A 53,070-nucleotide genomic window follows, 5' to 3' on the forward strand; every position below is an offset into this window, starting at 1 on the left:
CTAGTCTCCAGCGCGGGGGTGGCGGTAGGAGCGGGGGTGACGATTGCCAGCAGCACGTCCTGCCCGACAATGAGGTCACAGGCTTCATTGAGCTTGTTCAGGGTGCGCAACTGTTCCACTTTAACGCCGGTGAGGAGTTCGATGCGCAAACAGCTATCGCCGCTCTGCACTTTATAAAGAATGCGCCCCTGGGCATCGGGGGTGGGCGTCTGGTAAACGGCCTGCCCTGGCAGGCTGGCCCGCGCAGGGGCCGTAAACGCCAGCGCCAATCCCAGGGCGAACACCCCGCCAAGAAGGATGCATAAAAAGAGAGGCTTTCGAGTCATCTTTTTGATTATAACACTCAAGCCGAACCCCATTCAGTGTGGAAGATGCCCTCGCGATCTACGCGGCGATAGGTATGGGCACCGAAGAAATCTCGCTGAGCCTGGGTGAGGTTGGCCGGCAGGCGCTCACTGCGGTAGGCGTCGTAATAGGCCAGGGCAGAAGAGAGCGCCAGGGCCGGGATGCCCAGCTCGATGGCCGTCTGGACGACCCGGCGCAACGCGCCTTGCCGGGTTTCAACCGCTTCGCGGAAGGCATCGTCGAGGAGGAGGTTGGTGAGGCCGGGGTTGCGGCGGTAGGCGTTGGTAATGTTGCCCAGCAAACTGGCGCGGATGATACAGCCTGCGCGCCAGATGCGCGCGATCTCGGCCAGGTCGAAGTTGTACTGATATTCCTGAGAAGCGGTGCGCAACAGGCTCATCCCCTGGGCGTAGGCCAGCACCTTACCGGCGTAGAGCGCGGCGCGGGCGGCCTCGATGAGCTCGGAGCGGTTGCCGGTGTAATGGCCGGTGGGGCCGTGTAATACGCGGCTGGCGGCCACCCGTTCGGATTTCAAGCCGGAAAGGATGCGGCTCTCGACGGCGGCGTTGATGGTGGGGATGGGAGCGCCGATATCGAAGGCGTTCTGACTCGTCCATTTGCCGGTGCCTTTCTGCTGGGCTTCATCGAGGATCACATCCACCAGCGGCTGCCCGGTCCATTCATCAACCCGGCGCAGGATGGCGGCGGTGATTTCGATCAGGTAAGAGCGCAGTTCGCCCTGGTTCCACGCGGCGAACACATCGGCCAGCTCTGCGGCTGAGAGGCCCGCGCCGCGGCTGAGCAGATCATAAATTTCGGCGATGAGCTGCATATCGGCGTACTCGATGCCGTTGTGCACGGTTTTGACGTAATGCCCCGCTCCGCGCGGCCCCATATACGCCACGCAGGGGGCGCCATCCTCTTCGGCTTTGGCGGCAATTTTCTCCAGGATGGGCCGCAGGGCTTCCCAGGATTCGCGGCTGCCTCCCGGCATGATGGAAGGCCCCCAGAGGGCGCCTTCTTCGCCGCCCGAAACCCCCATGCCCACAAAGTGAAATCCCTCAGCGGTAAGGGCCACGCTGCGGCGTTCGGTATCCAAAAAAAACGAATTGCCGCCATCGATGAGAATATCCCCGGGCTCGAGGTGGGGTTTGATTTCTTCGATGACCCCGTCCACTGCGGCACCGGCGGTGACCATGAGTAAGATGCGGCGCGGGCGTTCCAGCTGTTCGACCAGGCTTGTGTATGAGTCGCTACCGGTGATGCGCTTGCCAGCGGCTTCACCCTGTAAAAAGGCGTGCATTTTCGACTGTGTTTTGTTGTAAACGGCTACCGAAAAGCCATTCCGCTCGATATTGAGTACCAGATTGCGGCCCATCACACCCAGGCCAACCAAACCGATGGAAGCTTTGGTCATGGATGCCCTCCTTTGGCTTTCCCGGCTGGCTCGCTGACGGGATGGATCAACCCAGGCAGGAGTGACCGGGAAAGAAATTATGAAGTAATAGGATTTCCAGAGCCAGCTTTTAGGTGGCTGGCTCCATTATACCGCCTTCGCGAAGGCGATAGAGAATTTCACCGGCGCGCGGGACGAGAAGCAGACCCTCTGCCTCACGCCCCTCCCATTCAGCAAGCTGAATCGATGCCGGGTCGAGGTATCCCAGATTAAGGCGGCGGCAACGTTCCTCAGGAATGCCAGTAGCCAGGGTTACCCGGATGCGGGGTGTCTCAATGCCGGTGGCGGCGTCGTATTGTCCTGCGCCTTTCACGTGGGTGGAATGCGCCAGGATGCCCCAGGGATAATCCTTGAAGCGTTCCCATTGCTTGAGGAAGTAATCGCGGGTGTGGTAGCCGATTTCATCCAGAAGGGCGCCGTGGCTGTAACTGACCTCGCGGATATGGGGGGCGTAGATGATCACCTCACCGCCATCGGCCACCACCGGTTCCACTTTGTACATGCCTTTAGCGGCAGTCCACAGATCGTCGTAGAGGGTGGGCATGACCGAAAGCACGCGCCGGAAGGGCTTTTCAACATACCGAATGTGCACCTGTGCCGAAAGCGCCGAGGCGCTTTGCCAGGCTTCCTGCGGGGTGCCGTAGAAACATCCGGCTACCCCTTCGTGGGTGACGACGAGGGCCAGGCAGGCCGCCGGTGTGGGGATGAAAGCCGCCGCGGCGTCGATCACGGCGCGCACCGGGGTTGGAGCGGTGCCGATGATGCGGCGGCTGGTGAGCATGGCCCCCAGCCAGTGAGTGAAGTGAATAATTTCGGGGCCGGCAATGCCCGGGAAGAAATACTTGTTCCCTCCCGAAAACCCAACCACCTCGTGAGGGAAGACTGGCCCCAGAATGAGCAGACGATCGTACTCCAGAACGAGGCGGTTGAGGCGTACGGGCACTTCCTGCGTAAAGAGGCCGCCCGTCAGCCTGTGGATGGTTTTGGCGGTGAGAGTGCCCAGATGGACGAAGGTGGAAGGCTCCATCCAGCCATGGTTGAAGACGCGCCCGGTGGGCAGAGTGCCCTGCACCACGGGAACGCCAAAATGCCGTGAAAGCGCGGCGTCATCCATAGGGCGGTGGGTGCCCAGAGCAATGAGGTAATCCATGGCGGCCACGCGCGGGGCGAGATGCCGCGCAAGGAGCGTGTGCATCTGCGGAAGCGGCATGGTGCGGGTGCCGTCTGGCACGATGACCAGCACGCGTCTACCGGTCAGGTCGAGGGCCTGAAGACCCTCGGCTACCACACCTTCCAGTTCGGCAGGAGAGAGGTATCGATCAGCGAATCCCAGGCCGGGAGGGTTCATGCGGCACCTTTCAGATCTTTGAGCAGGTTACTCAGGGCGGTGTTGAGGAGGAGCGTGTCGGTGGAACAGGCGACCATGGAGAAGCCCTTTTCCATGGCCCAGCGAGCGCCGGTTGGATCGCCCATAAAGATGCCGCACGGGCGGGCTCTTTCCTGGCAGACCTGCACCACATGCTCAATGGCTGCCCGCACTTCGGGGTCGTCGGTAAAGCCGGGCTTGCCCATGCTGGCTGAAAGATCAAACGGCCCTACCAGCACTCCGTCGATGCCGGGCACCTGGAGAATACCCTCCAGGTTCTGGACTGCCTGAATGTGCTCGATCTGCGCAATGACGGTGGTGTACTGATTGGCAGTATCCACATAGACGCGGAAGTTCTGCCCGTAGCGGTGTGCCCGCCCCACCCCCACACTGCGCCTCCCGGCGGGTGGGTACTGGGCGTGCTGTGCCACCCGTGCGGCTTCTTCGGGGGTGTTTACCATGGGGACGATGATACCGGCCACGCCCAGGTCGAGGGTTTTCTTGATCCACACAGAAGAGGAAGAAGGCAGCCGCGCCAGGCAGGCGCAACGCGGCCCGGCGGCCATGGCCATGCGCTGAACAGCGGCGAAGTCGAGCAGGCCGTGTTCCATATCCAGAAAGAGCCAGTCAAAGCCCGCCTGGGCGGCCATTTCGGCGATTTCGGGCAGGGGCAGGCTGAGGACAATCCCCAGCAGTTTCTCGCGGCGTAAAAATTTGGATTTAAAAGCGGCATTCATGGGATGCTACACTCCACTGTATGCAAGGAATCCGCCATCCACAGGGATGACCGTGCCGGTGACGAAACGCGCGGCAGGAGAAGCCAGCCAGAGAGCCGCACCTACCAGGTCGGAGGGGTCGCCAAAGCGGCCCATGGGGGTGTGGCTGATGATGGCCTGGCCGCGGGGCGAAAGCTCACCGGTTTCGGGGTTGGTGAGGAGGAAGCGGTTCTGGCGGGTGAGGAAAAATCCCGGCGCGATGGCGTTAACGCGAATTTCAGGGGAGCATTCGCGGGCCATATAGACGGCCAGCCATGCCGTAAAGTTGCTCACCGCGGCCTTGGCGGCGCCGTAGGCCACCACGCGGGTGAGGGGACGAAAGGCCGTCATGGAAGAAATGTTGATGATGACCCCTTTTTGTTGCTGTGCCATTTGCCGCCCGAAGATCTGGCAGGGATAGAGCGTGCCCATCAGGTTAAGGTCAAACACTGCAGCAAGGGCGTCGGCGGGGAGGTCGAAGAAAGAGAGATCGGGGGCGGTGGCGGCGCGGGGCTGGTTGCCCCCGGCGCCATTGAGGAGAATATCCACTGCGCCGAAGGTGCTTACCACGGCATGGCAGGCTTCTTCCAGGGATGGACGGTCGAGTACGTCGCAGTGGAAGGCGGCGGCCTGCCCTCCGGTGGCCTGAATTTCGTCCACCAGCGCTCTGGCGGCATCCATGGAGCGCGCCAGAATGGCCACCCTGGCTCCGGCGCGGGCGTAGGCGCGGGCCAGTTCACTGCATAGCACACCGGTAGCGCCGGTGATGGCCGCCACCTGGCCTTCGAGGGAGAAGAGAGAAGTGAGATAGGCAGTGTCCATGATGAACCTCAATTCAGAGTAGCAGGGGGCTGTTCCAGCCGGTAGGCCCGGCGCGGGAGATCGTAGGCCAGTTCGCGGGCCATTTCAAGGGCTTCATCGTTGCCGATGAAGCCGCGCACAAGCAGGCCGGCCAGCCAGTTGGCCACGGCGCGCCGCCACAGATCGTGGCGGGCGGGGATGGAGAGGAAGGCGCGTGTGTCGTCATTGAAGCCCACAGTATTATAAATACCTGCGGTTTCCATCACCTGGTCAAAATACCGGCGCATGCCGTTCCAGGAATCGTGGAACCACCAGGGCGGGCCAAGGCGGAGGGCCGGGTAAACCCCTGCCAGCGGGGCCAGCTCACGCGCATAGGTGGTTTCGTCGAGGGTGAAGAGGATGAGCGTGAGGCGAGGGTCGGTGCCGTAGCGGGCCAGCAGCGGGCGCAGGTTGTGGGTAAATTCGGTCTGCACGGGGATATCATAGCCACGGTCGCGGCCAAAACGGGCGAGGGTATCGGGGTGGTGATTGCGGAACGAGCCGCAATGCACCTGCATCACCAGGCCGTCCTCGCAAGACATGCGCGCCATTTCCATGAGCATGTGTGCGGTAAAGCGGGGGGCATCGCCGGGTTGAAGCTGGCCCTGGAGGGCGCGCTGGAAGATGGCCCCGGCCTCTTCTTCGGACAGAGACGCCGTTTGGGGCTGGAAGACGCCGTGATCGGTGGCAACGGCGCCCAGCTGGCGGAAGGCCAACCGGCGGGCTTTCAGCGCGGTGAGGAAGGAGGCATAATCGCCGATGGCCACACCGCTGGCATGGCTGAGAGCTTCGATCTGGGCATGCCAGTTTTCGGTGTCGAGGTTCACAACGGCATCGGGCCGGAAGGTAGGAATGACTCGCCCCGGCCACCCTGAGGCGCGAAGGGCGCGGTGAGCATTCAGGGGATCAGAGGCCGAGTCGGTAGTGGCGAGGACTTTGATGTTGAACTTTTCGAAGAGGGCACGTGGACGGAACTCGGGAGAAGCCAGGCGCTCGACAATCTGGTCGTAGATGCGTGCGGCATTGTGAGCGGTGAGCTGTTCTTCGATGCCGAGGACAAATTTAAATTCGTAGGCCAGCCACAGTCCCGAAGGTGTGCCGCGAAAGAGGTGAAAGTGATCGGCGAAGAGCTGCCAGATGCGGCGATGATCGCGCTCTACCGGTGAACCATCGACGGAGGGCACCCCCAGGCTTTCCAGGGGAACGCCCTGCGAATGGATCATGCGGAAGACGTAATGATCGGGGATAACCAGTAAATCGGCGGGGGTGCCGAAGGAGGCGTGAGGGTCGGCAAAAAGAGCCGGGTCAACGTGCCCGTGAGGGCTGATGATAGGGAGGTTTTGAATGCTGTGGTAGAGGTTGAGTGCGGCGCGGCGGGTGGCCGGCTCGGGATCGAAACAGCGATCTTCAGGTAAATTCCAGGTCGTCACGGGAGAAACCCTCCGGAGGGGATGCTACTACTATGCCCGAAAAGCAAAGGCGTGTCAAGCGCAGTACACAGAGAAAACAACCCTGCAGCGGGTGTGCCGGATTCCTCTGAAACTCATGCCTTTTTTCAGGATGGCATTTTCATGATTTATAGTACAATAATTTCGCAGAAAAAGACAACGTTGTCATAATGCAAAGGATGCCGCCTGGAGGGCTTGAGATGATCTCTTCACGATTCTTCGATTTGTTGCATTCCGGCAAACCGGTGGTTCTGGATGGAGCCACGGGGACAAACCTCCAGGCGCGCGGGTTGCCCACAGGCACCCCTTCGGATGTGTGGGTGCTGGATAACCCTGCCGAGGTGATCCGCCTGCACCATGATTTCATTACCGCCGGGGCTGAGGTGATTCTCACCAACACGTTTGGCTCCAGCCGGTTGCATCTGGCCCATGCGGGGCTGGATGCACGTTTTGAAGAAACCAACCGCACTGCGGTAGCCCTCGCCAGGCAGGCCGCCGCGGGCAGTGAGGTGCTGGTGGCCGGTTCACTCGGGCCGCTGGGCGAGATGCTCGAACCGGCGGGAACGTTGAGCGCCGAAACTGCCGCACAGGTTTACGCCGAACAGGCGCGTCTGCTGGCCGAGGCCGGGGTAGACTTGCTGGTGATTGAAACCCAGTTTGACCTGAACGAAGCCCTGGCCGCTGTGCGGGGGGTGAAGTCGGTGACGGATCTGCCGCTGGTGTGTTCCTTCAGTTACGACCGCGGTACCCGCACCATGATGGGCCTGCGCCCGGCGCAGGCTGCCCAGGCGCTTGCAGGGGCGGGCCTGGCGGCGATCGGGATTAACTGCGGGCGTAGCCTGGAAGATAACCGCAGAGCGCTGGACGAGTTACGCGCGGCGACCGATCTGCCCATCTGGTTCAAGCCTAACGCAGGACTGCCCCACAGCGATGCCGAAGGGCGCATGATCTACGATGTGACCCCGGCGATGATGGGTGAGCAGGTGGCCGGGTGGGTGGCCGGTGGGGCGGTGCTGGTGGGCGGTTGCTGTGGCACCTCTCCCGAACACCTGCGGGCAATTGCAGAGGCGGTCAGGAAGGTGGCATGAACCAGATCACCGTCACCCTGCAACCGGTAGGACGGCGCATTGTCATCGAGCGCGGGGCAACCCTTCTGGAGGCGGCCCAGCGCGCCGGGGTAGAAATGGTGGCCTCGTGCGGCGGGATGGGGGTGTGTTCTACCTGCAAGGTGCGATTGATCCAGGGCAGGGTAACCCCGCCGGTGGAGACGGAGCTTGAGGAACTGGGGGAAGAATTAATCCGTGCGGGTTACCGCCTGGCCTGCCAGACAGAGCCTCTGGAAGATGTACGGGTGGAGATTCCCCCCGAGTCGCTGGTGGCGGGGCAGTCGTTACAGGTGGAAGGGCGCGAAGGCCGGGTAAACCTCGATCCGCCAGTGGTGGCCATCGACCTGCAACTGATGCCCCCCAGCCTGGATGATTTACGCTCAGATCTGACGCGGGTGAACGCCGTTCTGCAGGAGAGGGGGCTGGGGCCGCTCGCCGCCGGGCCGCGGTTGCTGGGGGCGCTTTCACAACAACTGCGCCAGGAAAACTGGCAGGTGCGTCTGGCTGTGCGCCGCGAAGGGGAGGCTTCGGGGCTGGTCTCGGTGCTGCCGCGGGGAGCCCGCCTGGTGGGCCTGGCCATGGATCTTGGTTCGACCAAGCTGGCGCTCTTTCTGGTTGACCTTGAAAGCGGTGCTTTGCTGGCCCAGACCGGGGTGATGAACCCGCAGATCAGCTTCGGCGAGGACGTGGTCAGCCGCATTGCTTACGCCAACCGTGGGGAAGAACAGCGAAAACAGCTTCAGACGCGCCTGGTGGAGATCATCAACCAGACTCTGACCGAACTATGCCAGCGCGAAGGACTCTGTGCCGACCAGATAGTGGATGTGGTGGCCGTGGGCAACACGGCCATGCACCATCTGTTTGCCGGGTTGCCGGTGGCTCCGCTGGGACATGCCCCTTATACCCCGGTAGTGAGTGAGCCGATGAACTTTCCGGCGGCAGAGATTGGCCTGCAGGTGGCGCCCGGGGCACAGATTTACCTGCCGCCAAACATTGCCGGTTATGTGGGGGCCGATCATGTGGCGGCGTTGATCGCCACGCGGTCTTATCTGGCGGCGGGGCGCACGGCTCTTCTGGTGGATATCGGCACGAATACCGAGATCAGCCTGATCCACAGGGGGCAGATTTACGCCTGTTCCTGCGCTTCGGGGCCGGCATTTGAAGGAGCGCACATTCACGATGGTATGCGCGCCGCGCCGGGGGCTATCGAGCGGGTGCACCTTGCGGAGGGGCAGGTGCGGGTGGTGACCATCGGGGGGCAGGCGCCGGTGGGCATCTGCGGGTCGGGCATCCTTAACGCGGTGGCCGAATTGCTGGATGCCGGAGTGATCGATGCGCGCGGGGTACTGCGAGCCGCTCACAGCCGGGTGCGCCCGGCTAACGGGAAGGCCGAATTTGTGCTGGCAGATACCACCGAAACGGCTCACGGGCGCGAGATTGTGGTGACGCGTAAAGATGTGAATGAAATTCAACTGGCCAAGGGCGCCATTCGCGCCGGGCTGGAGATTTTACTGAAAGAGGCAGGGATCCCGGCAGAGCAGGTGGAAGACTTCATCGTGGCGGGGGCGTTCGGCACCCATCTCGACCTGGCAAGCGCCCTGCGGGTGGGGATGTTCCCAACCCTGCCGCTGGAGCGCTTTCATCAGGTGGGGAATGCAGCCGGGGTGGGCGCGCGCCAGATGCTGCTTTCACGCGGGTTGCGCCAGGAGGCGGCAGAGGTTGCCCGGGAAGTCACCTACATTGAGCTAACCACCCGGCCCGATTTCACCCCTACGTTTGTGGAGTGCATGTATTTTACATGATCGTTTAACCCCATTCATTTTGAGAGAGGAGATGAATCATTCATGGACGAGAAGCTGAAAGCGATTTACCAATGTATTGTCGAAGGCGACAACAACGGTGTGCAGGAGCACGTCCGGGCGGCGCTGGAGAGTGGGATGGACGCGGGAACCATCCTCAATGAGGGGCTGATTGCCGGTATGGCCGAGGTGGGGCGCCTGTTTGAGGAAGGGGAGTATTTTGTGCCAGAAATGCTCATCTCGGCGCGCGCGATGAAGAGCGCCATGGCCATCCTCAAGCCGCATCTCACCTCAGAGCAGGTGGGATTTGCCGGCCGGGTGGCGATTGGCACGGTGAAGGGCGACCTGCACGACATTGGCAAGAACCTGGTCGGCCTGATGCTGGAAGGGGCGGGCTTCCAGGTGATTGACCTGGGATCGGATGTGGCGCCTGAGAAGTTCGTCGAGGCGGCGAAGAACAACGATGTCGATATCGTGGCCATGTCGGCGTTGCTCACGACCACCATGGTCAACATGAAATCCACCATCGCCGCATTGGAGGAAGCCGGTGTGCGCGAAAAAGTAAAGGTGATGATTGGCGGCGCGCCGGTGACCGAGGCCTACGCCAGGCAGATTGGCGCCGATGGTTACGCTCCGGATGCCAGCCGGGCGGTGGCTCTGGCCAAGTCACTGCTTTCGTAAGTTTCTGTCGGAGGTTATGAAACCAACACCCCGGCTGATCCAGCCGGGGTGTTGATTCTGGTTCTCTGCTACCGGGGGAGGAGGGGGAGATACCTGCCGGAACCCCGCTGGCTTATTCGGTGCGCAGGGCTTCTACTGGCTGAAGGTTGGCCGCGCGGTTGGCGGGGTATATTCCGAAGAACAACCCCACTGCTGCCGAAAAAACAGTGGCAAGGAGGATGGCGTCCAGATTGATGACAGGGATGAGTGCCGTGCCGCTGGAAACGGCCAGCTGACCGATGATTGTGACGATGCCCCATGACAGAAGGATGCCCATCGCTCCGCCTACCAGGCTGATGGCCGCAGACTCGATGAGAAACTGGGTCAGAATGTCGCGCCGACGCGCCCCCAGGGCTTTGCGCAGTCCAATTTCGCGGGTGCGCTCGGTGACGGACACGAGCATGATGTTCATGATCCCAATTCCCCCCACCAGGAGCGAAATGCCGCCCACGCCCCCCAGGAAAAGTGTGAGCACCCCGGTGATGGATTGAGCCGTGTTGAGAATGTCCTGCTGTTTGAGCAGGCTGAAGTCTTCCGAGCCAACCTGCCGGTGATGGCGGTCGAGGAGGAGGGCGGTGATGTCGTTCCCGGCCCGGGTTACCTGTTCTGAAGAGGCGACCTGGACGAGGATTTGATCCACCCGGTCATGGGGGGTGCGGTTGAGCAGGCGCGTCTGACCGGTGGTCAGGGGAATGATGACCTGATCATCCTGGTTGCCAAAGCCCGACCCCCCTTTACTTTCCAGGACGCCTATCACGCGGAAGGGCTGACTGCCGAGGCGAACCACCTGACCGGTGAGGTTTTCGGTGCGGCCAAAAAGCGTCTCGGCAACGGTGGGCCCCAGCACCACTACAGCCGAGCGGGCTTCTATCATCGCCGGGGTGATGAAGCTTCCTTCGGTGACATTGAGGCTGCGCAGAGAGGCATATTCCGGGGCTACTGCCATCACGGTCGTGCTTTTACTCTTCCCGGCAACACTGACCTGAACGCGCCCCTGCAACAGAGCCGAGACAGAAGCCACCGAAGGGACACTGGCCTTGATCGCCGCCGCGTCTTCAGCGGTCAGCGGTTTGGGGTTGGTGGCTTCGTTATTGGGTGAGATGAAGATCAGGTTGGTACCGATACTGTTGATGGAATTGTTGATGGAGGCCTGGGCACCGGCTCCGATGGCAAGCATGGAGATTACTGCCGCCACGCCGATGATAATGCCCAGCATGGTTAAACCGGAGCGTAATTTGTTACCGGCCAGGCTCTCCAGGGCTTCCAGAATCATCTGCAAGAAATTCATGCGGCCTCCTCAATCAAACCATCCCGGAGATGGATGACCCGTTGAGTCTGCGCGGCAATGGTCGGGTCGTGGGTGACGATGATGACGGTGGTGCCGCGTTCCCGGTTAAGGGTAAGGAGTAGCTCCATGATCTCGCGCCCGGCTTTAGAGTCCAGGTTGCCGGTGGGCTCATCGGCCAGCAGGATGGCAGGATCATTAACCAGTGCCCTCGCTATGGCCACGCGCTGCTGTTGCCCGCCCGATAGTTCAGTGGGACGATGATTCAGCCGTTCGCCCAGGCCGACGGCCTCCAACGCCTGACGGGCACGTGTGTCCCGTCCTTTGACGACACCGGCATAACGCAGCGGCAGGCCGGTGTTGGCCAGCGCTGTGAGGCGAGGGAGCAGGTTGAAGCTCTGAAAGACAAAGCCTACCTTGCGGTTGCGGATCTGGGCCAGCTGGTCATCGCGCAGGTTTGCCACCGGAACCCCATCCAGAATGTATTCGCCGCTGGTGGGAGAGTCGAGACAGCCAAGGATGTTCATCAGCGTGGATTTTCCTGACCCGGATGGCCCCATGATGGAAAGGATCTCACCGCGCTGGATTTCAAAGGAGATGTCTTGCAGGGCCTGGACTTCGATCATTCCCATGCGGTAAACCTTGCGCAGGTGTTTAACGCGGATCACTGGGTCATCGCTCATGGCTGGTTTCCTCCACTGGAGGGTTGTGGTGAACTATTTCCCCGCGTTCCCCCGCCGAAAATACCGCGGAACCCGGTGTTGGACGGAGTGGATGGCGTGGCAGAGGGTGGGTTGGTGATCACCAGCTCTCCTTCTTGAAGACCTTTAAGAATGACGGTGTTGTTTTCATCCGAATCGCCGATCTGCACGGTCACAGCGCGTACCCCTCCCGACTGACCGGGGACGAAAACAAGGTGCTTGTTGTTTTCGGTGCGCACAGCACGGTTGGGGACAAGTAAAACCCCTTCCTGAGTGGAAACCACAACGCTCGCAGAGGCCGTCATTCCGGGGCGTACACGGGGGTCGGGTTGATCCAGTTTGAGGGTGGCGTTGAAATACACCACACCGTTGCTGGAAGTTCCCACCTGCCCCACATCAACCACATGGGCGGTAAACTGTGCACTGGGGGTAGCATCGAGGGTTACCGTGGCGCTTTGCCCCACCTGGATCTTGTTAATGTCAACCTCAGTGACCTGTAAATCGACGTAGAGCGTGGAAAGGTCATCTATCCGCATCGCTACCTGGTTGGGGGAGACAATGTCGCCCGGCAGGACGGAAAGATCGGTGACCGTGCCATCAAACGGGGCCACGATTCGCGATTGATTGACCGCCGCCTGGGCCATGGTGACGCGATTTTCGGCGATTTTCAGATCTTCAGGGGTAGGGCCATTTTTGAGCTTCTCATACTGGCGCTGGGCATCGGCCAGGCTGGTCTCTGCCAGGCGCACACGGGCGTCGGCCTGGGCGATTTCAACCGGGTCTGGCCCGCTCACCAGCCAGTTGTAGTTGGCCTGATTGCGATCTCGCTTCTGTTTGGCGTTGGCCAGCGCCGAAAGTGCCTGCGCCCTGAGCTGATCGGTCTCGGGGCGGTTTTTCACCTGGTCGTAAAAGCTCTGGGCATCGTCCACTTCTTTCTGGGCGAGCACCAGGTTGGCATAAGCCGCGTCGATGGTATCCTGCGAAGCGCGTTTATAGCTCAGGCTTTCGCGGGCAGTTCTGGCATCATCCAGTTCCTTTTGTGCGGCGGCCAGTTTACTCTGAGCCTCGGCTGCAGCGGTGGCGGCGTTATCGTACAAATCTTGCAGGGCTTGTTGGGCATTGATGAGGTCGGTCTGGGCCTGGATCAGATTCTGCGATAAAGAAGTGGCATCGAGTTCAGCCAGGACGGTCTCGGCTTTCACCGTCTCTCCGGCGTTCACGTTTACCTGTCCCACTTTGCCCGATGCCTGCCAGGTTAATACCGCCGATTGCCTGGCGCGCACGGTGCCGCTGGCAAGCACAACCACCTGAAGCGAACCGCGTTGAACGGGCACGGTCTGGTAGGTTTGTGCACTCTGGGCACTTGCCCGGGCGCTGGCGGTGCTGTTGCGCAGCACAGTGGAAACCACCAGCCCCACGACAACGATTGCGGCGATGATCCCGAACCATCGAAGGAAACGTTTCATAGCTCAACTCCAGTACAGAAAATGAACCGGTGTACGGTCAGATAGCCTGAGTGTATCTGGCAGGGTTGAGGGCGGGCAGTCTTGCCAGTCATATCAGGTGGTGATGGCGATCATATCTTTTCGTGATGGGGGTCATCCGGCTGCCAGATTCGACATGCTACAATAAGGTGTATGCAGTCAAAATATCCGGGTCGTGAGGTCATCACGATATTTCGCGTGTTTATTGGAATTCGCCTGCTGGTGGCGTTGAATTCGGCGGCCCTGATCTATCTGCGCCCGGGGACTCGTTTTCAGCTTTTCGAAACATCTGCTCTGGTGGCCATCGGAGAGACGCTTCTCCTGCTGGTTTACCTTTCCCTGCCCTGGCTGCAGCAAAGGATGCAGGCATGGTATCTGCCCGTTGCCCTGGCGGGGGCAACCCTTGGCCCGCTGGTGGAAAATATGCTTCTCCTGCGAGAGTTGATCCAGATGGCCACTCTGGCACCGGCTTCTCAACCATTGTTTACGGTTGAGTTTGGCCGGCAGCTCTTTCTGGCGGGGCAATTTCAACTTTCCATTCTGCTCCTGGTGCCGCTCATCCTGGTGAGCTGGCTCTACTCTTTCCGGGTAACGGTGCTCTATGTGCTGGCCTCTGCGCTTTTTGATACAGCCATCCCGCTCCTTTTTTCGGGAGGGAACGATTTCAACCTGTTCCGCTTTACAGGTGAAGGGGCGCTGCGTTCGCTGATCTTTTTATTCATGGGGTATCTGATTAACCGCTTAGTTACGGCGCAGAAGCGGCAAAATGAAGAGCTGGCTGAAGCCAACCGTCGCCTGGCCGATTACGCAACCACCCTGGAGCAACTGGCCATCAGCCATGAACGCAACCGGCTTGCGCGTGAATTTCATGATACGCTTGCCCACACGCTCAGCGCGCTGGCCGTTCAGCTGGAAGCCGTGGAAGCCTTACAGCAGACCCAGCCGGAGAAGGCCAGAGCCATGCTCCATCAGTCGCTGGATATGACGCGCAACGGGTTAAACGAGACACGCCGGGCGATCCAGGCTCTGCGCGCTGCCCCCCTTGAAGACCTGGGCCTGCGCGGGGCAGTGGAGGCGCTGGCCCGAAGCCATGCTGAGCGGTTTAACTGGCAACTTCATCTGGAACTGCCGGAAGAACTGGGGGGCCTTTCTCATGAAATAGAGCATTCCCTTTATCGCATCATCGAAGAAGCCCTGAGAAATGTGGGTCAACATGCCGGGGCCAGGCGAGTGGATCTGTCGCTTAAACGAGAGGGCGCACGGCTGGAATTAATCCTTCAGGATGATGGGCGCGGGTTTGAGGATCATCCGGGAGCCTCGGATGGCCGCTTTGGGCTGATGGGGATGCGTGAACGAGCGGCAGGCATGGGCGCCACCCTGCAAATCATCAGCGCACCTGGCCGGGGTACGCGGTTGGAACTGGCGCTGGAGGTGAAGAAGTGATCCGTGTGTTGATTGTGGATGACCAGGTCGTGGTCTGTGAGGGGCTTCAGGCGATCCTCAGCACGGTGGCAGATATAGAAGTGGTGGGCGTGGCCAACCAGGGAGAAGAAGCGGTGGCGATGGTAGAGCAGTGGCACCCCGATGTGGTGCTGATGGATTTAAAGATGCCGGTGATGAATGGCATTCAGGCCACCCGCGAGATTCGCTCACGGTGGCCGGAAGTCCGGGTGCTGGTGCTGACCACGTATGATTTTGACGAATGGGTTTTCGATGCCATTCGGAATGGCGCGGCCGGATACCTGCTCAAAGATACCCCGCGTGACCAGCTGATCGCTGCCATTCGTGGAACAGCTGCCGGAAAGGCCTATATTGATCCGGCGGTGGCGGGCAAATTGCTGGAATCAGTCGGGCAGGCACGCCCGCCTTCACCAGATCCCTCTCTGGTGCGATTGTTCAGCGAACGAGAGCTGGCCGTGTTACGTTTGCTGGCTATCGGCCGCACCAATGCCGAAATTGCCAGCCAGCTTTTTCTGTCGGAGGGTACAGTGCGGAATTATGTAAGTTCTATTTTTACCAAACTGGGCGTATCGGAGCGCACACAGGCCGCCGTCATTGCCCTGCGAAGCGGGCTGGCAGACCTCAACGCCTCCTAGCCTGGTCTCCCAGTGGAGGGTATGCCGGGAATATTCTTCTCAGGCTTCTCCGAAGGTGATCACCTATTTGGGATTTTCAACAGGCTGGCTCTGAGCCTCGGTTTCGACCGGCTCTTCACCGTGCAGACCCTCGCGAAAGGCGCGGATGCCGTTCCCCAGTTCCTGTCCAATTTTACTGATGCGCCCTACCCCAAAGAGCAGGATGATCAGCACCAGGATGATGAGTAATTCGGGCATTCCCAATTCCATGGATTCCTCCAGAAGGTGAGATGGCGCCCCATGTCGCTTGCTGATAGGGACAGGCCCATCCTGCGTTTCGCTGTGCGATGAAGGTTCAGGATGGAACGATGCCTATTTTAATCCTGAAGGATTTGTTTGATCCTTAAGAAGACCTTAATCCTGGATGAGACTTTGGGAAGAAGGACTATTCGATCCTTGACAGCCCGTGCGGCGGCTTTATAATTACGCGATCTTAATCATAAAGAGAACTAACCTAATGTCACCTCCTTTATCTCAAATATCTCAAACCCTCAATGCGTGGATCCATCTCGTGATGAAGCATTCCATGCATAATCTGATGCGTTTTGCCAGGAAGCATGGTTTTTCGCTTGCCCAGCTCAATATGTTGATTCGCCTGCATTACCGGGGTGACTGCGGCGTTTCTGACCTTGGAGAAGAGGCCGGGGTCACCAGTGCGGCCGTCAGCCAGTTGCTGGAAAAGCTGGTTCAACAGGGGCTGGTGCTCCGCACTGAAGATCCGCAGGATCGGCGCCACAAAGTGATCATGCTTACCGATGCCGGGCGGCAGGTGGTGCACGAAGCCCTCATCGAGCGCCAGAGCTGGCTCATCCAGCTGGCGGGTTTGCTCACTCCTGAAGAACAGGAGCAGGTAGATGCTGCCCTTCAGTTGTTGATCGACCGGGCAGCCCTGCTCGAAAAATCTTGATCCTGTCAGGAAGAAGCGTTTTTACCCATTGAGGATACTCTTATGCGAAAAATCTTCCCTTTTATTCGACGGTATACTCTGCCAATTCTGATCGCCATTTTGCTGTTGTTTGCCCAGGCTAACATCGATCTGAGCCTTCCCGATTATCTCTCGCGGATTGTCAATATTGGGATTCAGCAGGGCGGGGTAGATAGTCCCATTCCCGCGGCCATGCGCGCCACCACGCTGGAACATGCGGGTCTCTTTTTAACCCCGGCAGAAAAAAGCATTCTGGATGGGGCCTACCGGCGGGTGGACTCCTCTTCCCCTGATTATGCTGACCTGTTGAAGAAGTACCCCGCTCTGAACGGTGATGCGGTGTACGTGCTTCAACCGCTTGACCAGGCTCAGAAAGACGCCCTGGCCCCCATCGCAGGACGGGCATTGATTACGCTTTCTTTTCTTGAACAGGTGCAGGCCGACCCTGCCCGGGCGGCAGCGCTGGGTCAGGGGCTGGGGTTTGACCTTTCGAAACTTCCCCCGGGCATGAACCTCCTGGATGTGCTGGGAAAGTTACCCGATGCCCAGCGCGCCCAGATGGTGGCGGCCATGAAGCAGCGGTTTGATACCCTGGGTGAAAGCATGATCACCCAGATGGGCATCGCGGCGGTAAAGGCAGAATATCAGGCGCTGGGGGTGGATACAGCCTCCATGCAGAATGGGTACATTCTGCGTACCGGCGGCTGGATGCTCCTGCTCACCCTCCTTTCGGTCATTGCCACCGTCCTGGTGGGGTTGGTCTCAGCCAGGGTTGCGGCGGGTGTGGCGCGTGACCTGCGCGAAGCGGTATTTGTCCACGTCACCCGGTTTGCCCGCGCCGAGTTCGAAAAATTTTCCACGGCTTCGCTCATTACCCGCTCGACCAACGATGTGACACAGCTTCAGATGGTGACGATGATGATCATCCGCATGGTGTTCTACGCCCCCATCATCGGCATCGGGGGTATGATCCGTGCTCTGGATAAAGCCCCTTCCATGTGGTGGATCATTGCGGCCATGGTAGTCACCTTACTGGGGCTGGTGATTGGCGTCTTTTCTATCTCTCTGCCCAAATTCAAACTGATTCAGACGTTGATCGACAACCTGAACCGGGTGGTGCGCGAGAACCTGAGCGGGATGATGGTGGTGCGGGCCTTCAACCGCCAGGCTTACGAAGAAAAGCGGTTCGATAAAGCCAACCGCGACCTTACCCAGAACATGCTTTTCGTCAGCCGGGTGCTGGTGGTGATGATGCCGCTGATGATGTTCCTGATGAGCTCCATTTCGCTGCTGGTGGTCTGGGTGGGGGCGCATCAGGTGGCCGATGCCCGGATGCAGGTTGGCGACATGATGGCCTTCATGCAATACACCATGCAAATTTTCTTTGCCTTTATGATGATGTCGATGATGTTCATCATGCTGCCCCGCGCTTCGGCTTCGGCGGAACGGGTGGGTGAGGTGCTGGAGACCCGTCCAAGCATTGTGGATGTTCCGCCGCTGGAGCATTTTCCGGAGCCTTTCCGTGGAGAGGTGGAATTTCGCCGGGTGAGCTTCCGCTACCCCGACGCCGAAGAGGATGTTCTGCATGACATTAACTTTGTGGCTCGTCCCGGCCAGACGACGGCTTTCATCGGTACGACTGGCTCGGGCAAATCGACCATCGTCAACCTGATCCCGCGTTTTTACGACGTGACCGACGGCGCCATTCTGATCGATGGTGTGGATATCCGCCGGGTGCCGCAAAGCGAATTGCGCGCCCGGATCGGTTATGTTCCCCAGCGGAGCAATTTGTTTACCGGAACCATTGAAAGCAACCTGCGCCTGGGGAATGAAGAGGCAACCCCTGAAGAATTGCAGCTGGCGCTTGAAATTGCTCAGGCGGCGGAATTTGTGAACGAAAACCCGGATGGCCTGCAGGCCGAAATTTCACAGGGTGGAACCAATGTCTCGGGCGGGCAGCGTCAGCGCCTGGCCATTGCCCGCGCTCTGGTTAAACGCGCCCCCATTTATATCTTTGATGACAGCTTTTCAGCCCTGGACTATAAGACCGATGCGGCGTTGCGGCGCGCACTGAAGAAATATGTGGCCAATAGTACGGTGTTCATTGTTTCTCAACGTGTGGCGACGATTAAAAGCGCCGATCAGATCATCGTTCTGGATGAAGGCCGGGTGGTTGGCAAGGGAACGCACCGCGAGCTGATGGAAAGCTGTGAGGTTTATCGGGATATTGCTTTATCGCAATTGAGCCAGGAGGAACTGGTATGAGCACACCTAACATGCACACTCCCACCCCCGGTGGCAACGGCAAAGGGCCGTCTGCCCCGCTACCCCCCATGAAGGGGCGTCCCCCGATGGGCGGGATGATAGGCCGCGGCGGACCGATGGCGATGATGAAAGGAGAAACTGCACGCGATTTCAAAGGGACGATGCGGAAGCTGATTGCCTATCTCGGCCCGCATCGCATTGCCACGCTGGTGGTGCTTGTTCTGTCCATGGCCTCGACGGTGTTTTCTATCTTCGGGCCCAAGATTCTCGGGCAGGCCACGACCAAGCTTTTCGAAGGCGTGATGGGGCAAATTGCCGGAACTGGCAGTGGGATCGATTTCAACGCCATCGGACAGATTTTACTCACTGCCCTGGGCCTGTATGTGCTTTCGGCCATTCTTGCCTATGTTCAGGGCTGGGTGATGTCCGGGGTGTCGGTGCAGGTCACTTACCGCCTGCGCCGAGATATTGCCGAGAAGATCAACCGGATGCCCCTGCGTTATTTCGATGGCACCAACCATGGGGAGATCCTTTCGCGCATTACCAACGATGTGGATACGGTCAACCAGACCCTTAGCCAGAGCCTTTCGCAGATCATCACATCGGTTACCACGGTGGTGGGGGTGCTGATCATGATGATCAGTATTTCATGGCAGATGACCCTCGTGGCGCTGTTGATCATCCCGCTTTCGCTGGTGATCGTTCAGTTCATTGTCAGCCGCTCTCAGCGTTATTTCCGCCAGCAGCAGGATTATCTCGGCCATGTTAATGGTCACATCGAGGAGATGTTCGGCGGGCACGTGGAGGTGAAAGCCTTTAATGCCGAGAAACGGAGCATTGACAGGTTCAGCAGTCTGAACGCCACCCTGTACAATACGGCGTGGAAATCACAGTTCCTCTCAGGGATTATGATGCCGATGATGGGGTTTGTAGGTAACCTGGGATACGTGGGGGTGGTCATTCTGGGTAGCTACCTGGCGGTGCGGAACCTGATCACGCTGGGAGACATTCAGGCGTTCATTCAATATGTGCGCTCGTTCACCCAGCCGATCACCCAGCTGGCAAACATTTCCAACGTGCTTCAGCAAACGGCGGCAGCGGCAGAACGCGTGTTTGAGTTCCTGGGAGAGGAAGAGGAAGTGCCCGAGGCCGAGAATCCGATTGTGCTTTCACACGTCGAAGGCCGGGTGGAGTTCCAGAATGTTTCTTTTGGGTACACCCCCGAGAAGATGGTGATTAAGAACTTTTCTACAAAGGTGGAGCCAGGAATGCGCGTGGCAATTGTTGGGCCAACCGGGGCCGGGAAAACCACGCTGGTGAAACTGCTGATGCGTTTTTATGATGTGAACAGCGGCGCCATTCTGATTGATGGTCACGATATTCGCAACTTCCGCCGCGCCGATCTCCGCTGTATGTTCGGGATGGTGTTGCAGGATACCTGGCTGTTCAACGGGACGATTATGGAGAACATCCGGTACGGGAGTGACCAGGCCAGTGATGAAGAGGTGATTGCGGCGGCCAGAGCGGCTCACGCTGATTACTTCATCCGTTCCCTTCCGGGTGGCTACCAGATGGTGCTGAACGAAGAAACCAGCAACATCTCGGCCGGTCAGAAACAGCTGATCACCATCGCCCGGGCATTTTTGAATAACCCCGCCATGCTCATTTTAGATGAGGCGACCAGCTCGGTGGATACCCATACGGAGCTTCTCATCCAGCAGGCCATGCGCAATCTGATGCGCGGCCGCACCAGCTTCATCATTGCACACCGCCTTTCCACCATTCGAGATGCGGATTGGATCCTGGTGGTCAACGAAGGGGATATTGTCGAACAGGGTACGCACGATGCCCTTCTGGCGAAGGGCGGCTTCTACGCCGAGCTTTATAATAGCCAGTTCATACCGGTGGAAGCGGTGTAAGCCCTCACCCGGCGGAGCGAGAAAGAAAGGGGTTGCCCGGCAGGTAAACGGGCAACCCCTTTTCAGGTCAACGGGTGGTCGAGGTCTCGGATGGGGCCGTGGGCGGGGTAGACCCGCTTTGCACCGCGGGCTCGCAAAAGCTTCCAGGAGTCCAGCGCGATGGGGTTGTCAAACGCATACGCTTCTAACGGGAGGTCACCCGTAAAAACCGCGCCGTTATCCAGGAGGAGGGAGACACAGTGCTCAGAATGCCCCGGGGTGTGGAGGATTTCACCGGCGATTCCGATCTGGTGGAGGAGCTGGCGGCTCTGACTGCATGGGATGACCACGTTTCCCTCCGGGGTGATCTCTACAAAATGATCTGCGGGTTTGGTCCAGGTCTTCATCCGGGGGATGGCGCTCACCTGAACATCGAGCACCAGAAGGGGAACTCCCTCTCGTTTCAGCTCTTCGGCCAGGCCGGCGTGATCGATGTGGTAATGGGTGGCGAATGCATAGCGAATCTCGTGCAGGGGAATGCCCATCTTTTTGAGGTTCGCTTTCATGGTTCCGAGGGTTCCCGGCCAGCCAAGGTCCACAAGCAGGCGCGCGGTGCCCGCGCTCACCACCCAGTAATTGGTGGAACGATACCCGACGTTGACTATGGTCAGAGAAGAGGGATCTGTCATCATACCGCACTGTGCTTATATTTGAAATTTAGGCTCGTAGTGGACGCCGGGGAGAGTTGTGACGCTCCGCCAGAGAGCTTCCATTTGATGAACGCTCCGGGTGAGCTCCGCCACGCTAAGGCCTGGGTGAGCCAGAATTTGCTGGAGCTGTTCAAGGTAACCGGAGGGCAGAAGGGGAAAGCCAGCAATGACCTCCATGACTTTCTTATCGCGGATGAAATAACGCTCGTTGAGCGCAAAGAGCGCCTGCGTCAGATTCGAGGCCGCCCGGGTGAGGCACCCCACCGTGTTGTATACGTCTCCCTGAGAGGCGAACCCCTGCGCATGGAGCAGGGTAAATTCGACCGCCCAGAGGGAATCGGCGAGAATTTTTTGTTTTAACTTCGGCGGGTAAACCGCAACCTGGCGCTTGAGTTCGGCGATCAGCGATTCGGGGTCGAAGAGGGGAATGCAGATGTGGGTTTCGGCCAGGTAGATCACGCTGTAGAAGCCATAGGTGGGTTGCTGGTCGTAATCGTGCCGGATCAGCCCCTGGTGCGCCTCGGCAATGGTGCGTTGTACCTGCTCCAGGTTGCGGTAGAGAAAGTCAACCTTGCCCTGAGGGGTGTGAACCCAGGCGCCCCCGTTCACCCAAGCCCCCCATTCATAAAAATCCGTGACAGTTACCGCTTCGCGGGTGGAAACATCTTCGGCGATCCGGCGGATTTCGTCGATGGAAAAAGGCCGCTCTTCGGAGTAATACAGGCCGATATCCAGATCGGAGGCTTCATGGTGGGTGCCGCTGGCGTATGAGCCGCCCAGGACGATGGCCTTTATCCCTTCGATCTGGCTGAGCTGGCCTACCAGCTTTTCGAGCAGGGCTTGTTTGGGTTCGGGGAGAGCAGAAGGATGGTTGAGCATACGACAGACAGGTTGATTCTATCTTACCGAACAACGCGCTGGCTCCACCGTGCCTTTGTACCGGGGAGCCAGCACACAGGTCTCAGTGGTTAAATAACGTAATGACCTGACCCTGTTTTAGAAGGGCCGCCGACCAGTTTTCGGCTTTTCCACCCTGAAGCGATTCTCTTCCAGCGGTTCAAGTACCACCGAGGGCGGGTTGCCCCGCGCCCAGGGAGCAAGGCCGTTCCGACGCAGCCACCGCCCCAGTGCCTGGCTCATCAACTCGCATCCTTCTTCGCTCCAGAAAGCCTCTTCGAGTTTCACCTCTTCAGGCCGTGGCTCTCCTTCCACTTCCAGTAAAATCGAAGTCCATTCCTTCTTAAAAAAGGCATCCCGGTCTTCCGGGCTTACCCGAAAGCCATACCCTTTTCCATTGCGGCTGTGTGCTCCGTTATTCCACGCTTTGACAATCATAATGCACTCCTTTCGCGGATAACCCGAAGTACTCTTTCCGATTGTACCTCAAATCTCCCGGAGACATCCGCCGGGGGGATTCGGGTACATTCCCCTTCGGTGATCGTTTCCGCGCTTTCCCCCTGGAATGGCCCGACGCCGGTTTATAACACCGTAGGCAGGATAATTGGGCGTCCGCCCCGTTCACTGCGGATGCGCTGCAACGGCACGTGGTACACCTGGCTCAGCAGTTCCGGTTCGAGCACCATCTCCGGTGTTCCCAGGGCCTTGATTTCCCCTTCCACCAGCAGGCACAGGCGGTCGGCATAGCGGCTGATCAGGTTCAGGTCGTGCAGGGTCATCACCACCGTCAGCCCCTCACGCTTTGCCAGGTCGGCCACGGCGTCCAGCAGGCTGATCTGATACTGCAGGTCGAGGTGGGTGGTGGGTTCATCGAGCAACAGCAAAGGGGCTTCCTGCGCCAGCGCCCGCGCCAGCAACAGGCGTTGTTGCTCCCCGCCCGAAAGGTCTCCCAGGCGTCGGTCGGCCAGATCCAGCACGTGTGCGCGTTCCATAGCACGCCGCACACCCTGCCAGTCGCGTGCCGAAAACTGCCCCAGCCAGTTCAGGTAGGGAGTGCGCCCCAGCTGTACCATCTCCTGGCCGGTGAAGGCTGGCGGCAGGTTGCGAGCCTGGGGCACCACGGCTACCAGGCGAGCGCGCTCCTGTTCGTTCAGGTGGCGGACGTCTCTTCCGGCGATCCAGACCTCACCCCCGGCGATCTCTACCACCCCGCTCAACGCCCGGATCAGCGTGGTCTTCCCGGCGCCGTTCGGGCCGATTACCCCGAACACCTCTCCCCGCTCCACACTGAAAGAAACGCCCTTAAGCGCCCGTCTTTCTCCGTAGCGCACCTCTAGCGCTTCCACCCTGAGCATCGGGGTGGTTTGCATCTCCACCGGGTAGTTCCCGTTTCGGCGTTTCCACATTTTCCACCTCACCTTTTACCAGTACGCCTGACTGCGCGCCCGGCGTAAGATCCAGAGGAAAAACGGCGCACCTGCAAGCGCAGTGATGATGCCCACCGGCAATTCCTGCGGGGCCAATACCACCCGCGCCAGAACATCTGCGGTCAGTAAAACTGCCGCACCGCCCAGCGCCGAAAGCGGCAGAATCCGCCGATAATCGCTCCCCCAGATAAACCGCACCACATGCGGCACAATCAACCCGATAAACCCGATGATCCCCGCGAAAGAAACCGCCGCGGCTGTGGCCAACGAAGCTGCTACCACCACAATCAAGCGTGCTCTTTCCACAGGCAGACCCAGTTGTTTGGCCTGATCATCTCCAAACTGAAACACATTCAACGCATGTCCGGTGGTCATCAAGACCGACAGACCCACTCCCACATACGGCAACATCGCCAGAACCGGCGGCCAGCCGCTCATCGAAGCCCCGCCCAGTATCCATGCCAGGGCGCGACGCACCTCATTGACCGATACCAGCATGAGGAAAGAAGTGGCAGCCGTGGCAAATGAGCTCACCGCCACCCCCGCCAGGATTAAATTGGTGGTGGGAACACTGCGCCCCACCCTCGCCAGCTGATACACCACCCAGACCGTCAACAGTGCCCCCAGGAACGCCGCCGCCGGAACCGCGAACAGGTGTCCCTGAAGCGCCCCCACGCTCATCGCGATCACAGCCCCCAGGCCCGCTCCCGAAGCCACCCCAACCAGGTAGGGGTCTGCCAGCGGGTTGCGGAACAGTCCCTGATAGGCGGCGCCACTGCCTGCCAGACCGGCTCCGGCCAGTGCCATCAGCAGGGTACGGGGCAGGCGCAGGCCGAAGAGGATCACATCGAAGGGGCGCAGGGCTTCTTCGGGCGGCAAACCACGCAGATGGGCGATCAGCAATTCTACCAGCGCCCCCAGGGGGATGAACACGCTGCCCACGGCCGCAGAGAGGAGGAGTGCGGCACCCAGGACGAGAAGCAGGATCAGATACGGGCGGGCAGCGTGTTTCATCACACCTTTTCCTTCGCCGCGCGGCGGCCAGTACCGCACAGCGCTGAAAAACAAGAGAGAACGTTACTTCAGTTCACCGGCCAGTTCGGGGTGGAACACCTTGACCAGCTCCACCAGTCCGTCCACCAGGCGCGGCCCGGGGCGGCTGACCAGATCATCGTTGAACGGGTAAACCCGGTTTTCCTTAACCGCTTTGATGGCGTTCCAGCCGGGGCGCTGGGCTACCTGTTCAGGGGTTACCCCACCGTAGAGCGCATCTCCCAGCAGGATAATATCCGGATTCTGCACGATCAATTCTTCCTGGCTGATCTGTGCCCAGGATCCTTCCAGGCTCGCCCCAAGGTTTCGCCCGCCTGCCAGGCCGATCAGCAGATCAATGAATGTGCCGGGGCCACTCGTCCAGGGTTTGGCCGGGTCGGTGGCATCCAGCTCGTAAAAGACCAGGGGTTTGCTTGCGGCTTTGGCGGCCACTTCGAGGGCCTTCTTTTCACGCGCCTGCAGCTGGTTCACCAGCTCTCGGGCTTCTTTTTCGCGCCCGGTGGCTTTGCCTACCAGTTCCAGATTGGCGTACATTTCAGCCAGGGTGGTGGGGTTGGGCACCACCAGAACTTTCAACCCCAGGTCCTGGATTCCCTTGAGTACTTCGGGGGCAGTCAGGGGAGAGGCCAGCACCAGGTCGGGCTTCAGGCTTACCATTTTTTCCAGGTCGTACTTTCCCATGTTCCCGCCCACCGAAGGCAGCGATTGAGTTTCTTCCGGGTAGTTTGAGAAGTCTTCCCTGGCCACCACCTGTGAACCTGCACCGATGGCGAAGAGAATCTCAGTGTTTGAGGGGGCCAGCGAAACTATCCGCTGCACTGGTGCGGGCAGACTGACCTCTCCCCCCGTGCCGTCGGGCAGAACGATGGGTTCGGAAGTCGGTGTAGCCGTGGGTACCAGGGGAGTTGGGGTAACTGTTGGCTCAGCAAGGGTGGGGGTAGCCGTGGGCGCCAGCGGGGTGGCCGGGGCGCAGGCTGCCAGGAACATCGCTAAAAGCACCAGCAGATTCAGGAATTTCAACGTCCGTTTCATAATCTGTACTCTCAACAGAGCAAAAAGCAAGTTCGAATGCATCCCTGTGCGCACACAAGTAAACAGCACTGGCGCACTTTTAAAATACATACTCCCTGTCGTTACCGGCAGGGAGGTGGAATCAGGCGAGGGTCGAGCCCATCGTGCTTCCCACCTCCTTTCAGCGAGGTTGTGAGAAACGCTCCTCAGGCGGTCGACCTGGCTTACCGAGAACAGCACCCGTCTCGGTTTACAGTTGCGCCACAGCGCCGGACTTTCACCGGCTTCGCCATTCTGCCCTGCCCATCCGGGAGCAGAGCACCTGAGGGCATCTATTCAATTGCAAAAATTGTAGTAGAACTAACGCCTCACGTCAAGGAAAAAAGCTAATCTGTCTTTCTTGCGCGGGGGGTCTTTTTGGCCTGCGCCGGAGCCACGTAGGCCGGGGCCAGAATGCCAAAGAAAGTGCACAGGCGCGTGTCGAGCATGCGGCTGCGGATGCGCGGGTCGAGTTCATCCAGGCGGCTGGCGGTGGTGATCACGGTGGGGAGCTCGGCGGTATAACGGTGATTGAAGATCTGGTACAGCTTTTCGCGTGCCCACGGCGAGGCATTCTGAGTGCCCAGATCATCGAGAATGAGCAGGCGCGCTGATCGAACTTCCTCGAACACCTCGTCATACGAGACTGTGCTGTTCGGGCTGAAGGTCGAGCGCAGGTGATCCAGCAGGTCTGGAACCACCACAAAAATAGGCGGTTGCCCCCGGCTTGCCTGGTAGTTGCCAATCGCCGCTGCCAGGTGCGTCTTGCCACAACCATAAGTTCCCGAAAAAACCAGCCAGCCGCGCGGATTTTCGGCAAAGGTCTGCGCCAGCTGGAAGGCCTTTTCCAGGTTGGCGCGCTCTTCAGGAGAGAGTTTCTCACGCTCGCGCATATTGAAGCTTCCAAAGGTCATGCGGCTGTAGAGGGGGAGCGCCGAAAGACGCGGCTGGGTGGTATCTACCAGCGGCTGACGGTAATCCTGAGCGTTGATCTTCACCATCGTCACCAGTTCGGGGTCGCGCAGGCGCGATTGAATGCGCCCTTCGATCTCTTCCAGGGGCTGGTTGGTGGTCACCACAGTGGGCAGGCGGTTGACGTACCGGTGGTTAAAAATTTGATACAGTTTTTCCTGGGCCCACGGGGTGGCATTCTGCGTGCCCAGGTCATCCATCACCAGCAGTGCAATATTGCGGATTTCTTCAAAGCGGGTTTCAAAATCTTCGTCCAGAGCCCCGTAGGCGTAACGCAGCCAGTCGAGCAGGTCGGGTACGGTAAGGAAGAGGGTTGGCACCCCCATGCTGACCGCGAAATTGGCAATCGCCGCCGCCAGGTGAGTCTTCCCTACTCCGTAGGCTCCGGTCAACAGCAGCCATCCCGAAAGCGTGCGCGCAAAGGTTTGTGCCTGGTCGAAGGCATACTTCAACGAACGTACCTGCTCATCTCCCAGCCCCACGCGCCCCTGCACCTTGAAGGTCTCAAAGGTCATCCCGCTGAAGGCCGTCAGGTTGCTCAATCGATAGACCCGCTGATAGGCCATGCGCGCCACTTCCTGCGCCCGGCAGCTACAGATTTCCACCTTGCCAAAATCGGGGTGGTCAATGGGCACATCGCGCCTGACGAAGCCCACTCCCCGACAAATCGGGCAGTTGGGGTCGCCGGGAAGGCTTTTCGAAGCCGCCGCCTCAGTGTTCGATGAAGTCGGCGAACTCTCCTTCGACATACCTGCGGCGATCTTTCGCAGAGTCTCGTCGATTGGTTTCGTCACGTCCTTCCTCCTGCCACGATTTTAAAATGGCCTCAATATATTTCCAGCGGCGCACGTTCTTCTCCACCGCAATTTTAAAAGCCTCTTCGATCCACGCCTGCGGGTAGGTCTGCTCGGCCTCCTGCAACACTTCCCCGATCAGAGGGGTGAGCGGCCCGATGTTTTGCTCATAAAGGCGGAAAATGTTGGGGCGTTCCACCTCCAGTGAAACCCCCGCCCGTTCCCCTTCCAGCGGGTTCCATTCTCCGCGGTGAATGGCCTGCACTGCCGCCCGCCCACGCGGGCTGTTGAGGAAGTACAGCGCCTCTTCCCCAGCGTCCTTCACCGTCACCCGCAGAAACGTGCCGCGCTGAACCGCCCGTTCGAGAGCGTCCTTCAGCCCTTCTTCACCCAGGTCTTTCAACAGACGCGCTTCATCGGTAAAATCTTTATACGTCAGAAACCGCACCTTCCCTTCCATGCGTTCCAGAAACCACAACGCATACAGGGTGACCTTCAGCTCGGCCAGGGTATCGATCTCGGGTAACAGATCGCTGAAAAACTGGGCCGGCAGGCGCGTCAGGCGCATTTTGCCGTCGGTAAAGCCTGCAAAGGGCATCAGCGCCGACCTCCGGGCAGCTGCGCGGCGTTTTCAAAGCGCGCCAGGTTGTTCAAGAAGACCAGTTCAATCCCGCCGTGGGTTGGGCCATTGCGATGTTTGGCCACGATGATCTCGGCCAGATTGGCCCGCGGGTTATCTTTCTCCAGCGCATCGGGGCGATGAATGAACATCACCACATCGGCGTCCTGTTCCAGGCTGTTATGGACAATAATGTTATTGGCCACAAAATTATGATGTTGTGGAACCGTCAAATCATATACCGGTTCTTCGCCAGTAAAATCGATTGCAACCACCGCATCCCAATATACTTCGCTGTTTGCCAGTGCAGTCAACTTTTCTGAATGGAGAACATTTGCAAGACGGCTTGCTCTGATTCGGCTGATATTTTGTTTGTAGAGTGCTGTTCCACAGTAGGCGTTTCCAATGCTCGCCTGCAATTGACGGCTGGTAATTCCCTCGCTTTGCATAGCTGGAACAACCACCTGCCTCCACACACCGGCTGGAATTATGTCCCGATTGGTGTTAGCGACACGGTTTTGAATATAGTCGCAAACTTCCCGCAGTCGGCGTTCCCGGTAAGCGCCTACTGCCCCAATTTTTTCAGCAAAAAGGGTCAAATCGGGTTTCCCGGTAATGACCACGTTCCACTGATCCATCCCTTTACCATTTTGAGGAACACGCCTCAACAGAGCATTAATCCCTAAGCGGAGCAGGAGCGATTGAACATCCCGGGCCAATTGCTCACTACTGGATGCGTAGTAGGCGATAGCTCTGGTCCTCTTTCCCCGCGTTAATTGGATACTTCCATCGGTTGCCCATAAATAGCGTAAAAATAAGGCAATAGAATGCTCGGATTGGGAGAAAACAATCGGCGGAACGAATTTTTCTGAAGAACGGAGGTTAAAAATACCCAATTCTTTCAACCAATCGGTCACCGGGCTGTGTACGCCATGGGTATGATGTCTTTTTGAAGTGAAAAATACCTGTAACCACGAATTTTGCGCCTGAATGCGCGGCTCAATTTGATCAGGGAAAACCGTCTGAGCAAGCCGCACGGCTTCCTGCGCTAAATCCAGTTCACCCGTGGTAAACTGATGAGCATGATGGGCAAGTATACAGCCATCCCCCAATAACAGCCCCAAGAAGGCCAGTTCCTCTTCACGTAAAGAAGAGTGGGAAGAGGCGGGGACTATCCGCGGCAGAGCAATCTTATCCCCAGGGGTTAATTCATCCAGCCGTTTCCATCCGTCCAATGTCAAGAAACGGTGATTGGCAGTGGCTTCGATGCACCTGCCCAGAGCAGTGGTCAATCGCCATACTTTTTTTATTCCGGTTTCGAATGCTCTGCTAACTGGCACTGCTTCGAGTTTGAAAGTGGTCTCGTTTAATGCCCAGACATAGAAACCGCTCTTGCCAGCCAGTTCTCGAATGGGAACTTCCTCACCGCTTTCTGCAAGGGTGATGCGAGTGTTTCCTGTGAGGCAACCGCTCTCGCGCAAATCAGAAAGCACCGGTCTTTTATCGGCGCGCTGTTCCACCGCGCGCGAAAGCTGGGCGGCGGCCAGCACCGGCACGTTCAACTCGCGGGCCAGCACCTTTAAATTGCGCGAAATATAGGAAACCTCCTGCACACGGTTATCGGTGCGCAGGTCGCCGCTCATCAATTGCAGATAATCTACGATGATCAGATCCAGTTCGTATTCCATGTGAAGGCGGCGGCACTTGGTGCGCAACTGCATGGGGGTGATGGCAGGGGTATCGTCCAGGTAAATGTGGGTGTCGGCCAGCACTTCAATGGCGTGGGTGAAGAGCGGCCACTCCTCTTCGGTTAACTTCCCGGTGCGCAGGCGCTGGGTGTCGATGCCCGTTTCCTGGGCAATCAGGCGTTGAACCAGCTGCTCGTTCGACATTTCCAGAGAGAACATGGCCACGTGTTTCTTATACTTCTGTGCGGCGTTCTTCATCACCGAAAGCATGAAACCCGTCTTCCCCATTCCGGGGCGCCCGGCTACGATCAGCAAATCCGATTTCTGCAGTCCGCCGAGCAGACGGTCGAGATCGGTTAAACCGGTGGGCACCCCCATAATTTCATCGGTGCGCTGTGAAAGCTGATCGATACGGTCGTAGACATCGCTCAGCACCTGTTGAATGGGTTGCAGGTCGTGCCGAACGCGCCGCTCGCTGATTGAGAAGATCTTCTTCTCCGCTTCATCGATCACCGTATCGATGGATTGCTTCTGGTTGTACGCCAGTTGCGCCAGCTCATTGGCGGCATTCAACATGCGCCGCCGCAGAGAGTGCTCCTCCACGGTGTGCGCGTAGGCCTCTACGTTCAAGGCTGAAGGTGTCTGGTTGATCAGGGAAAGCAGGTAGGCCTGCCCGCCCACCTCTTCCAGCTGTCCCTGTTGCTCCAGTTCCTGAGAGACGGTCAGATAATCGATGGCAATGCGCTTCTCATGCAGGCGGGTGAAGGCTTCCCAGACCCAGCGGTTGCGCACGATGTAAAAATCTTCGCCCTTGAGGAACTGAGAAACCGTAAAGTACGCCTCAGGGTTGATCAGCACAGCGCCCAGCACGGCTTCTTCGGCCTGCCGGTTGTGGGGCGGGGCCTGGACTTCGGAAACGGGAATTTCTTCAGGATAAATGTCGCTCATCAGATTATTCTGATTCTAGCAGGAAGTGCAGAAAATTCCAGTCAAGAATCCTCTTTTCCCCCTCTTCAAAATCCGGGTCACAGGGGAGGGGTAGTCAGAGTGGGGTTTAGAAAACCATGCCCATCATTGACAGCCTTACGCACCTGAGGTATCCTTGGAGCGCGTCCGGGTGGGACCGGCGCGGCAGAACCCACCGAACCCCGCCAGGTCTGAGAAGAAGCAACGGTAAGGAGGTCCTTCTGGGCGCCGCCGGCAAACCTGCCCGGCGCACTTCTTTGAAGCGAGAGTCATCCCACCTGCCTGTGCCAGTGCCAGTTGACGAAACGATGAACTCCATTCCCGTTTGCAATTACGAGGGCTCCGATTATCAGCAATCCTTCTGGGAGCGCGGCGGGCGCGCCTATGAAGATGGTTGTGAGCGAATCGCCCTGCGCCGCCTGCTCCCGGTGGGGCAGGAGCATGAGCGCCTTCTTGAGCTTGGTGCCGGAGCCGGGCGCAACACCCTGCGTTACGTTGGCTACGGGGAGATCACCCTGGTAGATTACTCACGCACTCAGCTCGAGCAGGCCCGCCAGCGCCTTGGTGATGGCAGGCGCTTCCGCTACGTTGCCGCAGATATCTACTACCTTCCTTTTGCACCTGCTCAGTTCCATGCGGCCACCATGATCCGTACGCTCCATCACATGGTGGAGCCGCGCCTTGCCCTCGATCAGGTGCGGAGGGTGCTCAGGCCCGGAGCCATTTTTATCCTGGAATATGCCAACAAACAAAACCTCAAGGCAGTGCTGCGCTACCTGTTACGGCGGCAGAGCTGGAGCCCCTTCAGCCCTGAACCGGTCGAATTTGCCCCTCTCAACTTCGATTTTCACCCGGCCACCGTGCGCACCTGGCTGCAGGCCAGCGGTTTTGCCGTCGAAAGGCAACTCACCGTCTCGCACTTTAGAGTGGGTCTGTTCAAACGCCTGTTCCCACAGGGCTGGCTGGTGGCGCTCGACTCGGTCGCTCAGCTCACCGGTGACCTGTGGCAGCTCAGCCCGAGTGTCTTTGCACGTTGTCGTGCGGTAGGTACTCCCTCTGCAGAATCTTCGGCAGAACCGTTCGTCTTTCGCTGTCCGGCCTGCGGTCATGCTCCTCTAGAGGATACCCCGCCGCGCATCCTTTGCCCGGAATGCAGGCGTGAATACCCCGCCGAAGACGGCATTTACGATTTTCGCATCCGTTGACCGGTGTTGCGGGAGTGCCAGGAACAGAGGGGGATTCTCTTCGGAGGGCAAAACAACCGACCGGGTTCTATGCTACAATTCACTCTGCTCCATCTTGAGCCAGGTTTTGTTCTTCACCCCCGGAGGTAATATGTCGATACTCGATTGGGGTCCCATCGGGCGCACCCGCCGTAACCATGCCCTCGAACACGCCACCCTGAGCGTGCTGGCCGAACGCACACCCAACCTGCGCCTGGGAGGCTATTCGGATGATCGTGGTTTCTGGCTGGTGGGCAACGTCTCTACCGAAGCCGTGGTTGAGGCCATACAGACCGCCCTGGCGCGGCTTGAGGCGGGGGAACGTTCTCTGGCCATTCATCCTAACTGCGGAACCAATTTCGCCGCCGCAGGTATGCTGGCGGGCACGATGGCCTGGCTGGGAATGATGGGTGTAGGGCGTGGATGGCGCTCAAAACTGGAGCGCTGGCCGATCATCGTTTCGCTGGTGACCCTGGCCATGATCTTTGCTCAACCGCTGGGGCCCTGGCTCCAGGAACGCATTACCACCCATGCCGCTCTGGATGGCCTTCGGGTGGTTGAAATCAGGCGGCAAATGCACGGTGACCTGCCCGTTCACCGTGTGCTCACGCGCGGATGATCTGAGGTTCCGGCGCATGGATTCAAAACCGGTGGTCTACCTGCTCCACGGCGATGACACCCTGGCCATTCATCGTGCGCTCGATGAAATGCTCGCCCGGATGGGCGACCCGGCTATGGCCAGCCTGAACCTGACACGCCTGGATGGCCGCGAGACCAGCGAAGATGCCCTGCGTAATGCTGTTTTTTCCATGCCTTTCCTCACCGATCGGCGTATGGTGGTTCTCACCCACCCGCTCGCCCGGCTCAATTCAGAGGCCGCCCGCACCCGCTTCTGTAGCCTGCTCGACACTCTCCCCGACTCAACGGCCCTTATCCTGATCGTTGAGGATGTTTTCGACCGGCGGGACTGGAAAACCCTTCGACACGACCACTGGCTTCTCCGCTGGGTGCGTTCCGCCGGGCCGCGGGCGTTTTACCTCCTTTGCCAGCTACCCGACCTCTCGCGCATGGCCGAATGGGTGCGCAAAGAGGCCGTTGCCCGGGGCGGGCAATTTACCCCCGAAGCCGCCGCCGCCCTGGTCGATCACCTTGGCAACGATACCCTCACCGCCAGCCTTGAAATTGAAAAACTCCTCCTCTATGTTGACCGCCAGCGCCCCGTAGAGGCGCAGGATGTAGAAGAGCTTTCTGCCCGCACCCGGCAGGCGGATGTGTTCCAGATGGTGGATGCACTTACCGCCGGGAACGCCTCGCTGGCACTAAACTTGCTACACCATTTAATGGAAGAAGAAGACGAGTTCAACCTGTTCGGAATGATCATTCGCCAGTTTCGCCTTTTACTCGTTGGCCGTGAAATGCTCGATGAAGGCCGCAGTCCCGGCGAACTGGCCCGCGGGCTGGCGCACAGCGATTTTGTCGCCCGCAAGGCCATGGAACAGGCTCGAAGGTTTACACAACAGCGTTTGGATGCCATTTACCGCCGCCTGCTGGAGATCGATGCCGGGGTCAAAACCGGGCAAACCACCCTGCCGGTGGAGCTGGATCGCCTCATTGCTGAACTTGCCCATACATCCTGAACCCCTGACCCGGCTTCGTGGCTCCAGCCTTCTCGTTGAATCGGTCGGCGCATGGCGGCTCAGTTCCGGCGCGTGGAGGAAGCAATGAAAGTATTCGTACGGTTAATCGGAGGGGGTGCGGTAGTCTTACTGGTGATGGGGGCTTTCCTGTGGCTGATTGCCCCCACGGTGGAAGCACAACAGCGAACTCCCCCCGCTCCGGAGGTCGATTCGGCATTACGCGAGGCCGTTCATACCGCGATCCAGGCGAACCAGAAGAGCATTCTGGGGTTTCTCATCAACGAAGTTGAAATCAATCACATCGTCTATTCTCAAGATGGCCGCACTGCCCTGGTCTGGTTGCAACAGCGCGACCCCGAGACGGGTGATGTGGTAGGGCAGGAACCCGGACTGGCCATTGCCCGTAACCCGCGCGGTTTGCTGAGCAAATCGGCCAGCTGGCAGGTGACGATTCAGTCTGCTACCGAATTTGCCCGAGAAGTCACCTCTTTACCCCCCGACCTTCAATCGGAGGATCTCATCGAGCGTTTCGTGACCCCGCCCGGGGTCGCCCCCAAAGCCGTACAGACCTTTACCGGCTATAAACTACCCTGGTCAACCGCTCTGAACATTAAAATCACCGGCAGTATCGGCCACTTTCTCGATTACGGCTCATGCTCCGAAACCTCCTGCCGCTACGCGTACGACTTCTGGAACCCTGATGCCAGCAACCGCATGTTCCCTCTGCTGGCTTCCAAGGGAGGGGTGGTCTGGGCGTATAAAGAAACCTGCCCCAACGGCTCCACCGATTGCACCAACTACCTGGTGCTTAAAGATGACAGCACCAGCCCCGCCACCTATCAGCTTTACTACCACCTGGCCTATAAAAGTATCCCCGATCATTTTGTTTCGGGGCAAACCTATGTTCAGCAGGGAGAATACATCGGCAATGTCGATGACACCGGTTACAGCACCGATCATCACCTGCACTTCCACGTCTATACTGCGCCGAGTAATTCCAGCTATTCCTGGGGCAACTCGGTACGCATCCTTTTCAGCGATGTGCCTTTCAACGGCGGTGAACCGCGCACCTGCGGCGAAACCATCCGCTATCCCAGCTACGGCACCGAGTGTTCCGTCGGGCCAGATGGTGTGAAAGGCACCGCCGATGACAACTACCTGCAATCGGGCAACACCGGCGCTTTTCCGCCCAAAGGCGCCTTAAACACCCCCGCCCCCTGGACGGTGGTCACCACGCGCACTGTGGACGTCACCGGTACCGCCAGCGACAACCTGGGGATCACCAAGGTGCAGATTTTGCTCAATTACGACGGCACCTGGAAGGTGGTGGACACGGCTAACTACGCCAACGGAGCTTTCAGTAAATCGCTTGACCTGTGCTCCCTGAATGTGCCCGATGGCCCCATGGGGCTGGCCGTGCGTATTTACGATGTGGAAGGCAACTGGGTGGGGCGATACACCGGCCTGCGGCAGATTGTTAAAAATTATCCGTGCTCCGGCAACACCCCCCCGCCGCCACCCGCCTGTTCGCCGGGGGCAGGGCAAATTGGCGTCTACGCTGGCGCCAACCTCACCGGCACCTGCCTGAAACTGGGCAGCGGGCAGTTCAATGCCTCTAACCTGGGATTGCTCAACAACAATATCGCCTCCATTCAGGTGAGCAGTGGCACCTGTGCCACGCTTTTCGACCGCGACAACGCTGATCCCCTTGGCCGTACCGAGACCTTTACCACTACCGATTACAACCTCAACGATAACCGCATTGGTGCCGGTACCGTCTCTTCTATTGTAGTGGAGCCATGCACGAACCCGGTGGATGAACCTTTCCTGATCTTCCCCGGCAACCTGATTGACCCCGATGGCAACTCGCGCACCCTGCCCAACCCCGCCAACCCCACCAGCACCGATTCGCTGGTGCTTTCCTGGACTGGCGGCGTGGGAGCGCGTGGTTTCACGGCCAGCCTCAGCGGCCCCGTTAACAAGACGATGCCCCAGACGAACACCAATACCTGGTCGGTAGGCACGCTCCCGGCAGGCAATTACACCTGGCGCGTCACGGCTCAGGGAAGCAACTCTACCAACAGCACCGATCTCTCCTTCACCGTGGCCAGTGCTTCGCTTCCTGCTTCGACCACTGTCAGTGCTCCCCTCAGTTTCGATTTTGAAAGCGGCCCTTCTGGCTGGAGCAGCACCGGACTCTGGAAGCTCGATACCCTCGACCGTCTCCTGCGCGGGCCCACGCGCGCCTGGATGTTCTCCAACGGCACGACCTTTAACAACACCACCTACCGCGCTGGCGACCTCACTTCGCCCCCCATCACCATTCCTTCCAGCGGCACCTACTACCTGCGCTTCCGCTTTTTCAGCGATGTCGAGGGCGCCTCCTTCGATGGTCAGCGCCTGGCTACCCCCCACTGGGATCAACGCCTGGTGCAGGTTTCCACCGATAACGGCGCTACTTTTAGTGATCTCTATCAGATCAGCGGCGATACTCAGGGCATCCTCTGGCTGGATAGCCCTGCCCTCAGCCTGCAGAACTTTGCCGGAAAAACGATCCGCCTGCGCTTCCACTTTGATGCGGTCGATAACCTGAACAATGCAGGTTTTGGCTGGGCGATTGATGATGTGCGCATCGATACCACCCCCCCTGAAAACTGCACCGATAATGACAACACCCCTGCCACAGCCCGCGCCATCACCATCAATGGCCCGGCGCTCACCGGCACGATCTGCCCGGCGGGGGATACCGATTACTTCTCCTTCAACGCCACCGCGGGTGCTTCACTGCGGATTGACCTGGACGCCAAGTCTCTCGATCCGAATAACCCGCTGGATTCGTTCATTGCCCTGCTCGATTCGAACGGGCAGGATGTGCTGGCCGCCAACGACGATGAACGCCCCCCCAGCGACCCAAACCCCCTGCAGGATTCTCTCATTAACACCGTCATTCAGCGCACTGGAACGTACTACGTGCGTGTACGCGCCTGGGATTTCCCAGGCGGGGGCGGCACGGCGCACAACTACCGCCTCAGCGTCACTCAAAACACACCTGTTGTCCCCGACTCTGTACGCATGACCAAACCCGTCAACCCGCAGAAAATTCCCACCGTGCCCTTCATCGTCGAGGCCAGTGTGCAGGACCATCCCAACGGTGGGGGCATCCGGCAGGTAGACTTCTTCTGGCATAGCCCCGACTGGGAGAACACCGGATGGGTCAAGTTTGCCTCTGATACCAACGGCGGTGACGGCTGGTGGGCGATTTTCAACCCCACCCAGGATACCACCGGCAGTGCCTTCTATATCATGGCCACCAATGTGGCCGGTGGCAGTAAAGGCGTGCTGGTTACTGACCTCAAACCCGATTTGACCGCTCCCACCAGTTCGATGAACCCCCTGGCTTCTCCCTCCAACAGCACCGCCGTACAGCTGACGTGGAACGCACAAGATCTGCAGGACGACATCGATTACTTCGAAATCCAGTACCGCTTCAATGGCGGTGCATGGACCACCTGGGATCAGAAACCCCCGAAAGCTGCCCGTTCAGCCTGGTTTATTGGCCAGCCGGGAACTTACGATTTCCGGATGCGCGCCGTAGACCTGGCGGGTAACCAGGAGGAATACCCCAATGCCCCTGAGGCCACGGTCGTCATCAACGGCACATGCACCGGAGACAGCTTTGAACCTGATAATACCCGCGATACCGCCAGAACCCATTCCTTAAACTCCAGCCTCTCCCATAACCTGTGCCAGAACGATTCCGACTGGGTTAAATTCGACGCACAGGCCGGTCAGGAATTCCTCATCCTCATCGCCTCCAAAGGCGGCGGGGCAACGGTACGCGCCCGGTTGAGCAACAGCGCCGGTACCCAGCAATATCTGGAGGCCGCCCCGGCAGAGGTGGGCGGAAGCCTTGCCGTGCGCTGGACGGCCCCCGCCACAGGCACGTATGCCCTGGAAATCACCTCCAAAGATAGCCGCATCTGGGGTACAGGGGTTGTGTACCAGCTGTACATCGGCAAACCCAACCTGATGTTCCTGCCGATCATCAGCCGTCAACCCTGAAAGCCGCCCGGAGTATGGAATTTATGCCTGGTAACCGAGGAGGATGATCTGAATGTTCTGGTTGAGCAGCCGGGGAACTGCGCCAGCAACCGGCTGGGATACCTGCCCCAGCGTGTATGCCCCTGCCAGCGGAATGTTCCCCAGGGCCTCATGCAGCGCCAGTGGAATTTGCCCGGCCTGAATTCCGAAGAGGGAGAGCCAGGCCACATCCACGAACGCCAGCGCCGCCATGGGGCTGGCCGGTGCCAGGTTGCTCAATGCCGTGCGCGCGGCCTGTTCCACGGCCAGCAGGCAGGCCTGCGGGTCTCCCAGGGTTAGCTGGGCAGTTGTTCCGGCCTCAATCGGCACATTCATGCGCAGACTGCCGTTGACCTCTACCCGCAGAGGGGAGCGAAGGATGAAATCGGGGCTTGCCGGGTATTCTTGCAAACCAAAGGGGTACAACCGCACCAGTTCATTGAGCGGTGGATAAGCCCATTCACGCGCGGGGTGGCCAAAGGTCTCGGCGTAAAAATCAGCCGGAGAAACATCGTTGATCGCATCCACCCAGACGTCATGGGTTTTTCCAAAACGCACCTGCAGGCCCGAGTCGCGCCAGCCGTGCCCGCACCCACCGGAGAGGCGAAACCTTCCTCCCAGAGTGGCAATCGCCAGCGCTCCGGGGGCGGTCTGAGCGCGGGCAAACAGGGGGGTCTTCCCCTGGGCATATCCTCCGGAAGCCAGACAGCCCCCAATCCGGGTTGGCAGGTCGGCCAGCGCCGAGCAGAGCGGCAGAAGATTGCCCTGCACGCCATCGGCGGCGATAAGCGCCCCCTGGGGTAGCACGAGGTCACTGCGCAGGGTGCGCACGGCCTGACGGGCGGCTTCCTGGCTGTCGGCGCCGTAGCCCGGCCACCAGTGAACCGCCGCTTTCAGGTCATTTCCCGCGATCACCATTACCACCACGGCGCGGGGTTCTTCGCGCTCACCGGCCAGTGCCCGTACTGTGCTCATTCCCCAGAGTGGGGTATCGCCGAGCATCGAAGTTAATCCGGCCAGCACCTCTGAGGGCTCAAACTCTTCCGCGGCGAAGACCAGTGCCAGAACCGGTTGCAGGGTTCCAAGCTCATCGAGGGCTTTCCGGGCGGCCTGCATGGCGGCATCCCGCCCATCTAACCCGTGCCCCACACCCACTACCGAGAGATACGCCACAGAGACCTCCCGCAACTACTGCGCTGACACCGGCACGGTAAAGTGGAAAGTAGTGCCTTTGCGGAACTCGCTCTCGAACCAGATCTTCCCGCCCTGCATTTCTACCAGGCTGCGCGTGATGTTCAATCCCAGCCCGGTACCGGGGGCCTCGCGGGTCTTGGGGTCTTCAGAGCGGAAGAACTTCTGGAAGATCTTCTTCTGATCTTCCTCGCTGATGCCAATCCCGTCATCTTTAACCCAGATGTGAATCACCTGCGGCGCGCCCTGTTCATCCCACCGGTTGGAGCATTGTTCCGCGGCTACATGAATGTGCCCGCCCACTGGGGTGTATTTGTGGGCATTGCTGATCAGATTGACCAGCACCTGTTCGAAGCGGGTGCGGTCGGCCCAGGCGGGCGGCAGTGTGGCGGGCACGTCGAGGGTCAGTTCTTGTTTTTTCTCTTCAATCTGCCGCCTGGTAGAACGCACCACACTATCCACCACCTCGGCCACAGAGATCGCTTTGAAATCCAGACGCAGCCGCCCCACTTCGATTTTCGAGAGATCGTTCAGGTCCGACACCAGCGTATTCATGCGTTCGATGTTGGCCCGAATGGTGTTGAGGAAGTTGGTCTGGGCTTCGTTCACCGGTCCTACGGCACCGGCGGCGAGCAACTCGGTATATCCTTTGACCGAGGTCATCGGGTTCTTAAGTTCGTGAGCCACGAACGAGACAAACTCGCTCTTGGCCAGGTTGGCACTCTGCACGGCATGGTAGAGTTGAGCATTGAAAATGGCAATAGAAGCGTGGTCGCTCAAACGCGCCAGGAAGCCCAGGGTTTCTTCGCTCAGCGGCCCGGCGGCATCGCTTTCCAGCAGCAACAGCCCGATGGCAGCGCCTTCGCGCCGGATCGGGATGATCACCTGACTGGTGGCCAGCTTCAACAGGCGCCCTGGATCATCCGATGACCCATCCAGGCGGCGGTAAAACGGGGCCGCCTCTTGAAGCACCTCTTCCAGCTGGAACGCCTTCACCGGCAACAGGCCATTGGGGTAGGCTTCCAGCTCATCGGAATATCCCTGAGAGGCCATCACCTTCAAATGTTCATCCTGAACAATGCCGATCAATCCGGCCTGAGCGCGCGACTGGCGCATGGCCCATTCGAGGGTGATGCGCATGGCGCGCGAGGTGTCGAGGCTGGTATTGAGCTCCCGATCGATGCGCTGCATTACCGAAAGCTCTTCCACCCGGGCCGCCAGTGCCTGGTCGGTAAGGGTGTACAGACGGGCGTTCTCAATGGCCACCGCCGATTGAGCCGCAAAGGCCGAAAGCAGGTCTTCGTCATCCTGGGTGAACGGTGATCCGTCGCGTTTGTTGATCACCTCAATCACCCCGATAACCCGGTCTTTAACAATCAGCGGAATGACCAGGAGCGCACGGGTGATAAACCCGGTGGTCTGGTCTGTTTTGGAATACCATTCGGCTGAGCGCGAGACATCATTGACGATGATCGGCTGGCGTGTTTTCACCGCTTTCCCCACCACCCCGCTCCCCGGCGGCAGGCGGCGGTTGAGCAGATCATTGGCCACCGGGCTTACCACCACCCGGAACACCAGTTCTTCGGTCACTTCATCCACCAGGAGCAAACTACCTGCCTCGCAGGTGAGGATATCCACCGCGCTCTGCAGGATATTCATCAGCAATGGTTCCAGGTCCAGCGTTGAGGTTAGCTGGCGGGTCATCTCGTTGAGCGTGGTCAGTTGCAATGCGCGCCGTTCGGTTTCCTGAAGGAGGCGCGCTTTGACAATCGCCCCTGCCACCTGGTCGGCGATGGCCTGGGCCAGGTTTTGCTGGTCAGCCGTATAGGTGATGCGCGGGTCTTCGCTCCCCATACTGAGCGCGCCAATCGTCTCGGCCCCGGCGTTGAGCGGCACGGCCATCCAGGCGTATATCCCGCTCTGCGGTGCGACCACTCCCAGGCGCTGGCATTCACGGCTGAAGTCCTCGGTGCGCAGCGGGCGCCCCTGGCGGATCACTTCCACTTCCAGCGCCTGCCCCGGCGGAATGGGGCGGTTTTCATGCTCGCTTAAACGCTCGTCCTTCTCCAGGTAAAATGCATACCGGTAAATGTCCTGAACCCGGTCATAAAGCATGATGGAAAAGCGATCCGAGGGGATAATTTGCGTGGATTGAGCATAGATCAGCTCAAGAAGGTCATCCATCGAGAGGGTGATGTTCACCCCCTGTGCCACCCGTGCCAGCACATTGAGCTGGTGCACGCGATTCTGCATATTCGTCAGCACCTGCGCCCGTTCAATGGCCAGCGCGGCCTGGTCGCAAAGGGTTTCCAGAAAATTCAAATCGCGTGAGGTGTAGGGTTCGCCCGAAAAGCGCTCTCCAAGCGTCACCCACCCGTTGAGCCGTTCGCGCCCCGGCAGAGGGACAAAGTACTTTGTGCCAAGGAGGGTCAGGCGTGCCCGATCTGCCTGGAAGGATGGTGGGAGGCTTTCGGGGCTGGTCAGGATGAGGATTGAGTCCTCGTGAGCCAGTGCCTGGATCAACGGACTGGAGCTATTGAAACGCACATCGCTGGTAGGGGCGCCCGTCTCATCCGCGGCGGCCACGTACGTATCTGAAAGAGAGTCCAGCAGAAAGAGGTGAATCCGCCCTGGCGCAAGTGTTTCCTGGATTGTAAGCCGCAGGGTGGCGAGGATTTCTTCCAGGTCAACGACATGCGTTAACGCGTTGCTGAAGGCTGCCACCCGTTCCTGATGTGCCTGATCGCTGCGGAAGAACGCCGCGTCTATCCTGCGCTGAAGGACAGTACGCAGGGGCTGCATGGCCAGAGCAAAGAGGAAGAAAATGACCCCGGTTAACACCGGGTTGGATTGCGAAACCAGCCGCCCTGCCAGCAGCGAAAGCCCCGCTACCAGCAGGGCATAACCCGCTACTGTGAGGATGGTGAGCGCCCCGTAGAGAAGCGCACGGCTGAGGATGAAATCGGTCTGCTGGAGGCGAAAACGCTGAAGCAGGTATCCTGCCAGCGCCGGGAAGATGGCCAGGGGTAAAAGGATCTCCGGTGGGGGCATCTCTACCGGGCGGCCGGCCGCCAGGTGAACCCCCAGCCAGATCATCCACGGGCCGTAAGAAATCGCCCCGCTGAAAACAGCCAGGCGTGCCTGGTCTCGTTCAGTAGCCATGGCAGTGCGCATCTGCCGAAAGGCCATCCACGCCAGGCAGAAAAGGATCATCAGGCAGAACAGGCAGGCCTGCCACCCCGGCACAGCGCGGGCCACTTCGGGCGCGAAGATACCGCCCAGGCTCAGCCAGGCCGTCAGGGTCAAGATCAACCCCGGGGCAAACCCGGCCAGTAACAGGCCGCGGCGCCGGCGCAGAAAGGCTTCTTCACGCGGGAAATGGAGAGCCAGACCAAAGACTGCGCCGGAGGCCACCCCCAGCGCCAGTACCCACAGCCCCGTAAACACTCCGGCGCCGAATAGGTCTCCCAGACCGGCCAGCACCATGGCCAGAGAAGCCGAGAAGAGGGTTAACATCTGGCCTGTCAGGCGAGTCCGGCGCACGCTGAACGTCCAGATCGCGCTCATCAGGTACACCAGCCCGGACAGAAGCGCCGCCCAAGGCAGGGGCACCGCCCATGGGAAGGCTAGCACCGGCTGGGCCACGAAAACCGCCAGCGTCACCGCCAGGTAAACGAGCAGGAGCATTTGCGGCAGCCAGCTTCCTATCGGCTGACGACGCACAGACAACCCACTCACGGCGGCCCCCGAAGACTCCATGCTGTTATTATAGTACGGTGACCCTCAAAAAAAACCGCCTTCGGGGCTTTCGGAAGGCGGCTTGCAAAAGTGTTAAGTGTTTCGACTACTTGTTGAAGAGCACCTGTTCGCGGTAATACAGGCGAATGGCAATCAACGTGAGCAGAATCGCCAGAAGGAGGGTGGAAACGCTCACCAGCAGGAAATGCTGGGGGTTGTAGTTCTCGCCGCGCAAGATTTGGTTAATGAGGATCGACTGCCCGTACGTGGGCACGAGCATTTTCACCCCTTCGGACTTGATTGTGGTAAAGGAGAGAAACATCGAGGGCAGGCCGATGATCAAAGGCAAGAACCCCAGGTAAGTTTGAGCCTCTTTAAAACTGCGTGTGAAGGTTGCCACCAGCATCTGTAATGCAGAGGCGAGAAGCACCTCCGGGATGGCCAGCAGATAAATCCACGCCAGCGCCCGCCCATCCAGTACCATGGGGAAGCCAATATATTCTTCCACCGGGATAATCTGGAAACCCGCCCAGAAAAGCACCAGCACCACCGCCAGAGAAACATACGCAAAGGGCAGGGAAGCCAGCAATTTTCCCAGCACAAACTCCCAGCGCCGGGGGGGATTAATCAGCAGGGGTTCAAGCGAGCCACGTTCACGCTCGCCAGCCGTGGAATCGATGATCACATACACGCCCCCGGCAAAGATGTTCAGGGTGATGAGGAAGGGCATCATATTGAGGAAGATCAACGCCTGGCTTTGCGGGGTGGCCACATCGCGCACGCCAATCGAAACCACCGAAAGCAGGGTTGAATCTACTCCGCGTGCCTGCAGGCGCAAGGCGGCCAGCAGTCTGTTATATTGCGTCAGCAAAATCTGCATCCGCTGGATGGATGCCGAGGCGGTAGAACGCGAACTGTCCAGCACCAGCTGAACCGGAGCTGGCTCGCCGCGGCGGAAGGCCTCGGGGTAGTCGGGAGAAATGATCAGAACCACCTCGGAATCTCCCTCGCGCACGCTGTTCACCGGATCAGCCGGGGCGGGCAACACGTTAACATTATTTTGCTTTAAAAACTGGATCAACCCCGGGGCATACTCTGCCCCTGCAACCGGCAGGAGCAGGGGCTTTTCCTGCGGGTCCACATTAAGGATTCGCCCCATCACCACAATGAGCGCCAGCAGCAGGCCAGGAGTGAACAGAGACGAAAGAAACGAACTGGTCAGCGTACGCCGATCGCGCAGGTTGTCCACCACTTCTTTGGAAAAGATAATCCATACGCGCTTCATTTAATCAATCCTTCCTCACTGCCGATGGCGGCCACGAAAGCATCTTCCAGGTTTTCTTTGCCGGTAACCTGGCGAATTTCATCCGGTGTGCCGCTGGCGGTGACCAGGCCGTTGGCAATGATCACAATCTGGTCACACAGTGCAGTTACTTCCTGCATGATGTGGCTGGAAAAGAGGACGCACTTTCCCTCTTCACGCAGTCTGCGGATAAACTCGCGCATGGAACGGGTGCTCATCACATCAAGTCCGTTGGTGGGTTCATCGAGAAGGACATTCTGCGGGTTGTGTGCAAGCGCCCTGGCAATACACACCTTAACGCGCTGCCCGCTGGAGAAGCCCTCGGCGCGGCGGTCGATGAAGTCCTGCATGTCGAGCAGCGCCGTGAGAGCCTCGATGCGCTCTTCGAGTGCGCGGCCTTCTAACCCATGCAACCGCCCGAAATAGCGGATATTCTCCCGCGCTGTGAGCCGGGGATAAATGCCGTGCGAATCGGTCAGGGCGCCAATGCGCTGGCGCACCTCTTGCGACTGGCGCACAGCGTCAAAACCGTCCACCGTGACCGAACCCGCATCAGGCCGGAGAACGGTATAGATCATCCGCAGGGTGGTGGTCTTTCCGGCGCCATTGGGGCCAAGAATACCGGTGATCTGCCCATCGTGGGCCATAAAAGAGATGTCTTTCACCGCCTGCACCTTGCCAAACGATTTTTTTACATGCTGAACTGAGATCATGGATACCTCGAAAAGGAATGCCAGGGTCAGGGTTGTGGGCCCAGGGCGCTGACGAAAAAGGGCAGAGGGGCGGTGCGTTCCACACAACCCGCGTCGATTCCCTCCACGGAGGCTTTCTCGACGAGTTGCCGTACCAGACCGGGAACACACCCCACGTAGAAGTTTCCATGCCCCATCCCCGGGAGCACCACGTGCAGGCTGTCTGGCAGGTATTTACGCGCCGCTTCACCATTTTCAGGCGGGGTGACGGGGTCGGCTTCGCCCGAAATCAACAGGGTGGGAATCTCCAGCGCAGGGAAGGCCTCATTCGCGTGCGCCTGTGGGTTCGACGGAAAGGCGCGACAAGCCGCCCGCCAGCTCCCGGTGACATCGTAGAAGAAATACTCCCCCGGTTCTCCCTCCGGTGGAAGGAGCGGCACATCCTCACTGCACAACACGGCAAAAAAGAGACCATCCTCGATGAGGGTATCGTTATCCTTAAGGACAAGCAGATATTGGGCCGCCAGTGGTTGCAGGTTCCCCTGCGCGGCGGTATGGATCAACCAGGGCAGTAACACTGCATAATCGCTGGAGTAAGTGATCAGCCGCACCATCGTACCCACGGCTTCGGCGCCCAGCGAGATGGTGGTGGCCTCGCCCGTGGTTGGGTGAGGAACACTGACCTGTGCCGGTGTCTGTTTTAATTGTTGAAGAAGTTGTTCCCATTCTTGTGAGAGTTTCGGGAAGGCTTCCCGGCATGCCGGGTCACCTGCACAGCGCGCAAAGATCAGATCCAGGGCGCGTTGTGCATCGTGACGGAGCGACTGGCCGATGGCCCAGCCCGGCGGAACCACTCCATCCAGGATGGCGGTACGCACGTTCTGCGGGTAAAGGCGCATGTAGGTCAGCGCGGCGCGGGTGCCATACGAAACCCCCAGCAGATTGATCTGCCCGTAGCCAAGGGCCTTTCGCACGGCTTCCAGGTCTTGCATGGCGATTTCGGTGGTATAGAACTGCGGGTCGCCCTGAAGCTCGTCCTCCACGCAGTGACGCATTTGCTGGTAAACCTCATCCGCAGAGGGCAGTCTTCCTCCGAGAGCTTCGTCTTCTGTCCCCGACGTGCAGTGCAGCGGGTTCGACTTGCCCGTCCCGCGCTGATCCACCAGCACCACGTCGCGCTTAAAGGTGACCCGGTCCAGCAGGGAGAGCATGGGCAGGAAAGCTTCCGTGGCGGCCTGGCCAGGCCCTCCAGCCAGCATGAACAGGGGGTCGGGGGCAGGGTTGCTGCTCTGCGCCTTCACCACCGCCACATTCAGCCGGATGGTACGCCTGTGCGGGTCGGCGGGGTTTTCGGGAACCTCCAGCTGGCCGCAGCGGGCCACCACCTGGGTGGAATGCCCCTTTGCACTCAGGAGGCAGTCTTCCAGGCGCAAAGGAGAACCAGCTTCAGGCGCGGCAGGGGTGGCTGCAGGGATGCAGGCAGTCAACAGCAGAAGTAAAACGGCGGCCGTTGGCCAGCGGAACTTACGCGCAAGCCGCCCGGCCAGAAGCAGATACACTGCTCCAGCCATCACAATGAGCACGAGATTAACCATGGGATTCAAATCCTCAATGATGAACAGGCTGGCCGAAGGCAGGGCAGAATCTCTCAGCCCGGCCACCAGGCCCGTATACAGGTTGTTCGCCAGGTGGAGGCCAAATGCCATCTCCAGCCCCTGGCTGTCGAGCGTTACCCATCCCAGCAGTACCCCCATGAGAAAATATTGCGGCAGAGCATACTGCCCTCCCAGGGCGCTCACTTCAGGATTGGGCAGGTGCAGAAGGGCAAAGATCAGTGCAGGGGCCAGAAGCGGCCACCAGACGTGCCGCGCCCGCACCCCAAAAACCTGGGTGAGGTAGCCGCGGAAGATCAATTCTTCTGCCGAGGTTTGCACGGGCATCCACAGCAGTGCTACCCCCAGATAGGGCCAGAAGCGCCGCGCCTCAAAACTCCAGCGGTAATCGCCCGCGCCCAGCAAGGCCTGAACGCCATCCACCGCCGCCGCCAGCAATACCCACACCCCGCCGGAAAGGAAAAACAACCGCCAGCGGAACGCCCCACCCGGTAGAAGCAGACTGCGAAACGAACGCCGATGAAAGGCAGGAAGGGCGTATCCAAGGGTAAGCCAGGCCGCCCCGAACGGCGCCAGGGCGACTGTGAGAGCCAGCGGCAAAGGCGCCCGATTCAAAAGATCAGTGGAAGGGTAAACCATGAGCAGCGGAGTCACCAGAAGGGCCGTGGCCACCGTGAGAGAGGCGAAGACGAGCAAAAGGGTGAGAACCACACGCCACCAGCGATGGTTCCCCGCGCGTGCCGCCTCGAAAAAAGGCCCTCTCAACAACCGTTGGAACGAATCGGGTTGCACCTCTTCCTCCCCGTATTGGTAAAGATAGAGCGATTCTAATCTGAATTTAATGCCTTCAGGATGGCTGCCCGATCACTTTGACCTTTTCTTGATCTTCCCCCTCAGGCGTTCCATCCCTCAGATGCCTGCGCGCAATTGTTGTACGGTTCGGGCCTCCAGGCTGAAGTGGAGAAAGTCGATCTCTATACCCGGCCCGGCGGGGCACTGCGCCACCAGCCCGACCCGGATTGCCTCTGGCACAGGGAGCTGGAATACCCGCACCATCTTCCAGCTCTCGCCATCCAGGGCATAATGCATTCCAAACACATTCCCCACCCGGCAAAGTTGCAGCCAGAGATCGGGCGCAGTCAGGTTGGCGCCGTTGGCGTCATCCGAGAGGCCGTTGGTGACCACACTTACCGCGGCTGTCGTTCCCAGATCGGTTCGCTCATAGCACAACTTGCACCAGTGAGAAGGGTCGGCCCATGCCATCAATGCTCCGGCGTCCCAGGTGGTGGCCCAGGTTGGGCGAACATGCGCCCTGGCCACGAAGTCTCCCTTTGCCATGCGCCAGAGATACGGCGCATCCTCTTTGACGTTAACCCCTGCCGGGTCGCGGAAGTAATCGACCTTTCCCGGAACACGAACACGCATTCCACCCCCGGGCAGGGCTTCCCAGTTGATGGGAGGATTCTCCCAGTGCAAGCCTCTGGCGACCAGGTTTTCTGGGGTCAGGTTTTCAAGCAGATTCATGATTGATTCCTCCTCCAAAAGATCGATGATTCACAGTGTTCCCTTTTCCAACCTTCCATGAGGGCGTTGCCAGATGGTCAGGCAGGGGATCATCCGCTTCACCTGCACCCCGGCGTGTTCAACCCGCCCTCGAAAGCCCTTCTGGATCTTGTACAGTCCAAAGCAGTCTTCCCCGCCCAGCAGACAGGATGAGTCCTCCCAGGCGGTCAGGTCAAAGCACTTCAAGCCGCAGTCACGCACCTCGAACACTGCCGCCAGGTCGGCCTCCACCGCACCCTGCCAGTGATGGAGGGTGGTTTCGAGCACTTCCTGGAGCAGAGCGTCCATAGCCGCGGGCGGCAGTGACGCCGGAGGTTCGACGATCAGGCTCAGATCGAGATCTGAGTCGGGCCGGTACCCGCCTGCCAGTCCGCGCGAACCATGCAGCACCACACGGTCAACGCAGGAATGCACGGTGAGGTGGGCGGCCTTTAGCAGGGCATGGGTTACCGGCAGGCAGGCGACCAGGAACGGGTTGAATTCCAGGATTTCTTCCACGGCAATCTCCTCAAAGGGTTGCCAGCTCACCCTTTGACATAAGACAACTTCTCACAGATCAAACCGTTTCGCACCCGGAAGATATCCACCCCGCGCACGTGCCCCGGCTTACCGGCGGCATCTTCCCAGAAATACACCCAGCGCATCACGCATCGTTCACCGAGGCCGAAGATCTCTTCGATTTCGATGCGGGCGTGGGGTGAATCGGCGAAGAACTGTTCCCAGAAGCGGGTCACCGCTTCTTTTCCTGCGAAGGTACTCCCATCCGGGGGCGGGGTTGTGTTTTCGAACACGGTATCGTCACTCGTGAATTGCATCATCCCGGGCACATCGTGCCGGTTGAAGGCCTCATGGAATGCCAGAACCACCCGCATGGCGGTTTCAAAGCGAGATAAACGGGCAGGGGACATAAGAAAAACCCTCCTTAATCAGTAAAGAACATCGCCCCGGTGGGTTCCCCGGTTGTGGCTTGATGCAAAGGCCAGCGCCGATCAATACTCCCGGGCATCGGGGGGCAGCTCCCGCACGCGGCGCAGATGGGCACTCACCCGGGCATCGTCATCCCGGGGGTAGTTGAACCCCCGGGCTTCTGCCACCTGCAGGGCCACCCTGCGGAACAGGTCGGTCATGGTGAACAGGGCCTCCCAGGTGCGTTCGTAACTGGCGTCTGTATAGGTGGCCAGGAGCATTTCCCACAGTTCCGGTTCCAGGTGGCGCTGAAAGTACTTGCCATCCTTCCCCGGGTTGACGGAAAACCCCGTGCGGATGCCAATATACCAGGTGAGCATTTTCATCAGCTGAGCGCGCACGTACACATCGAGCGCGTGCCTGGCATACAGAATTTCTCTGCGCCACAATCCCTTGGCTACGTAGGGGCTTACCCACCAGAATTCGTTACAGCAATCGGCAAAGGCTTTGGCCGTGGGCGGTTGAGGAAGGTGTGTGCTTTCGTCGGGGGGTGGGAGCGATCCGATCAGCCCATCTTTATCCAGCAAAACCACACTCAGGCTGTCTGAAAGCACATCTGCCAGTTGCTCCAGGGGGTAAAGGCTCAAATCTATGCGGTTGCCATCGGTAAACTGCATCAGATAGGTAAAATGGCCGTCCCCTTCGGGCGGGGGGTCCTGCATGTCTTCGGGCATCTGGAAGATCATCAGCTCACCAAAGCGCCGAATCCAGGCCGGGTTTTTCCGGTAGGGGGCCACGTCCGTCACCAGGTACACCACATCAAAATCCTGAAAGAGGTCCCTCGGAGCATGCGGGTTGACGCGAGAGCCGTTCATGATCACTGCCCGAATACGCTCATCACTTCTGGCCGTCTCAAGGATAAGATGGAGCATTTCCTGTTCACTGCGCATGGGAACTCCGTGGAATATGTACCTATAGCGTGGACAGACTTCCCCCTGAGAAAGCCATCCTTCGTCACAGGCGATCAATGGCGTTGCTGTCCGTTTCTGTATCCGAGTATAGCACAACATCTGCGGTGCTGAAGGCTGCCGGAAAGCCCCCCTGCCTTTCAAATTTCTGGTATGATTTGAAATTATTCTTTTTAAGAGAGCCAACCCATGAACAAAGGCATTCTTTACGGCATCGCCGCCTACGCTATCTGGGGGGTCTTCCCGGTGTACTGGAAGTTCCTGCAGGGAGTGCCGGCCTTACAGATCATGACCCACCGAATCGTGTGGTCATTCATCTTCGTTTCCATTCTGGTCAGCCTGCGCCATGGCTGGAAAGATATTTTCGGGCGTCTCACCCGGCGCATGGTGCTCCTCTATCTGCTGGCTGGCTGCCTGCTGGCGGTGAACTGGCTGGTGTATATTTACAGCGTCAACGCCGGGTTCATCGTAGAGTCGAGCCTGGGTTATTTCATCAATCCGCTGGTCAACGTCTTGCTGGGGGTGATCTTCCTGCGCGAACGCCTGCGACCGCTCCAATGGGTGCCGGTGGGGCTGGCCGGGGTTGGCGTGCTCTACCTGACGATCAGCTACGGACATTTGCCATGGATCGCCCTGGCCCTGGCCTTTTCTTTCGGTTTCTATGGGTTGTTGAAGAAGCTCGCTCCTCTTGGTTCACTGCCCGGCCTCACGGTGGAGACAGCCGTCATTTTCCTCCCTGCCCTGGGATACCTGCTCGCCATGGAATTCACCGGTAGCGGCTCGTTTGGCCACGTTGACCTGTTGCAAAATACCCTGCTGGTGCTTACTGGTGTGGTGACGGCTGTGCCGTTGCTTTTCTTTGCCGAAGGTGCCCGGCGCATCCCTCTGGCGATGATGGGCCTGCTCCAGTATCTTGCACCCACGCTTCAGTTTTTATTTGGCGTGCTGGTATACGGTGAGCCCTTTACTCCCCAGCGGATGGTGGGTTTCAGCATCATCTGGCTGGCGCTGTTGTTGTACTCTGTAGAAGGGCTGGTCGAGCACCGCCGCGCACTGCACGCCGCGCTGGCCGAAGGATGACTCGCGTTTTCACTGGCACTTCAGGATGGACGTACGATCACTGGAAGGGAGATTTCTACCCTGTCGGGCTGGGTAAAGCGCGTTGGTTTCCATATTATGCCACTCGCTTCAACGCAGTTGAAATTAATGCCACGTTTTACCGCACCTTCTCTCCGGCCACCCTGGAGAAGTGGCGCAACCAGGCCCCGGAAGGCTTTCGCTACGCGCTGAAAGCCCCCCGTTCTGCAACTCACGATCGCCTGCTTCTGGATTGTGAAGCCGAGTTGAGCGCTTTTGCCCGGCTGGGGATGATCCTCGGCGAGCACCTGGGGATGTTCCTGCTTCAGGTATCGCCGAAGACCCCCTGCGACCCGTCCCGTTTGCTTGCCGCCCTGAAGGCCTTTCCTGACCCCACCCGGGTGGCGGTGGAATTTCGCACCCCGGACTGGAACTGTCCGGAGGTGACCGGCCTGCTGGAGGCGCTGGGAGCGGCCTGGGTGAACGTGGACTCTCCCTCTGTGTCTCTTGGAAGCCAGTTGACCGGCCCACGTGCCTATCTGCGCCTGCACGGGCGTCAGCGATGGTATGCTTCGAACTACTCTGATGATGAACTGCGCCAGGTGGCCGCAACCGTGCGGGGGCTGTCTGAGCGCGGGGCTGAAGAGGTCTATATTTTCTTCAACAATGATGTGGGCGGGTATGCGCCACACAACGCGGCCCGGCTTCAACACTGGCTCAACGCATAAAAATTACCGCTCTTCCTTACCTCTCTGTGGACTGCTGAAAGCGGGCTACGTCCTCGAAAGATGGAAGCAAATTTTCATAGAGGCGGGTGTAGAGTGCATACAGATGGTCGTACACAGGAACCTGCGCAGGATCAGGCGCAACCTGGCCGTTCACCTGCACCAGCTGCCCCGCCGACTCCAGATCAGCCACGGCTCCCATGCCGATCATGGCCCAGGCGGCCGCTCCCCAGGAAGAAGTCTCGCCCCATTCCGGCAGGAACAGCTGACGGTTGAGCACACTGGCCATGATCTCCAGCCACAACGGCGAATAGATAAAGCCCCCTGAAGCGCGAATTTCTGCCGGTTCACACCCCACCTCGGCGAGCATCTCTGCCAGACTGCGAAAGCGAAAGGCTACCCCCTCCAGCAGGGCGCGCGCCAGGTGAGCTGGCCCGTGCTCCAGGGCCAGCCCAAAGAACACCCCGCGTGCGTTCAGGTTCCAGTTGGGGCTTCGTTCACCGGCAAAGAACGGCAGGCAGAGCACCCCGCCCGCTCCGGGGGGAACTTCACCCGCCAGTGCCGCCACTGCGTCAAAAGTCACCTTTGCACCGCCCGCGCGGCTGAACACTCCACGCAGCCAGTCCAGCGCCACCCCGCCATTGTTAATCGCGCCTCCCACCAGCCAGTGATTGCTGTCGATGGCATAGCACCAGTTCTTCCCCCGCGGGTGCAGGATTGGCCGGCGTGCCACCACGCGCAAGGCGCCACTCGTCCCTACCATCAGGGTAGCCCGGTTGGGCAGCACTGCACCTGCCCCCAGCGATGAATTGACGGCATCCGAACACCCCAGCACCAGCGGCGTGCCGGGCAACAGTCCGGCCTGCGCCACCAGCGGGGTATCTTTCAACTTCAAAAGATACTGCGGGGGAGCCAGGGGTGAGAATTGCTCTTCCCGCAAACCGGCGAGCGCCAGCGCTTCTGCATCCCAGCGCAGGGTATGGGTATCCATCAACCCGTGCCCGGCAGCGATGGAATAATCGACCACCCACTCACCGGTGAGCGCATGGAGCACATACTCTTTCGCCGTGACGTACCGCGCGGCCTGCGCAAACACCCCGGGCTGTTCATCGCGCAGCCAGAGGATTTTATACAGCGGGTACATGCCATGCACCGGGCAACCCGTCCGCTGGTAGAGGGCAACCCCCTGGGGTGTGCCCCGGTACTGCCCGGCCTGATGCGCCCCGCGCCCGTCTGCCCAGGTGATGACCCCCGTCAATGGCCGCTCTGAACCATCCAGCACCAGCAGGCTGTGCATGGCCCCGCCCACGCTCACGGCTTCGATCTGCCGGGCTGACACCCGTGCGGCCATCAGCGCCTGGCGGCTGGCCTGCACCATCCCTTCAAGGAGCGCTTCCGGCGGCTGTTCGTTCCATCGGCGCGGCCCTTCTCCGGCAGGGTAAGTACCCTGCCCGGCCCCGCAAACCCGTCCCTCGCCATCGAGGACGGCAGCTTTACAGGAGCCGGTACCCAGGTCAATTCCCAGAAACATGCTCATCGTGATCGTTCCAGTATTGGTAAAACAATGGTGAAGGAACAGGAATGAGGGCTGCCCCCTGGCGAATTACCAGGGTTACGCCATCAAGTCAGCCAGGTGCAAACCACGGGCCA

At 59.4% G+C, this 53,070-nt stretch carries 43 protein-coding genes, 1 other RNA gene and 1 riboswitch; of the genes, 15 read left to right on the top strand and 29 right to left on the bottom strand.

The window, feature by feature from the left end:
• The 6 genes from ATHL_RS16310 to uxaC form a co-directional block, all read right to left on the bottom strand.
• Positions 1–326 (bottom strand): LysM peptidoglycan-binding domain-containing protein (locus ATHL_RS16310; RefSeq protein WP_162787775.1); only part of this gene is annotated, 326 nt, incomplete at its 3' end.
• Between the two features lie 17 nt (positions 327–343).
• On the bottom strand, positions 344–1,762 hold the full coding sequence (gndA, locus tag ATHL_RS16315) for an NADP-dependent phosphogluconate dehydrogenase (RefSeq protein ID WP_062195992.1): 1,419 nt from the start codon (positions 1,760–1,762) through the stop codon (positions 344–346).
• A gap of 109 nt (positions 1,763–1,871) precedes the next feature.
• Positions 1,872–3,149 carry a lactate racemase domain-containing protein gene (locus ATHL_RS16320; protein WP_062195994.1) on the bottom strand — a complete coding sequence of 426 codons (1,278 nt, stop codon included), beginning with the start codon at positions 3,147–3,149 and terminating at the stop codon, positions 1,872–1,874.
• Entirely contained in the window at positions 3,146–3,904 is a 759-nt protein-coding gene (locus ATHL_RS16325) for an HpcH/HpaI aldolase family protein (protein ID WP_062195996.1), read from the bottom strand. Before ATHL_RS16325 ends, ATHL_RS16320 begins: the two co-directional genes overlap by 4 nt.
• Positions 3,905–3,910: 6 nt before the next feature.
• On the bottom strand, positions 3,911–4,744 hold the full coding sequence (locus ATHL_RS16330) for an SDR family oxidoreductase (RefSeq protein WP_062195997.1): 834 nt from the start codon (positions 4,742–4,744) through the stop codon (positions 3,911–3,913).
• An 8-nt stretch (positions 4,745–4,752) separates the two neighbouring features.
• Positions 4,753–6,192: a glucuronate isomerase gene (uxaC, locus tag ATHL_RS16335; protein ID WP_062195999.1), complete on the bottom strand. Its 1,440-nt coding sequence runs from the start codon at positions 6,190–6,192 to the stop codon at positions 4,753–4,755.
• A 218-nt stretch (positions 6,193–6,410) separates the two neighbouring features.
• On the opposite strand from uxaC, the gene ATHL_RS16340 reads away from it, so the two are divergent.
• The 3 genes from ATHL_RS16340 to ATHL_RS16350 are packed head-to-tail and all read left to right on the top strand — an operon-like array spanning position 6,411 to position 9,796.
• A complete protein-coding gene (locus tag ATHL_RS16340) occupies positions 6,411–7,298 on the top strand; it encodes a homocysteine S-methyltransferase family protein (RefSeq protein ID WP_062196000.1) in 888 nt (295 codons plus the stop codon).
• On the top strand, positions 7,295–9,118 hold the full coding sequence (locus ATHL_RS16345; protein WP_062196002.1) for an ASKHA domain-containing protein: 1,824 nt from the start codon (positions 7,295–7,297) through the stop codon (positions 9,116–9,118). The genes ATHL_RS16340 and ATHL_RS16345 overlap by 4 nt, the downstream gene beginning before the upstream one ends.
• A 42-nt stretch (positions 9,119–9,160) precedes the next feature.
• Positions 9,161–9,796 carry a corrinoid protein gene (locus tag ATHL_RS16350; protein ID WP_062196004.1) on the top strand — a complete coding sequence of 212 codons (636 nt, stop codon included), beginning with the start codon at positions 9,161–9,163 and terminating at the stop codon, positions 9,794–9,796.
• A 112-nt stretch (positions 9,797–9,908) separates the two neighbouring features.
• Here ATHL_RS16350 and ATHL_RS16355 read toward each other — a convergent pair whose 3' ends face one another.
• The 3 genes from ATHL_RS16355 to ATHL_RS16365 are packed head-to-tail and all read right to left on the bottom strand — an operon-like array spanning position 9,909 to position 13,287.
• On the bottom strand, positions 9,909–11,123 hold the full coding sequence (locus tag ATHL_RS16355) for an ABC transporter permease (RefSeq protein ID WP_062196006.1): 1,215 nt from the start codon (positions 11,121–11,123) through the stop codon (positions 9,909–9,911).
• Positions 11,120–11,803, bottom strand: a complete 684-nt coding sequence (locus tag ATHL_RS16360; RefSeq protein WP_062196007.1) for an ABC transporter ATP-binding protein — start codon at positions 11,801–11,803, stop codon at positions 11,120–11,122. The genes ATHL_RS16355 and ATHL_RS16360 overlap by 4 nt, the downstream gene beginning before the upstream one ends.
• Positions 11,800–13,287 (bottom strand): efflux RND transporter periplasmic adaptor subunit, encoded by a 1,488-nt coding sequence (locus ATHL_RS16365; RefSeq protein WP_062196009.1) that lies wholly within the window; start codon positions 13,285–13,287, stop codon positions 11,800–11,802. Before ATHL_RS16365 ends, ATHL_RS16360 begins: the two co-directional genes overlap by 4 nt.
• A 171-nt stretch (positions 13,288–13,458) precedes the next feature.
• On the opposite strand from ATHL_RS16365, the gene ATHL_RS16370 reads away from it, so the two are divergent.
• Positions 13,459–14,748: a sensor histidine kinase gene (locus ATHL_RS16370; RefSeq protein WP_062196010.1), complete on the top strand. Its 1,290-nt coding sequence runs from the start codon at positions 13,459–13,461 to the stop codon at positions 14,746–14,748.
• On the top strand, positions 14,745–15,401 hold the full coding sequence (locus tag ATHL_RS16375) for a response regulator (protein ID WP_062196011.1): 657 nt from the start codon (positions 14,745–14,747) through the stop codon (positions 15,399–15,401). The genes ATHL_RS16370 and ATHL_RS16375 overlap by 4 nt, the downstream gene beginning before the upstream one ends.
• A gap of 63 nt (positions 15,402–15,464) precedes the next feature.
• Here the strand turns inward: ATHL_RS16375 and ATHL_RS16380 are convergent, their stop codons facing one another.
• Positions 15,465–15,650, bottom strand: a complete 186-nt coding sequence (locus tag ATHL_RS16380; protein WP_062196012.1) for a twin-arginine translocase TatA/TatE family subunit — start codon at positions 15,648–15,650, stop codon at positions 15,465–15,467.
• A 316-nt stretch (positions 15,651–15,966) separates the two neighbouring features.
• Between ATHL_RS16380 and ATHL_RS16385 the strand changes: the two genes are divergently transcribed.
• From ATHL_RS16385 to ATHL_RS16395, 3 genes are all read left to right on the top strand, one after another.
• On the top strand, positions 15,967–16,347 hold the full coding sequence (locus ATHL_RS16385) for a MarR family winged helix-turn-helix transcriptional regulator (protein ID WP_062196013.1): 381 nt from the start codon (positions 15,967–15,969) through the stop codon (positions 16,345–16,347).
• Positions 16,348–16,389: 42 nt separating this feature from the next.
• On the top strand, positions 16,390–18,630 hold the full coding sequence (locus tag ATHL_RS16390; RefSeq protein WP_062196014.1) for an ABC transporter transmembrane domain-containing protein: 2,241 nt from the start codon (positions 16,390–16,392) through the stop codon (positions 18,628–18,630).
• An 86-nt stretch (positions 18,631–18,716) separates the two neighbouring features.
• Entirely contained in the window at positions 18,717–20,549 is a 1,833-nt protein-coding gene (locus ATHL_RS16395) for an ABC transporter ATP-binding protein (protein ID WP_420807577.1), read from the top strand.
• Positions 20,550–20,611: 62 nt separating this feature from the next.
• Here the strand turns inward: ATHL_RS16395 and ATHL_RS16400 are convergent, their stop codons facing one another.
• The 9 genes from ATHL_RS16400 to ATHL_RS16440 form a co-directional block, all read right to left on the bottom strand.
• The gene (locus ATHL_RS16400) at positions 20,612–21,220 is read right to left on the bottom strand and encodes an MBL fold metallo-hydrolase (protein WP_201798016.1); all 609 of its coding nucleotides are present in this window, start codon (positions 21,218–21,220) and stop codon (positions 20,612–20,614) included.
• Between the two features lie 12 nt (positions 21,221–21,232).
• Positions 21,233–22,117 (bottom strand): nucleotidyltransferase domain-containing protein, encoded by an 885-nt coding sequence (locus tag ATHL_RS16405; protein WP_062196017.1) that lies wholly within the window; start codon positions 22,115–22,117, stop codon positions 21,233–21,235.
• A 117-nt stretch (positions 22,118–22,234) separates the two neighbouring features.
• Positions 22,235–22,573 (bottom strand): nucleotide exchange factor GrpE, encoded by a 339-nt coding sequence (locus ATHL_RS16410; RefSeq protein ID WP_062196018.1) that lies wholly within the window; start codon positions 22,571–22,573, stop codon positions 22,235–22,237.
• A 143-nt stretch (positions 22,574–22,716) separates the two neighbouring features.
• Entirely contained in the window at positions 22,717–23,541 is an 825-nt protein-coding gene (locus ATHL_RS16415; RefSeq protein ID WP_084001636.1) for an ABC transporter ATP-binding protein, read from the bottom strand.
• A gap of 15 nt (positions 23,542–23,556) precedes the next feature.
• Entirely contained in the window at positions 23,557–24,576 is a 1,020-nt protein-coding gene (locus tag ATHL_RS16420; RefSeq protein WP_062196020.1) for a FecCD family ABC transporter permease, read from the bottom strand.
• A gap of 63 nt (positions 24,577–24,639) precedes the next feature.
• Positions 24,640–25,647 (bottom strand): ABC transporter substrate-binding protein, encoded by a 1,008-nt coding sequence (locus ATHL_RS16425; protein ID WP_162787776.1) that lies wholly within the window; start codon positions 25,645–25,647, stop codon positions 24,640–24,642.
• A 171-nt stretch (positions 25,648–25,818) separates the two neighbouring features.
• Positions 25,819–25,966, bottom strand: a riboswitch (cobalamin riboswitch).
• Positions 25,967–26,012: 46 nt separating this feature from the next.
• Positions 26,013–27,431, bottom strand: a complete 1,419-nt coding sequence (locus ATHL_RS16430; protein ID WP_162787777.1) for an ATP-binding protein — start codon at positions 27,429–27,431, stop codon at positions 26,013–26,015.
• Positions 27,349–28,029 (bottom strand): DnaD domain-containing protein, encoded by a 681-nt coding sequence (locus ATHL_RS16435; RefSeq protein ID WP_062196025.1) that lies wholly within the window; start codon positions 28,027–28,029, stop codon positions 27,349–27,351. Before ATHL_RS16435 ends, ATHL_RS16430 begins: the two co-directional genes overlap by 83 nt.
• Complete coding sequence (locus ATHL_RS16440; RefSeq protein WP_062196027.1) at positions 28,029–30,686, bottom strand: replicative DNA helicase; 2,658 nt, start codon at positions 30,684–30,686, stop codon at positions 28,029–28,031. The genes ATHL_RS16435 and ATHL_RS16440 overlap by 1 nt, the downstream gene beginning before the upstream one ends.
• A gap of 167 nt (positions 30,687–30,853) precedes the next feature.
• Here ATHL_RS16440 and ffs point away from each other — a divergent pair.
• The 5 genes from ffs to ATHL_RS16465 all read left to right on the top strand — a co-directional run bounded on the left by ffs (position 30,854) and on the right by ATHL_RS16465 (position 37,626).
• Positions 30,854–30,953, top strand: an RNA gene (gene ffs / locus ATHL_RS16445) — signal recognition particle sRNA small type.
• A gap of 59 nt (positions 30,954–31,012) precedes the next feature.
• Positions 31,013–31,909 (top strand): class I SAM-dependent methyltransferase, encoded by an 897-nt coding sequence (locus ATHL_RS16450; protein WP_084001648.1) that lies wholly within the window; start codon positions 31,013–31,015, stop codon positions 31,907–31,909.
• Positions 31,910–32,039: 130 nt separating this feature from the next.
• Positions 32,040–32,546: a DUF6391 domain-containing protein gene (locus tag ATHL_RS19015; protein ID WP_062196029.1), complete on the top strand. Its 507-nt coding sequence runs from the start codon at positions 32,040–32,042 to the stop codon at positions 32,544–32,546.
• A 16-nt stretch (positions 32,547–32,562) separates the two neighbouring features.
• Entirely contained in the window at positions 32,563–33,564 is a 1,002-nt protein-coding gene (holA, locus tag ATHL_RS16460) for a DNA polymerase III subunit delta (RefSeq protein WP_062196031.1), read from the top strand.
• Positions 33,565–33,648: 84 nt separating this feature from the next.
• Positions 33,649–37,626 carry a pre-peptidase C-terminal domain-containing protein gene (locus ATHL_RS16465; RefSeq protein WP_062196033.1) on the top strand — a complete coding sequence of 1,326 codons (3,978 nt, stop codon included), beginning with the start codon at positions 33,649–33,651 and terminating at the stop codon, positions 37,624–37,626.
• A 21-nt stretch (positions 37,627–37,647) separates the two neighbouring features.
• On the opposite strand, the gene ATHL_RS16470 is transcribed toward ATHL_RS16465, so the two are convergent.
• From ATHL_RS16470 to ATHL_RS16510, 9 genes are all read right to left on the bottom strand, one after another.
• The gene (locus ATHL_RS16470; protein ID WP_062196035.1) at positions 37,648–38,817 is read right to left on the bottom strand and encodes an FIST signal transduction protein; all 1,170 of its coding nucleotides are present in this window, start codon (positions 38,815–38,817) and stop codon (positions 37,648–37,650) included.
• A 15-nt stretch (positions 38,818–38,832) separates the two neighbouring features.
• Positions 38,833–42,594, bottom strand: coding sequence for a GAF domain-containing protein (locus ATHL_RS16475; protein WP_084001646.1), 3,762 nt, complete (start codon positions 42,592–42,594; stop codon positions 38,833–38,835).
• An 85-nt stretch (positions 42,595–42,679) separates the two neighbouring features.
• Entirely contained in the window at positions 42,680–43,858 is a 1,179-nt protein-coding gene (locus ATHL_RS16480) for an ABC transporter permease (protein ID WP_062196038.1), read from the bottom strand.
• Positions 43,855–44,589 (bottom strand): ABC transporter ATP-binding protein, encoded by a 735-nt coding sequence (locus ATHL_RS16485; protein ID WP_062196040.1) that lies wholly within the window; start codon positions 44,587–44,589, stop codon positions 43,855–43,857. The genes ATHL_RS16480 and ATHL_RS16485 overlap by 4 nt, the downstream gene beginning before the upstream one ends.
• Positions 44,590–44,615: 26 nt before the next feature.
• Positions 44,616–46,973 (bottom strand): alpha/beta fold hydrolase, encoded by a 2,358-nt coding sequence (locus tag ATHL_RS16490; protein WP_062196041.1) that lies wholly within the window; start codon positions 46,971–46,973, stop codon positions 44,616–44,618.
• A 117-nt stretch (positions 46,974–47,090) separates the two neighbouring features.
• On the bottom strand, positions 47,091–47,705 hold the full coding sequence (locus tag ATHL_RS16495; RefSeq protein WP_062196043.1) for a DUF1349 domain-containing protein: 615 nt from the start codon (positions 47,703–47,705) through the stop codon (positions 47,091–47,093).
• Between the two features lie 30 nt (positions 47,706–47,735).
• Entirely contained in the window at positions 47,736–48,242 is a 507-nt protein-coding gene (locus ATHL_RS16500; RefSeq protein WP_062196044.1) for a nucleotidyltransferase domain-containing protein, read from the bottom strand.
• A 26-nt stretch (positions 48,243–48,268) separates the two neighbouring features.
• Positions 48,269–48,652, bottom strand: a complete 384-nt coding sequence (locus tag ATHL_RS16505) for a nuclear transport factor 2 family protein (RefSeq protein WP_062196046.1) — start codon at positions 48,650–48,652, stop codon at positions 48,269–48,271.
• 81 nt (positions 48,653–48,733) lie between these two features.
• On the bottom strand, positions 48,734–49,600 hold the full coding sequence (locus ATHL_RS16510; protein ID WP_062196048.1) for an aminoglycoside 6-adenylyltransferase: 867 nt from the start codon (positions 49,598–49,600) through the stop codon (positions 48,734–48,736).
• 207 nt (positions 49,601–49,807) lie between these two features.
• Between ATHL_RS16510 and rarD the strand changes: the two genes are divergently transcribed.
• Positions 49,808–50,698, top strand: a complete 891-nt coding sequence (rarD, locus tag ATHL_RS16515; protein WP_062196050.1) for an EamA family transporter RarD — start codon at positions 49,808–49,810, stop codon at positions 50,696–50,698.
• Positions 50,695–51,423 carry a DUF72 domain-containing protein gene (locus ATHL_RS16520; RefSeq protein WP_062196052.1) on the top strand — a complete coding sequence of 243 codons (729 nt, stop codon included), beginning with the start codon at positions 50,695–50,697 and terminating at the stop codon, positions 51,421–51,423. Before rarD ends, ATHL_RS16520 begins: the two co-directional genes overlap by 4 nt.
• 16 nt (positions 51,424–51,439) lie before the next feature.
• Here the strand turns inward: ATHL_RS16520 and ATHL_RS16525 are convergent, their stop codons facing one another.
• Complete coding sequence (locus tag ATHL_RS16525; RefSeq protein ID WP_062196053.1) at positions 51,440–52,957, bottom strand: gluconokinase; 1,518 nt, start codon at positions 52,955–52,957, stop codon at positions 51,440–51,442.
• Positions 52,958–53,070 lie beyond the last annotated feature (113 nt).

The sequence above is a fragment of the Anaerolinea thermolimosa genome (assembly GCF_001050195.2).
Lineage (GTDB): Bacteria > Chloroflexota > Anaerolineae > Anaerolineales > Anaerolineaceae > Anaerolinea > Anaerolinea thermolimosa.

Excerpts from the sequence above, each read along its gene's own strand:
- ATHL_RS16440 (WP_062196027.1), bottom strand. The coding sequence starts at position 30,686 with ATGAGCGACATTTATCCTGAAGAAATTCCCGTTTCCGAAGTCCAGGCC.
- ATHL_RS16330 (WP_062195997.1), bottom strand. The coding sequence starts at position 4,744 with ATGGACACTGCCTATCTCACTTCTCTCTTCTCCCTCGAAGGCCAGGTG.
- ATHL_RS16325 (WP_062195996.1), bottom strand. The coding sequence starts at position 3,904 with ATGAATGCCGCTTTTAAATCCAAATTTTTACGCCGCGAGAAACTGCTG.
- ATHL_RS16355 (WP_062196006.1), bottom strand. The coding sequence starts at position 11,123 with ATGAATTTCTTGCAGATGATTCTGGAAGCCCTGGAGAGCCTGGCCGGT.
- rarD (WP_062196050.1), top strand. The coding sequence starts at position 49,808 with ATGAACAAAGGCATTCTTTACGGCATCGCCGCCTACGCTATCTGGGGG.
- ATHL_RS16390 (WP_062196014.1), top strand. The coding sequence starts at position 16,390 with ATGCGAAAAATCTTCCCTTTTATTCGACGGTATACTCTGCCAATTCTG.
- ATHL_RS16405 (WP_062196017.1), bottom strand. The coding sequence starts at position 22,117 with ATGCTCAACCATCCTTCTGCTCTCCCCGAACCCAAACAAGCCCTGCTC.
- ATHL_RS16370 (WP_062196010.1), top strand. The coding sequence starts at position 13,459 with ATGCAGTCAAAATATCCGGGTCGTGAGGTCATCACGATATTTCGCGTG.
- ATHL_RS16340 (WP_062196000.1), top strand. The coding sequence starts at position 6,411 with ATGATCTCTTCACGATTCTTCGATTTGTTGCATTCCGGCAAACCGGTG.
- ATHL_RS16435 (WP_062196025.1), bottom strand. The coding sequence starts at position 28,029 with ATGCCCTTTGCAGGCTTTACCGACGGCAAAATGCGCCTGACGCGCCTG.
- ATHL_RS16365 (WP_062196009.1), bottom strand. The coding sequence starts at position 13,287 with ATGAAACGTTTCCTTCGATGGTTCGGGATCATCGCCGCAATCGTTGTC.
- ATHL_RS16410 (WP_062196018.1), bottom strand. The coding sequence starts at position 22,573 with ATGATTGTCAAAGCGTGGAATAACGGAGCACACAGCCGCAATGGAAAA.
- gndA (WP_062195992.1), bottom strand. The coding sequence starts at position 1,762 with ATGACCAAAGCTTCCATCGGTTTGGTTGGCCTGGGTGTGATGGGCCGC.
- ATHL_RS19015 (WP_062196029.1), top strand. The coding sequence starts at position 32,040 with ATGTCGATACTCGATTGGGGTCCCATCGGGCGCACCCGCCGTAACCAT.
- ATHL_RS16320 (WP_062195994.1), bottom strand. The coding sequence starts at position 3,149 with ATGAACCCTCCCGGCCTGGGATTCGCTGATCGATACCTCTCTCCTGCC.
- ATHL_RS16385 (WP_062196013.1), top strand. The coding sequence starts at position 15,967 with ATGCATAATCTGATGCGTTTTGCCAGGAAGCATGGTTTTTCGCTTGCC.
- ATHL_RS16350 (WP_062196004.1), top strand. The coding sequence starts at position 9,161 with ATGGACGAGAAGCTGAAAGCGATTTACCAATGTATTGTCGAAGGCGAC.
- ATHL_RS16415 (WP_084001636.1), bottom strand. The coding sequence starts at position 23,541 with ATGTGGAAACGCCGAAACGGGAACTACCCGGTGGAGATGCAAACCACC.
- ATHL_RS16480 (WP_062196038.1), bottom strand. The coding sequence starts at position 43,858 with ATGAAGCGCGTATGGATTATCTTTTCCAAAGAAGTGGTGGACAACCTG.
- ATHL_RS16485 (WP_062196040.1), bottom strand. The coding sequence starts at position 44,589 with ATGATCTCAGTTCAGCATGTAAAAAAATCGTTTGGCAAGGTGCAGGCG.
- ATHL_RS16360 (WP_062196007.1), bottom strand. The coding sequence starts at position 11,803 with ATGAGCGATGACCCAGTGATCCGCGTTAAACACCTGCGCAAGGTTTAC.
- ATHL_RS16380 (WP_062196012.1), bottom strand. The coding sequence starts at position 15,650 with ATGGAATTGGGAATGCCCGAATTACTCATCATCCTGGTGCTGATCATC.
- ATHL_RS16395 (WP_420807577.1), top strand. The coding sequence starts at position 18,717 with ATGGGCGGGATGATAGGCCGCGGCGGACCGATGGCGATGATGAAAGGA.
- holA (WP_062196031.1), top strand. The coding sequence starts at position 32,563 with ATGGATTCAAAACCGGTGGTCTACCTGCTCCACGGCGATGACACCCTG.
- ATHL_RS16520 (WP_062196052.1), top strand. The coding sequence starts at position 50,695 with ATGACTCGCGTTTTCACTGGCACTTCAGGATGGACGTACGATCACTGG.
- ATHL_RS16510 (WP_062196048.1), bottom strand. The coding sequence starts at position 49,600 with ATGCGCAGTGAACAGGAAATGCTCCATCTTATCCTTGAGACGGCCAGA.
- ATHL_RS16475 (WP_084001646.1), bottom strand. The coding sequence starts at position 42,594 with ATGGAGTCTTCGGGGGCCGCCGTGAGTGGGTTGTCTGTGCGTCGTCAG.
- ATHL_RS16495 (WP_062196043.1), bottom strand. The coding sequence starts at position 47,705 with ATGAATCTGCTTGAAAACCTGACCCCAGAAAACCTGGTCGCCAGAGGC.
- ATHL_RS16450 (WP_084001648.1), top strand. The coding sequence starts at position 31,013 with ATGAACTCCATTCCCGTTTGCAATTACGAGGGCTCCGATTATCAGCAA.
- ATHL_RS16420 (WP_062196020.1), bottom strand. The coding sequence starts at position 24,576 with ATGAAACACGCTGCCCGCCCGTATCTGATCCTGCTTCTCGTCCTGGGT.
- ATHL_RS16525 (WP_062196053.1), bottom strand. The coding sequence starts at position 52,957 with ATGAGCATGTTTCTGGGAATTGACCTGGGTACCGGCTCCTGTAAAGCT.
- ATHL_RS16465 (WP_062196033.1), top strand. The coding sequence starts at position 33,649 with ATGAAAGTATTCGTACGGTTAATCGGAGGGGGTGCGGTAGTCTTACTG.
- ATHL_RS16345 (WP_062196002.1), top strand. The coding sequence starts at position 7,295 with ATGAACCAGATCACCGTCACCCTGCAACCGGTAGGACGGCGCATTGTC.
- ATHL_RS16400 (WP_201798016.1), bottom strand. The coding sequence starts at position 21,220 with ATGATGACAGATCCCTCTTCTCTGACCATAGTCAACGTCGGGTATCGT.
- ATHL_RS16425 (WP_162787776.1), bottom strand. The coding sequence starts at position 25,647 with ATGAAACGGACGTTGAAATTCCTGAATCTGCTGGTGCTTTTAGCGATG.
- ATHL_RS16505 (WP_062196046.1), bottom strand. The coding sequence starts at position 48,652 with ATGTCCCCTGCCCGTTTATCTCGCTTTGAAACCGCCATGCGGGTGGTT.